This is a genomic window from Clostridium sp. ZBS2 (assembly GCF_023845855.1).
Lineage (GTDB): Bacteria > Bacillota > Clostridia > Clostridiales > Clostridiaceae > Clostridium > Clostridium aquiflavi.
Genome location: NZ_JAMQIF010000019.1, coordinates 138,873 through 196,543, shown reverse-complemented (window position 1 = coordinate 196,543; position 57,671 = coordinate 138,873). Strand labels below are relative to the sequence as shown.

The 57,671-nt window shown below is 28.1% G+C and carries 46 protein-coding genes, 4 pseudogenes and 1 riboswitch (1 of these 51 only partly in view); of the genes and pseudogenes, 8 read left to right on the top strand and 42 right to left on the bottom strand.

Going from position 1 to position 57,671, the window contains the following annotated elements:
• A protein-coding gene (asnB, locus tag NG918_RS12185) for an asparagine synthase B (RefSeq protein WP_252226402.1) crosses the window boundary here: on the top strand, positions 1-59 show its 3' portion. It extends 1,531 nt beyond the left edge of the window; only the last 59 of its 1,590 coding nucleotides appear in the window; its start codon lies beyond the left edge, outside the window; it ends in the stop codon at positions 57-59.
• Positions 60-312: 253 nt separating this feature from the next.
• On the opposite strand, the gene ade is transcribed toward asnB, so the two are convergent.
• From ade to NG918_RS12130, 11 genes are all read right to left on the bottom strand, one after another.
• A complete protein-coding gene (gene ade / locus NG918_RS12180; RefSeq protein ID WP_252226401.1) occupies positions 313-2,058 on the bottom strand; it encodes an adenine deaminase in 1,746 nt (581 codons plus the stop codon).
• Between the two features lie 54 nt (positions 2,059-2,112).
• Positions 2,113-2,212: riboswitch (purine riboswitch) on the bottom strand.
• A gap of 87 nt (positions 2,213-2,299) precedes the next feature.
• A complete protein-coding gene (locus tag NG918_RS12175) occupies positions 2,300-4,261 on the bottom strand; it encodes a YeeR family protein (protein ID WP_252212749.1) in 1,962 nt (653 codons plus the stop codon).
• Between the two features lie 30 nt (positions 4,262-4,291).
• A complete protein-coding gene (locus NG918_RS12170) occupies positions 4,292-5,320 on the bottom strand; it encodes a helix-turn-helix transcriptional regulator (protein ID WP_252226400.1) in 1,029 nt (342 codons plus the stop codon).
• 147 nt (positions 5,321-5,467) lie between these two features.
• A complete protein-coding gene (locus tag NG918_RS12165; RefSeq protein WP_252226398.1) occupies positions 5,468-5,710 on the bottom strand; it encodes a hypothetical protein in 243 nt (80 codons plus the stop codon).
• A gap of 310 nt (positions 5,711-6,020) precedes the next feature.
• Positions 6,021-9,380 carry a HEAT repeat domain-containing protein gene (locus tag NG918_RS12160; protein WP_252226396.1) on the bottom strand — a complete coding sequence of 1,120 codons (3,360 nt, stop codon included), beginning with the start codon at positions 9,378-9,380 and terminating at the stop codon, positions 6,021-6,023.
• Between the two features lie 150 nt (positions 9,381-9,530).
• Positions 9,531-9,905, bottom strand: a complete 375-nt coding sequence (locus NG918_RS12155; RefSeq protein ID WP_252212753.1) for a DUF956 family protein — start codon at positions 9,903-9,905, stop codon at positions 9,531-9,533.
• Between the two features lie 212 nt (positions 9,906-10,117).
• Entirely contained in the window at positions 10,118-11,029 is a 912-nt protein-coding gene (locus tag NG918_RS12150; protein ID WP_252212754.1) for a PTS system mannose/fructose/sorbose family transporter subunit IID, read from the bottom strand.
• Positions 11,030-11,048: 19 nt separating this feature from the next.
• On the bottom strand, positions 11,049-11,858 hold the full coding sequence (locus NG918_RS12145) for a PTS mannose/fructose/sorbose transporter subunit IIC (protein ID WP_252226394.1): 810 nt from the start codon (positions 11,856-11,858) through the stop codon (positions 11,049-11,051).
• A 32-nt stretch (positions 11,859-11,890) separates the two neighbouring features.
• Positions 11,891-12,868 carry a mannose/fructose/sorbose PTS transporter subunit IIA gene (locus NG918_RS12140; RefSeq protein WP_252226392.1) on the bottom strand — a complete coding sequence of 326 codons (978 nt, stop codon included), beginning with the start codon at positions 12,866-12,868 and terminating at the stop codon, positions 11,891-11,893.
• A 676-nt stretch (positions 12,869-13,544) separates the two neighbouring features.
• On the bottom strand, positions 13,545-14,333 hold the full coding sequence (locus NG918_RS12135; RefSeq protein ID WP_252226390.1) for a hypothetical protein: 789 nt from the start codon (positions 14,331-14,333) through the stop codon (positions 13,545-13,547).
• A gap of 11 nt (positions 14,334-14,344) precedes the next feature.
• A complete protein-coding gene (locus NG918_RS12130) occupies positions 14,345-14,560 on the bottom strand; it encodes an F-box protein (protein ID WP_252226388.1) in 216 nt (71 codons plus the stop codon).
• A gap of 235 nt (positions 14,561-14,795) precedes the next feature.
• On the opposite strand from NG918_RS12130, the gene NG918_RS12125 reads away from it, so the two are divergent.
• Complete coding sequence (locus NG918_RS12125; RefSeq protein ID WP_252226386.1) at positions 14,796-16,541, top strand: ABC-F family ATP-binding cassette domain-containing protein; 1,746 nt, start codon at positions 14,796-14,798, stop codon at positions 16,539-16,541.
• A gap of 602 nt (positions 16,542-17,143) precedes the next feature.
• Here NG918_RS12125 and NG918_RS12120 read toward each other — a convergent pair.
• The 26 genes and pseudogenes from NG918_RS12120 to NG918_RS12000 all read right to left on the bottom strand — a co-directional run.
• Positions 17,144-17,669 (bottom strand): annotated as a pseudogene (locus NG918_RS12120) (DUF4351 domain-containing protein); the annotation flags it as partial.
• Positions 17,670-17,693: 24 nt separating this feature from the next.
• The gene (locus tag NG918_RS12115; protein WP_252226384.1) at positions 17,694-19,019 is read right to left on the bottom strand and encodes an MATE family efflux transporter; all 1,326 of its coding nucleotides are present in this window, start codon (positions 19,017-19,019) and stop codon (positions 17,694-17,696) included.
• Positions 19,020-19,166: 147 nt separating this feature from the next.
• Entirely contained in the window at positions 19,167-19,742 is a 576-nt protein-coding gene (locus tag NG918_RS12110) for a TetR/AcrR family transcriptional regulator (RefSeq protein ID WP_252212761.1), read from the bottom strand.
• A gap of 104 nt (positions 19,743-19,846) precedes the next feature.
• Positions 19,847-20,248, bottom strand: a pseudogene (locus NG918_RS17105) (DUF6064 family protein); the annotation flags it as partial.
• 36 nt (positions 20,249-20,284) lie between these two features.
• Complete coding sequence (locus tag NG918_RS12105; protein ID WP_252212763.1) at positions 20,285-21,451, bottom strand: alpha/beta fold hydrolase; 1,167 nt, start codon at positions 21,449-21,451, stop codon at positions 20,285-20,287.
• 72 nt (positions 21,452-21,523) lie between these two features.
• The gene (locus NG918_RS12100) at positions 21,524-22,105 is read right to left on the bottom strand and encodes a TetR/AcrR family transcriptional regulator (RefSeq protein ID WP_252212764.1); all 582 of its coding nucleotides are present in this window, start codon (positions 22,103-22,105) and stop codon (positions 21,524-21,526) included.
• 547 nt (positions 22,106-22,652) lie between these two features.
• Complete coding sequence (locus NG918_RS12095) at positions 22,653-24,650, bottom strand: oxidoreductase (protein WP_252213055.1); 1,998 nt, start codon at positions 24,648-24,650, stop codon at positions 22,653-22,655.
• 121 nt (positions 24,651-24,771) lie between these two features.
• Positions 24,772-25,569 (bottom strand): MerR family transcriptional regulator, encoded by a 798-nt coding sequence (locus tag NG918_RS12090; protein WP_252212765.1) that lies wholly within the window; start codon positions 25,567-25,569, stop codon positions 24,772-24,774.
• A 262-nt stretch (positions 25,570-25,831) separates the two neighbouring features.
• Positions 25,832-25,975: pseudogene (locus NG918_RS12085) on the bottom strand (catalase-peroxidase 2); the annotation flags it as partial.
• A gap of 13 nt (positions 25,976-25,988) precedes the next feature.
• Positions 25,989-26,096 (bottom strand): annotated as a pseudogene (locus NG918_RS12080) (DbpA RNA binding domain-containing protein); the annotation flags it as partial.
• A gap of 157 nt (positions 26,097-26,253) precedes the next feature.
• Positions 26,254-27,393 carry an acyl-CoA dehydrogenase gene (locus NG918_RS12075; RefSeq protein ID WP_252212766.1) on the bottom strand — a complete coding sequence of 380 codons (1,140 nt, stop codon included), beginning with the start codon at positions 27,391-27,393 and terminating at the stop codon, positions 26,254-26,256.
• Between the two features lie 172 nt (positions 27,394-27,565).
• Entirely contained in the window at positions 27,566-29,002 is a 1,437-nt protein-coding gene (locus NG918_RS12070; protein ID WP_252226381.1) for a D-lactate dehydrogenase, read from the bottom strand.
• Between the two features lie 147 nt (positions 29,003-29,149).
• Entirely contained in the window at positions 29,150-30,694 is a 1,545-nt protein-coding gene (locus NG918_RS12065) for an L-lactate permease (protein ID WP_252212768.1), read from the bottom strand.
• 287 nt (positions 30,695-30,981) lie between these two features.
• Positions 30,982-31,920 (bottom strand): electron transfer flavoprotein subunit alpha/FixB family protein, encoded by a 939-nt coding sequence (locus tag NG918_RS12060; RefSeq protein WP_252226378.1) that lies wholly within the window; start codon positions 31,918-31,920, stop codon positions 30,982-30,984.
• A 21-nt stretch (positions 31,921-31,941) separates the two neighbouring features.
• On the bottom strand, positions 31,942-32,727 hold the full coding sequence (locus NG918_RS12055) for an electron transfer flavoprotein subunit beta/FixA family protein (protein ID WP_252226376.1): 786 nt from the start codon (positions 32,725-32,727) through the stop codon (positions 31,942-31,944).
• 689 nt (positions 32,728-33,416) lie between these two features.
• Positions 33,417-33,554, bottom strand: a complete 138-nt coding sequence (locus NG918_RS12050; RefSeq protein WP_003374230.1) for a hypothetical protein — start codon at positions 33,552-33,554, stop codon at positions 33,417-33,419.
• Positions 33,551-33,946 (bottom strand): hypothetical protein, encoded by a 396-nt coding sequence (locus tag NG918_RS12045; RefSeq protein WP_252212770.1) that lies wholly within the window; start codon positions 33,944-33,946, stop codon positions 33,551-33,553. The genes NG918_RS12050 and NG918_RS12045 overlap by 4 nt, the downstream gene beginning before the upstream one ends.
• A gap of 138 nt (positions 33,947-34,084) precedes the next feature.
• Complete coding sequence (locus NG918_RS12040; RefSeq protein ID WP_252212771.1) at positions 34,085-34,393, bottom strand: pepsin/retropepsin-like aspartic protease family protein; 309 nt, start codon at positions 34,391-34,393, stop codon at positions 34,085-34,087.
• Positions 34,386-34,646 carry a hypothetical protein gene (locus NG918_RS12035; RefSeq protein WP_252212772.1) on the bottom strand — a complete coding sequence of 87 codons (261 nt, stop codon included), beginning with the start codon at positions 34,644-34,646 and terminating at the stop codon, positions 34,386-34,388. The genes NG918_RS12040 and NG918_RS12035 overlap by 8 nt, the downstream gene beginning before the upstream one ends.
• 347 nt (positions 34,647-34,993) lie before the next feature.
• Positions 34,994-37,042 (bottom strand): trypsin-like peptidase domain-containing protein, encoded by a 2,049-nt coding sequence (locus NG918_RS12030; RefSeq protein WP_252212773.1) that lies wholly within the window; start codon positions 37,040-37,042, stop codon positions 34,994-34,996.
• Between the two features lie 2 nt (positions 37,043-37,044).
• Positions 37,045-38,139, bottom strand: coding sequence for a phosphomethylpyrimidine synthase ThiC (locus tag NG918_RS12025; protein ID WP_252212774.1), 1,095 nt, complete (start codon positions 38,137-38,139; stop codon positions 37,045-37,047).
• A 10-nt stretch (positions 38,140-38,149) separates the two neighbouring features.
• Positions 38,150-38,764: a hypothetical protein gene (locus NG918_RS12020; protein WP_252212775.1), complete on the bottom strand. Its 615-nt coding sequence runs from the start codon at positions 38,762-38,764 to the stop codon at positions 38,150-38,152.
• A 472-nt stretch (positions 38,765-39,236) separates the two neighbouring features.
• Positions 39,237-43,790 carry a hypothetical protein gene (locus NG918_RS12015; protein ID WP_252212776.1) on the bottom strand — a complete coding sequence of 1,518 codons (4,554 nt, stop codon included), beginning with the start codon at positions 43,788-43,790 and terminating at the stop codon, positions 39,237-39,239.
• A 319-nt stretch (positions 43,791-44,109) separates the two neighbouring features.
• Entirely contained in the window at positions 44,110-44,247 is a 138-nt protein-coding gene (locus NG918_RS12010; protein ID WP_003374026.1) for a hypothetical protein, read from the bottom strand.
• A 282-nt stretch (positions 44,248-44,529) separates the two neighbouring features.
• Complete coding sequence (locus NG918_RS12005) at positions 44,530-45,399, bottom strand: methionyl aminopeptidase (RefSeq protein ID WP_252212777.1); 870 nt, start codon at positions 45,397-45,399, stop codon at positions 44,530-44,532.
• Positions 45,400-45,747: 348 nt separating this feature from the next.
• Positions 45,748-47,190, bottom strand: coding sequence for a DEAD/DEAH box helicase (locus NG918_RS12000; RefSeq protein ID WP_252226367.1), 1,443 nt, complete (start codon positions 47,188-47,190; stop codon positions 45,748-45,750).
• 388 nt (positions 47,191-47,578) lie between these two features.
• Here NG918_RS12000 and NG918_RS11995 point away from each other — a divergent pair, with 388 nt between their 5' ends.
• Positions 47,579-48,727: a DEAD/DEAH box helicase gene (locus tag NG918_RS11995; protein ID WP_252212779.1), complete on the top strand. Its 1,149-nt coding sequence runs from the start codon at positions 47,579-47,581 to the stop codon at positions 48,725-48,727.
• A 110-nt stretch (positions 48,728-48,837) separates the two neighbouring features.
• Here NG918_RS11995 and NG918_RS11990 read toward each other — a convergent pair whose 3' ends face one another.
• Positions 48,838-49,047 carry a hypothetical protein gene (locus NG918_RS11990; protein ID WP_252212780.1) on the bottom strand — a complete coding sequence of 70 codons (210 nt, stop codon included), beginning with the start codon at positions 49,045-49,047 and terminating at the stop codon, positions 48,838-48,840.
• A gap of 200 nt (positions 49,048-49,247) precedes the next feature.
• Between NG918_RS11990 and NG918_RS11985 the strand changes: the two genes are divergently transcribed.
• The 3 genes from NG918_RS11985 (at position 49,248) to NG918_RS11975 (ending at position 51,464) form a co-directional block, all read left to right on the top strand.
• The gene (locus NG918_RS11985) at positions 49,248-50,156 is read left to right on the top strand and encodes a DMT family transporter (protein ID WP_252212781.1); all 909 of its coding nucleotides are present in this window, start codon (positions 49,248-49,250) and stop codon (positions 50,154-50,156) included.
• 131 nt (positions 50,157-50,287) lie between these two features.
• Positions 50,288-50,842 (top strand): hypothetical protein, encoded by a 555-nt coding sequence (locus tag NG918_RS11980; RefSeq protein ID WP_252212782.1) that lies wholly within the window; start codon positions 50,288-50,290, stop codon positions 50,840-50,842.
• A 223-nt stretch (positions 50,843-51,065) separates the two neighbouring features.
• Positions 51,066-51,464 carry a bacteriohemerythrin gene (locus tag NG918_RS11975; RefSeq protein ID WP_252212783.1) on the top strand — a complete coding sequence of 133 codons (399 nt, stop codon included), beginning with the start codon at positions 51,066-51,068 and terminating at the stop codon, positions 51,462-51,464.
• A 101-nt stretch (positions 51,465-51,565) separates the two neighbouring features.
• Here NG918_RS11975 and NG918_RS11970 read toward each other — a convergent pair whose 3' ends face one another.
• From NG918_RS11970 to NG918_RS11960, 3 genes are read right to left on the bottom strand one after another with little or no spacing between them, the layout of a single operon-like run.
• Positions 51,566-52,570, bottom strand: a complete 1,005-nt coding sequence (locus NG918_RS11970) for a permease (RefSeq protein WP_252212784.1) — start codon at positions 52,568-52,570, stop codon at positions 51,566-51,568.
• On the bottom strand, positions 52,560-53,216 hold the full coding sequence (locus NG918_RS11965) for a GTP-binding protein (protein WP_252212785.1): 657 nt from the start codon (positions 53,214-53,216) through the stop codon (positions 52,560-52,562). Before NG918_RS11965 ends, NG918_RS11970 begins: the two co-directional genes overlap by 11 nt.
• Positions 53,217-53,230: 14 nt before the next feature.
• On the bottom strand, positions 53,231-54,187 hold the full coding sequence (locus NG918_RS11960; protein ID WP_252226363.1) for a CobW family GTP-binding protein: 957 nt from the start codon (positions 54,185-54,187) through the stop codon (positions 53,231-53,233).
• 181 nt (positions 54,188-54,368) lie between these two features.
• Here NG918_RS11960 and NG918_RS11955 point away from each other — a divergent pair, with 181 nt between their 5' ends.
• Positions 54,369-54,758, top strand: a complete 390-nt coding sequence (locus NG918_RS11955) for a hypothetical protein (protein WP_003371490.1) — start codon at positions 54,369-54,371, stop codon at positions 54,756-54,758.
• A 245-nt stretch (positions 54,759-55,003) separates the two neighbouring features.
• On the opposite strand, the gene NG918_RS11950 is transcribed toward NG918_RS11955, so the two are convergent.
• Positions 55,004-56,371: an MATE family efflux transporter gene (locus tag NG918_RS11950; RefSeq protein ID WP_252226361.1), complete on the bottom strand. Its 1,368-nt coding sequence runs from the start codon at positions 56,369-56,371 to the stop codon at positions 55,004-55,006.
• Between the two features lie 252 nt (positions 56,372-56,623).
• On the opposite strand from NG918_RS11950, the gene NG918_RS11945 reads away from it, so the two are divergent.
• Entirely contained in the window at positions 56,624-57,610 is a 987-nt protein-coding gene (locus tag NG918_RS11945; RefSeq protein ID WP_252212788.1) for a radical SAM protein, read from the top strand.
• The last annotated feature ends 61 nt before the right edge of the window (positions 57,611-57,671 follow it).

Genomic DNA, 57,671 nt, shown 5'->3' with positions numbered 1-57,671 from the left:
GTGCTGTAGACGATCCTAGTGCCCGAGTATTATCAAATTATGGTGATAGCGGACTATAATTAAAAAATAAATTTAATTTATTTTTTATGGTTATTTTTTAGCTTCATTATTATTTAAAGCAACTTCATCATATGTGATGAAGTTGCTTATATACTTTGTTATTTCCCAAGAAATAACATCAATAAAAAATCATGACTATTTCACATGTTCTAATTTTAAGTTTAAAAATCAGTTGCTAAAATCTGTTCTCTTCTCTAACTTCAAAATAATAAACATTTTCATTAAAATGTACTTTTTTCAAACATAAATTTTTTAAGCTTGAACTTTTATATGAGAAAATGTTTTAAATTCAAACAATCCCATATCTGTTAACTTAATTTCTGGAATAACTGGAAGAGTTAAGAATGATAAAGTTAAAAAAGGATTAAAATCTGCATTAACTCCTATTATACTTAAAGCTTGATTTAAAATTTTAAGTTGTTGTTGAACCTCTAAATAGCCATTCTCAGATATTAATCCTCCTATAGCAAGAGGTAATGATGCTATAATTTCTTTACCTGAAGCAATTGCAATTCCTCCATTCATCTTTTTAAGATGATTAACTGCTAAAAACATTTCTTCATCAGAAGTTCCAACAACTACAATGTTATGGGAATCATGAGCGACCGTTGTTGCAATTGCTCCATTTTTTATACCAAATCCTTTAACAATTCCCAATCCAATATTTCCTGTTGCGTGATGTCTTTCTATTACAGCCATCTTTAATTGGTCATTAGAGATTGATGTACTAAAATTGCCTTTATCTATATCAACTTTTTCAACTCTATGATGTGTTATTAAACTATTAGGAACTATTTCTATTACATTGCATAAATCAGAAGATAAAGATATTTCAAAAGCATTTTTTTCTAACTCTTTCATATTTATCTTAGGTAACTTCAGAGCTAATTCTTTACTGTTATCATTTGTTTTAAATTCTTCTTTCTTTATTTTCCCATTATCTACAACACATATCCCCTTCTTTAAAACTTTATCTATTGAAATATTCTGTAATTCATCTAATATTAATAAATCAGCTTGATACCCTGGTGCTATTGCTCCAAAACTACGAAGACCAAAAAATTCTGCTGCATTAATTGTTACCATTTGAATAGCTGTAACTGGATCTAGTCCTTCTTTTATTGCAAGCCTAACATTATGATCTACGCTACCTTCAACAATTAAATCATCAGGTAACTTATCATCTGTAACCAATATACATCTTCTTGAATTTGTTGGAGTTACAACTTTTATTAGTTTTTTTAATTCTTTAGCTGCTGTACCTTCCCTAATCATTAAGTACATACCTAATTCTAAACGTTCCTTTGCTTCCTTAACATTAGCACATTCATGATCTGCATAAATCCCTGTAGATATATATACGTTTAGCTCTTCTTTGCTAAGTCCCGGAGCATGTCCATCTACAATACCTCCATTTAAATGAGCATTAATAATTTTCTGTAACATCTCTTCATTTAAATTCACTATAGACGAAAAATCCATAAATTCTGCGAGTCCTAAAACCCTTGGGTGTGTGTAAAAAGGTTGTAAATCTTCTGCATCAAGTTTTGCTCCACTATTTTCAAATGAAGTTGCTGGAACGCATGAAGGAAGCATAATAAATACATCTATCGGCAATTCTTCTGATGCATTTAACATAAAGCTGAGCCCATCTATACCTGCAACATTTGCAATTTCATGGGGATCAGCCATTACTGTAGTAACCCCATGTTGAATGAGAACTTTTGATAATTCATGTGGTGTCAACATTGTACTTTCTATATGCATATGGCCATCAATAAATCCAGGGACTATAACTTTATCCTGTGCATCTATAACTTTTTCGCCTTCATACTGACCAATGCCTGCTATAATTCCATCTGCAATAGCTATATCGCCTTTCATAATATCTCCAGTAAAAACATTTAGTATTTTTCCATTTTTCACAACTGTATCTGCCTTTACCTCCTTATTAGCTACTTTAATTCTTCTCTTCAATAAATTCATATCAATTTTCATAAGACACTACCTTCCTAAAATTACTAATTAAATTTTTTAAAATAAAAAATCCTGATTACAAAGAANNTTCTTTGTAATCAGGATTTTACGGTTCCTGGTAGATACCCTCAAACCATATTCTTGAGGTTATACAAATAATTTTTTCGTTAATTTTTAAATTATTATAACTTATAATAAATGCATTGTCAATTAATAGAAATATATTCTGATGTGATTAACATTATACCTATAATCAAAGCACTTAACTAGCTTGGTCTGATAATTCTTCTAGTACAACACGTAATCCATTTAACATATCAGCATCTGAAGGAATTTTTATCACCTCTCTCTTTTTAACTTCTTCTTCAACTAATGGCTCTAATACATTTTTAGCAAATAACTCTCTATTTGAACTTGCAAACATATCTTTAAGGAATTTTCCAGTTAATTTATCTTTTAATCTATCAATTATATTTTCAGCTTCTTTTTTATTAATCAAGTAGTCTTCAGCTAACTGTGTAAATACTTTTTCTACTATCTTCACCATTTTATTAGCATCATCTTCAATAAACTCATCTAATACAGCTCCTGATACTTTTCCGGCTGCGGCTCCACCTGCAAAAGAACCAAGTATTCCACCAACAAATCCACCAATAGCAGTTCCAACTATAGGTATTGCTGACCCAATTGCTGCACCTGCTGTAGCACCGCCTACCCATCCAGCAGTTCCACCTGCAACAGTAGATGCTGTATTAGCAACATTTTTAAATAGCTGACTTCCTGAAATTCTTCCTCTAAAAATATTTGCTACATCCAAACTAGATAATACGACAACTGAAACTGCACCAGTTATTGCATTTCCTCTTAGCATTTTAGCAGCACTCTTCATTGCAGCTGCACCATATATATTTCCTCCACTTCTAAATGCATTAACTAACATTGCTGATGCTTTGGGTCCCATTATACTTACAATCGCTTCCGAACTTCCTACTAATGCACTATTTAAACCAGCTTTTGATAATTGACTTGCTAATACTGCAGTTGCAAATGTAGTTCCACCAACTTTTAAACCAGAATAAGCCGCATTTTTTATAGCGACATCAAAGTCTTCTCCATTCCAAATAGAAGTTGCAAATGTTAACACTGAACTTATTCCCATTGCACCTGTTGCTATAATTGCACCATTAACAGCATCAAATGTAATAGATTCAACAGTTCCAAATTTTGCTATATTTTTAGCTTGTTCATATGTAAAATGTCCTCTTCTAACTATATCTTTAGCTTTTGATGGATCACTCACTCCTGAAACTTCACCATTTTTTATTCTATTTTCCATAGCTTTTACTGCTGAATCATACTTATCTGACGGAACTTCTATTTGCATTGGCGTTCCATCTGTATTTATATATCTTAGTTTGCCATTTTCAAAGCATTCAGAAATACACTTTGATCCACTTGCACAATATTTTGTCTGTATATTAACACCATTTACTACTCTGTCAGCTCCATCTTTGATTATACGCCCTGTATTAGGATCAATATCATCTCCTACTAAATTAACTTTTCCTTTTCCAAAAAAATCACCATTATTAATTTTATCATATAAATGATTAGCTTGTTCTGCTGCGAATCCATGACCCCTAGGTGTATTAAATTTATCCATCCCATAGATTGTACTTGCATTACTAACATTTCCATAAGTTATTCCTGCTACCACTCCCCCTATGTTATCTTTCATTTCTAGTTCTATATGTTCTATTCTTTCTCTATCCTCATCATCTAAATCCATAATTCCAGATGCTATTTCAAGAAAAATTTTTATATTTCTTTTACTCCATATCGTCGTAGTAACATAATATGTATAACGGTCAGTGGTAGTAATGCTAAGTTCTACAGATTGTGGGTTATATTTTAACTCACATATGTCTTCATACTTTACACTAAATTTTTTGGTTGAATTTTTAGGTGAATTTATATACATAGCTTTATCAGTAAAATAAATCCCTTCTGCAACATCACTCCAATCACCTAATATACAAATTACATCACTTCTTTTTTCACTAATAATACCAGATTTCATTAAAACATCCATAGCTTTTGTGTTTCTAGACTTGTCATATGAAAAACCATATATAGGTGCAGACCATTTTGGGGCACATAAAAAGAATTGATTTTTTTTATTAATTTCATAAATTACTTTTTCTAAATATTCTTTATTTTCCATTATTACTCCTCCAAATATAAAAATAATTAATTAGTTATTTTTATATAACTCATACATTTTTTGTATTGTTCCTTTTATTTCATCAACATAGTCTTTAGGCCATGTGACCTTTAGAAATTCTTTTTGTGAAAGAATCCATCTCTTTACGCCTTCACCATAAATCTCTGCTTTAACTTTATATCCTTTATCAGTTTTTCCAATAATCTTTGCTGTTGGTAATCTATCGAGTACTGCTTCTATAGAATCTCCAAAAAACTCAAATTCAATAGTCTTAAATTCACCAGTATACATAAACTGAACTTTCTTTCTATATTTATCCTCTTCAAACCTACCATAAGGATAAGTGGAGTTAATCTCTGTTTCTTTATAATTTTCAATTCTATCAACTCTAAATGGTATTTCAAATTTACTGCTTTCTTTATCAATTTCAGACACAAGATAGAAATAATATTCATTAAAAACTATTGCAATTGGATTTACTATATGATGCTTTTCTATTCCATCAGCTCGCTTATAATCAAACTCAACCTTTTTGCCTTTTTCAATACTTTTACGCATACTCCAAAGTTGATCAATTATATCTTTCTTATGATGAGGCTCAACATAAGAAAGTTCTTCTTTTGCAATTATATTTTTCATAACTGATATATCTTCAATTTGAAATTCTAGTATATTTAACATTCTTCTTATTTCTTTTTTTGTAAATGCTCTTGATTGTATAATAACCCTAACAAAAGCATAAATATCGCTTTCACTAAAATCAATATCACTTTTTATATTTACCTTATGTATATTATCTTTTGGACAGTATTCTATTTTTCTGCATTCCCCAACACTGCCCTTCTTTTCATACTCATTCTCAAAATAGCCATTCAAACATTCAATATCTCTTCTGATAGTTCTTTCATTAACCTCAGAATCCCTTGCAAATTTCAACTTGTTAAATTGTTTTTCTTTATTAATTAAATTGTAAAGATTAAGAATTCTATATATAGTTCTTCTCTCTTTTATGGACTCTTCTTTTTCTTTAATATCTATTTTTTCTTCCATAACTTCCATTTTTATTATTCCTCCAACAATATTTTACTTAAAGTAATGTTTTTTGTATACTATTTTAAGTTAATTTATGATAATGCTTAGTACTATTTTCATGTTATTATCTTCTTTAAACTTTGTTTTTTCATTATTATTCGCCTCCATTTATTTTTATGCTTTTTTCTCTTTTCCTTCAAATATCTTAACTAATATCCATATAATTACACCTATTATAACTAACCATTTTGCTGCCATTCCTAAAAGCAACATCGCTATGTATCCAGCACTCCAACAACCTACAAATGTTGAAGTAACACCTGCGCATCCGAAATAGTAAACATTAAACATCTCATTTAGTAATAGAAATAATATTATTCCTATTACTAATCCAATAATCATTGCTATTACTTGCATAACCTACATCCTTTCTTTATTGATTAACTTTATTATAAATCGAGTGGTTGGACACATACTGACCATCTATTAATATTCTTCTGCAAAAATCATTGTACTGTAATAAACACTATCAATTACATATATATCTTTCAAATAATCACACATCTTAATAATTACTGCTTATAACTTCAATTGCTCCTTTTCTATTTTTGAGCAAAGAAAAAAACACATTGAATGTAACTTCAATGTGGTCTTTAAACACTACTACTTCTTTTAATCAAATAGCCTTCTTCTCATCAACTTTTTCTTGATTTCTTTCTTAAATAAATTATTCAATGGAAGTCCAAATATGTAATGCCTTTGAACAAATTTCAATATTTTTGTGATTTCTAAAAGTTCTTAATTTTTCGCAGCAATCTTCTCTCCACAATAAATCATTTCCTGCTGTTTCTAAAAGTGAAAGTGATATATACATCGCTTCAGTTATATCTTGTAAAATTATCTCATCTATTGATTTCATTAAATTTTCTGGATTATAATATCCCTTTAAGTTTTGTAATACTTTCGAAATTTCATTATATGAAAACTCCATAATATATGGTCTTTCTTTAAGTATTTGTGCAATATTATTTATATATTTTATAGTTTTTATTGAATTATCAAAATCTATACATGCTGTATAAAGTTTAATACTCATCTTTTTCAATGTTTCATCAGATTTTATAACTTCAATTATTTCTTCAAATAAAGGTATTAGCTTTTGTCTTGTCATTTTATTTAAAGATACAATTTTATTTGCAAGAAAATTTAATCTTTGTATATGAGGCATATCTCTTTGAGATTTCCCATTAATGTCTTCTGTTATCCTTACATTAACCATAAATCTAACAGTATCTATTATATACTTATTTATATTGCCATCTACAACTACGCATATTAATAAATCCAAGGCCGACTTCCACTTGCCTGAATCATTTAAATCAGTTATCACTTTATAAGCAGAATTAGCAATGCTGTTCTCATCTATATTTATCCAATTTTTCATTGTAATAATAGCTTCTTTAGAAACTTCATTGTCATCTAAATCTGCAATTTTTAGTATTAATTTTAAATACCTATTTCTATATTTCTTTTGAAGATGATTTGAATATTGACTTAATAAGCTTTTAATAACATCCCCTTCCTTACATTCAATAAGTCTAGCTAAAATTTCCCATGCAAATTCATAATCTAAATACTTTCTAGCAACATGTCCTATTGCTATCTGTACATCTTTGTGTACATTTTCTTTTTTAGCTTCATTTAATAACAATTTAATGTTTTCTTCACTTCTATACTCTCCCAACAATCTTATAACTTCTTTTCTCACAGTTATTTTTAAATGTTCTCTTTGGAAAAGTTCATAAATAACTTTAGTAAAAGATTCATGATTCATATTTCTTATACATCTTGGTATAGAATACATGGCTGTTCTTGCTTTATCTCCATCTAAATTATCTAATAAAACTTTAATAGCTTTTTCAGGTTCTTCTGTAGTTGATAATGCATGTAAAGCTGATTCTGAAATAAGAACTTCACTACTTTTTACAAGACCATCAAAACATCTTAAATCAATATCTGACATTTTAGCTAATGCATGTATAGCCTGATGACGTTCATAATAACTATATTGTGATCCATTAGCTATTATTTTAAGTAATTTGCTGAAAGTCTGCTGCTGGCGTGGAAGATATTTATTAAATTTATCTACTGCTGGTAAAAGATAAATTGTCTCTCCACTTAAGAACTTACCCTTAATCACATTGCCTTCAATATATGGATCTAACCATTCTTGTCGTCTTGTATGAAGATGCAAAAAAACTTCGTTTATACATATAAATGATTTATCCATCTCTAAAAATTCTTTAACTCTTTTATCTCTTGTCTTTTTATATGCTAGGTAATTTTTTGCAGCCTCTTTAGAATAGTTCTCATATTTTGACATTACTACTTCCTTTAATAATTCCTGAAGCTTTTCTATCTTATATCCTCGTTTTCCTAATAAATTAGCCATTTTAATTATGCAACTGTAATTTTCTCTTTTATTTAAGTCCTTCAATAAAGGATAAAATTCTTCAAAGATTATTTTTTCCAGTCCCTTTTCTATATCATCTAATTTAAATAAAAAAAGTATTGAGTTTCTTTTAGATAAACTAGTTAATGTATTTAATGCAAACTTGAATATTTTACTATTATTTTTATCTGTATTATGTTTTAAAATCTTAAAGGCTAATTTTCCCAAATAATTCAAAGTATCATAAGACGTATCTCTAGCTTCAATAACACTATTAAAAATAACTTCTAGAAGTTTTACATCTTTATCGTCATACAATGATGTCTGACAGTTAGAAAGCTCTTCCAAAACAGCTTTTCTTACTGGGTCTTGATCATTTTTAATACGAGATAAATAAGTCAAAGTTTCAGAAACTTCTCTCCTGCTCAATGCAGTGCTTTTTATGATTAATTTAAGTGCCAAACTACGTTCTTCTGCATTTGAAGCTTTAGCTTCTTTTTCCAAAATGCCCCTACTAAACTCAATATCACAATAAGCTAAAGTATTGATATATCTGTTTTTATTATTAAGAACTTCTTTAATATTTAGCATATTTTTAGCTATTTTATCACGGAGTTTACTAGGCAGTTCTTTTAATATTGCTCTATGAAAAACTTTCTTATTAACTTCATCCTCATCATATACACCATAAAAAAAATCTTCACGATTTGAAGGTGGAAGACTGTGAAGTATCTTTATAATATGATTAACTTTATTTTTAAGAATCTTACCTATTTCTATCCACTGATTTATAGTAAAGTTAACTTTTCTGCTAAAAATACATCTTGGAACACCATACAAGAGAAGCTCTTTTCTACATTCTTCTGATAAAAGTATACTGTGTACTTTAGAAGGATTTTTTCTAACAAGAATTCCAAACTGCTTAGATAAAATAGAATAAATTTTATCTCTTGGTGGAAAATTCATTGCACAATCTAATATAAATTCCCCATTAGACAAAACTAAGACTTCTACTGCATCAAAAAATGTATTCCAAACATACACCCTTTCCCTATCTTTTGCATCTTCTAAAGATTTCTTGAAATACTTTATAAATACTTTTTCATGGTAAACTGCTATTCTATTCCAATGATCAATTGCATACCCAATTTCATCAATATATTTTTCAACAGTTTCATCAGAGCATATTGCAAATATCCTCTTTGCCTCTCCTGCCCCATATTTTGAATACACAATAGGAAATAATCTTTCAGCTACATCCCTGCGATTTACATAGTAAATAGTGTTTAATAACTTCTTACGGCATTCGCAAGATAAATTTCTCATTTCTTTTTCAATTTCATCTACTGATCCATGTTTAGCTAAAAGTTTAGCTGCTTTTATTCTTATGCTATTTTTGTGGTGACTTAAAGCTTTTGTAATAATTTCACAATTCCTGATAACATCTGCACCAACTAGAGCCAAGTTAGCTTCATATTCCCCACCTTCTAATAAAGAATACAATAACTTTATACATTTATCTTTATCCATATCACGTGCTAATAATGCAACTTTTTGTACTCTCTCAGAATATCCTAATGAGTCTAATTCTTTAATCAAACTCTTTTTCTTATTTATAATGTTACTAAAAAACATATATAACTCCTTAACTTTTATTCATATATTTACATTATCGCTTATATATGGATAAACTTAAGTTCGTGACTCTTATAACATAGTTATTAACCTTTTAACCATTCTACTGTATCACAACTAACTCTTACAGATTATAACTTCTTTAGTTGATCAACTCTTTTTAAACATGGATTTAGCTGCTCGTTTCACAACATCAAAAAAACTTAAAGAATTAACCATATGATCTGGATCAACATAATTTCGAACAGTACGAAGCACTCTTTTTGCTTCTTTAGAAGCAAAGGTATAAGTACCATTTTTTTTCGTTTGGATTGCATATCGCGGAATCCATTTTCCTTTAAACAATACAGATGCAATGACATAGTCAACTTCTTCCCAAGGAATTTGAATATATTTGTGAGGATCACGAGAATTATAGAACTCAAAGCCTTTGTCGCCTATCATTATTTTTCCATAATCTGCAAGCCCAGTAAAAGCTGTTGCATCAATCGCTAGATCCACTTTTGTATTCAGTGATTGAACCATCTAATCTACCTCTTTTCTACTTAATACATACATTTATTTTTATTATATATTTTTTATATGTTTCTATCAATTGTTGAAAAATTTATTAAAAATAATACTTATTTAACCAATTTATTTCATTAGTATTATAAAAATTATTTTTTTGAATGTGCCTCAACTACTTTATATGTTAACAAAAGCCCAGGCTAAAAGCCTAGGCTAAGCAAAAAATATTACATTAAACCAATCAAATGGAATACAACACCAATTACGAATAATCCAAGAATTATAACAATTGGAGATACTTTCTTCTTAAGCAACCACATACAAATAAATGTAATTATTAATCCTGCAAGCCCAGGAATTAATGAATCTAAGTTATTTTGTAATGTTGTAACTTTTTCAGGTGTTAATGACATACCTGCGCCTTGTTGCATTAAAGCTGTTTTTATACCTTCTGCTCCTTGTGGAAGAGCACTCCAATCAATAAATGCACCCTCACTTAACTTAACTGATGATACTACTGGTGCAAATTTAACAGATACCCATCTATTAACTAATGATCCCAAAATGAACATACCTAGTATAGATGCCCCTTTTGTAACATCTTGTAACAAACTACCTGATAAATCATCACTAATACGAGATCCTGCTTTATAACCAAATTCTTGTGTATACCACATGAATGCCATACGAATGATATTCCAAGCAACGAAGAATATTATTGGTCCAAGTATATTACCACTCATAGCAAGAGTAGCACCTAATGCTCCTAAAATTGGTCTAACAGTAAACCAAAAAACTGGGTCTCCGATACCTGCTAAAGGTCCCATCATACCAACTTTAACACCTTGAATAGTTGCATCATCTACAGGTGCACCATTTGCACGTTCTTCTTCTAAAGCTAATGTTACTCCAAGAACTGGTGAAGCTACATATGGGTGAGTGTTGAAGAATTCCAAATGACGTTTTAATGCCTCTGATTGTTCCTCTTTAGTCTTATATAATCTCTTGATTGCTGGAATCATTGCATATGCCCAACCACCGTTTTGCATTCTTTCATAGTTCCAAGAACCTTGAAGGAAAAATGAACGGAACCAAACAGAAATACGATCTCTTTTTGTTAATTTTAATTGTTTTGACATTTTCGTTTCCTCTCCCTTCTTAGTATCTATCAATGATATCCCCTAAAGGATCACCAGTATTTGAACTTCCACCATTACCTGCTCCACCTTGTTTGCTAAGTGCTAAGTAAATAAGAGCTAAAGCTACACCTATTGCTCCAAGTCCGATAAGTGTAATTTCTGAGATAGTTGCTAATACAAAACCAATTGCAAAGAATGGCCAAACTTCTTTTGTAGCCATCATATTAATTACCATTGCGTAACCAACAGCTACAACCATTCCACCACCAATTGCTAAACCATCTGTTAACCAAGCTGGCATAGCTGCAAGTAACCCTGATATTGGACCAGCACCAATTATTAAAATTAATGCTGCTGGAATTGCAATACGTACACCCTGCATACAAATAGCAACAATTTGCCATATTTCAATAGCCCTTATATTTCCTTCCTTAGCTGCTGCATCCATAAAATGTACGAACGCTGTAGCAATTGTACGACAAATAATTGTTAATAATAGTCCTGCAACTGCTAAAGGAACAGCAATAGCGATTGCCGCAGTAATTCCTTCTTTACCAGTTTGACCTCCAAGAACTAAAATGATTGCTGATGCAACAGATGCTAATGCTGCATCTGGTGCTACTGCAGCACCTATATTTGCCCAACCTAAGGCCATCATTTGAAGAGTACCACCTAAGATTAAGCATGGTAATAAATTACCTGTAACCAATCCAATTAATGTACATGCAACTAATGGTTGATGGAACTGGAATTCATCCAATATACCTTCTACACCAGCTAGAAATGCTATAATAATGACTAATACAATTTGAAGTATATTTAAAGTCATGATTACTAATCCTCCTTTTATTAATAATTAAATTATTTTTGTTTTTTTAATTCTTCTTGTGCTCTTTTAAGTATTTCATCCATATTTCCTTTTGAATCATTTGGTACTTTACGAACATCAAAATTAAGTCCAGCTTGTTTTAACTTATTGAATGTATCAATATCTTTTTGATTAAAAGCAAGTACTTTATTTGGTTGAACCTTACCTATAGAATGAGCCATAGAACCAACATTTATTGTCTTTAATGGCACTCCACCTTCTACCACTCTAAGTACATCTTCTGGATTTTCAAAAAGAAGTAATGCGCGTTGACCACCAAAATGTTGATCATCTTTTGCAAGTTTAATCATATGATCAACTGGAACAACATGTGCTTTAACTCCTGGTGGAGCAGCTTGTTGTATTAATTTCTTACGAAGTTCATCTTTAGCTACTGCATCTGAAACTACAATAATTCTTGTAGGTTGAACAGTTTTTGTCCAAGCAGTCGCTACTTGACCATGAAGTAAACGAGAATCAATACGAGCTAAAACATATTCGAATGATCCTGGTTTACCTGCATTAGATTGTTTTGCTGAATCTTTAATAGCCTTACCAGTATCTTCTGGTTCTAATTCTTCTGGCTTAACCTTAATACCTTCTTTAGCTGATGTTAAGATATAAGATGCAATTTCTTGTGCAGATTCCATAGAAAGACGTGCACCATAAGCTTCAATAAGCATTGGTAAATTTAAACCAGCTACTATTGCCCATTTATCTTTGTGTTCTTCAAATAAACCATTTGCTTGATTGAATGGTGTACCACCCCAAAGATCAACTAAGAATAAGACTTCATCTTGATTGTCAAAGGATGTAATTGCATTTTTCATTTTTGCTTTAAGATCATCAGGTCCTTCACTAGGCATCAACGTAACAGCTTTTACATTTTCTTGTTCTCCAAAAATCATTTTACCAGATTGCATGATGCCTTTAGCAAATTCTCCGTGACTAGCAAGAATAATTCCTACCATTTTTATACCTCCTATTTTTTATTTGTTACAAAACAAAAAAGACATAAGCATTTGGAAATAAAATAAAGAAATATATGTTCAGATTTGGTCACATTATTTGTACACTAAATTAAATCATAAAAAAAATCATAATACCTAAAAAAACTGTACAAAACATATGATACAACAAACAATATTACATTTACTCTATTGCATTTTTTATTTCCCTACGCTTATGCCTGATCGAATCAGTAACACGCTAAATATTTATATTTTATTGTAATCTACTTAAGAACTCTTACTAAATATTCTTTTTGACTACGTTTACATGATAGCACTTTTTTTCTTATTGTGCAATATATTATTAAAATTTTTTTAAATTTATCTTAATAATAATTACTTTAATTACAAAATAGACATTTTATAAAAGCTTTAAATACGAATAAAAATCCACATCTTATCCGTAAGTATCTATTTAATCCTTTTTTAATGTATTATTGGCTTACAATAGAATATTTTATTAAAAATAACCTAGAGCAATTTCATCTTCTACTTTTACTACTGCATAAATTAATGCTTTTATAGCTTTTATTTTTAAGTTCTGACGCTTTCAATTTTATCATCTCGTTTTTGCAATAAAAAAACTACTATTTAACAATTCCAATTAATTACTATTATATAATGATAATATTTAAGTTCAAAAATAACCAAATGGAGCATTTCTTTTAAACCCAGTTACTATAACAATTCTCTTATCTCTCAATGAGTACTCAACAAATTCCCATATAAACTGTGGATTTATTGCACTTATCACTTTTTTGCACCCTTCATACCATTCGCTTGAATTATCAATATTCTTATAATTATTAAAATATGATTTTTTAAAATCATTGAAAAATGGAATATTTTTCAATTTGTTGACTTGTCTATTATTATCTAATATACCATCTGGATAAGACATAAATGGCACATTTGTATTAACAAACCAAACATTATTCATATATTGGACATAAGAATCTTTTTTTGTATTTTTTAAATATGTGTCATTGTATCCCAAAAAATCTTGTACCCTATAATAAGTTCTATGTTTTTCATTATATGAAATATCGCATAAAATAATACTATTTGCGCACTTCATAAAATTGAAATAGTAATTGCCAATAACCACTGTAAATATTTCAGTTATTGTTTCCTTATGTTCAACCTTTAATTTACTATCTCTCAATCCAGGTGGTATATGGTAAAAATATACATACTTAACAAATTCAATTAATACACTTCCAAAAACCTCTCTCACTTGAAAGTCTCTGAAAATTTGCGTAAATTCTTCACTCTCCCATTTTTTAAAGTACGAAAAATCTTTATAATCGTTAAATTTATTAAGATTTTTTGTTGCCCATGACCAAATTTTTAAATAAACGGGATAAGTACTGTTAAATTTTAATTCTACTTCATCTTTAACCCTAGGCATTTCTTGAAATAACATAAACTCCTCCATTAAACAATAATAAATGGTATATTTATAACCCTCGCACACCTTATTATATCAATAATTTGAGTATAATGGAATATTTTATAATTATATATATTTCCCTTAGGTTCATTTGGAACTGTATTAAACCAACCATTAACTATTATGGCATCAACATCTTCTACATCCTCATCTGCAATAAATCTATATTTTCCATATAATAATATATATTGGATTTTCATTAGTTATAAGTGCAAAAAATAGACTAATATACTTAATGTATTAAAATACTAAGACAGTTTTTGTTTATTATATGAAATTATTGAACTTAGTCGAAAAAAATGTTATGCTGTCAATGTTAAACTTAGTAAAATGTCTTTACTACATAAAAATCAAATGTAAAATTTCAATTGATAAAAATATATTAAAGTGCTTATTTTTATAAGCTCTTTTTAAGTTATAAAGAGAGGTAATAATATGATAAAAGTTGATAACTTGTCCTACTCATTTCCCCAAAAGGATTTATATAATAACATTTCATTTACATTAGAAGATGGTGACCATTGTGCTTTTATAGGAACAAATGGCAGTGGAAAAAGTACACTTATAGATATACTTATGGATCCAGAAGAATATATGTTTGATGGTACATTAGAAATATCTCCAAATTGTAGAATTGGGTATGTAAGTCAATTCTCACAACTGGATAAAATAAAAGAAATTACAGTTTTCGAATATATAGCAGAAGAGTTTATTAAACTACAAAATGAAATAACATCTATTTGTACTGAAATGGAGACATCTTCAGATATTGATACTTTACTAGAAAAGTATCAACAAGCTTTAGATGCATTTGATGCAATTAATGGCGATGATTTCGAAAACATTATTAATAAGAAACTTAATCTTACAAACTTAATCAAATATAAAGATTTAATGATATCTGAACTTAGTGGTGGAGAATTCAAGCTTATCCAAGTAATTAAAGCAATGCTAAATAGTCCAGACTTAATGATTATGGATGAACCAGATGTGTTTTTAGATTTTGGAAACCTTAATTCTCTTAAAAATCTAATTAATTCACACAAAGGAACAATGTTAATTATTACACACAATAGATATCTATTAAATAATTGTTTCAACAAAATTCTTCATCTTGAAAACATGGAGATACAAGAGTTTGATGGAAGCTATATTGATTATAACTTCTCATTACTTCAAACTAAAATTGAATTACAAGAACTGGCTGCTGAAGATACTGCTGAAATTGAAAGAAATGATATATTAATAGAAAGACTCCGAGAGCTTGCAACTGAAAATGCTGAACAATTCAGAGGAAAAACCCTAAGGGCTAGAGTTAAAATTCAAGAAAGATTAGAAGAACGTAGAATTAAAGCTCCATTTATAGCTATTAAAGAACCAGATATTAATTTAAATACCTCTAATAAACTTGAAGAAACTATTGCTTTAAAAATTAATAATTACAATGTTGTCTTTGATGAGATACTGTTAGAAAATGTTAACTTTGAGATTAAATCTACTGATAAAGTAGCTATTGTCGGTTCAAATGGTACTGGAAAAACCACTTTACTTAAAGAAATATTTAAAAATAATAATGATTCTATTGTGGTAAATGAACACATTCAAATGGCTTATTTATCTCAGCTTCAAGGCAAAACACTAAATGATTCTAATACCATACTTGAAGAGTTCTTAGATGCTGGTTTTGAAACTTATGAAGACATTAAATCACATATTTTTGAATATGGTTTTGAAGAAGAAATACTTAATCAAAAGATAGGGTCTTTATCTGGTGGAGAAAAAAATATGCTTCAATTAGCTAAAATTTCTGCTAGTAATGCAAACTTGTTGCTTCTTGATGAGCCTACAAGTCATTTAGATACATATTCACAAATAGCATTAGAAAAAGCCATAAAAAACTATAATGGTGCTATTCTAATGGTTTCTCACGATTTCTATTCTATAGTAAACTGTATGGATTATATTTTAATTGTTGAAGATAAGAAAATAAGAAGAATGAATATGAAGACTTTCAAAAAAATGGTTTATGCCAATTACTTTGGAAAAGATTATTTAGAAATTGAACAAAATAAAAAATTAGTTGAAACAAAAATAGAATTAGCTTTAAAAGATAATGATTTTATCACTGCAAAAGATTTATCTGAAGAGTTAGAAAAGCTGATTAAGTTACTCCAAATTTAGTTAATAGCACAGGGTGGCAATGTCATCAAGCTAAGAATACATTAAATTGGTAAAATAAAAACTTAATATTTTTAAAAATCATCCTAATAATCATTCTGAATACCTTTTGTAGGTATATCTAGAGGTTGGGGTGATTTTTTAGAATTTAAAAAAACTCTTCATATTTTATATTTTACTTTACATTTATAGAATGCTCTATATCTATTGTTTGTTTTACGCTTCCTTAAGCTTTAATCTGTTAAGTTATGTAAACATTGCTCTTATAAACTTAATCTATTTATTTATTTTTCACTATAATTTTATAGGACCTCATGATTCATTGAATAATTTGACTCCAGCTGAAGTTGCCTTTTGTGGTTTTCTTATCGTAGATGCATATCAATCTATCACCTCCCTGTCTAAGTAATTTTGCGTAAAAAAATAGCCTACTCTAAATATCGCAAGCTATTTTCTACTATTTCTTTCCCTATTATTTTTTCTTGTTCTTCTTTAGCTTTCACCTTTTTAAATAATTCCTTTAAATCATAATATCAATACTTTAAAAATTGTTGATATAAATTATTTTGTTTACACATTACATTTTCCAATATCTTCAATACTCTTTAGAAATATTGTTCTAACTCTTCTATTGAATTCAACTCAAATATATCTGTTGCAATTAACTCTATTGTTTCTTTTGGAAGTGATTTTATTTTTTCCTTATATTCATTAGGTAATTTTTTAAACTTTTTCATTAGCTGTTTAATCAGAAGCTCAGCTTTTCCTTCATCTTTCCCTTTTTCAATTCCTTCTTGTATTAGACTTTTACCAAGTTCAGTCATTCTCAATTCCTCCTTTACTTTCTCCAAATCTTTTCCGCTTAAAAATTTATTTGCAAAAGCATATAGTATTGATTCTATATCATTCTTATAGTCATTATTTATGTCTTTTACTACGTGTATAGCGTTTATTATTTTATCAGATATTCCTATCTTCCCTCCCATAATAGGAGTGAATGTTAGAGCCATTATATCTTGTTTTGTAATCTCTATTCGACATAGATATTGAATTAACTTTGTATTCATTTATTCCTGTTTCTAAAATACTCCCTGGATCTTTTATATTGCCTGAATAAACAACATAATTAATAAACTTTTCTATGTGTAGTTCCACCTAAACTTGTGCATTTTTTAGTAGTACTTTAAAATAATAAATTCCTGCTATAGTTGCTACAATATGACTTATCAAAACAGCTACCCATATTCCATTTAATCCTAAATCACCTGTAGATAATACCTTTGCTAGTGGCATACGAATAATAATATAGTAGAAAATCATTAAAAACATAGCTGACATTGGTTTTCCAAAACCATTTACTGCTCCAAAAACAGAATTAGTAATAACATTGCATATATATCCAACTGAAATAATTGAAAAATAAACTTTAACTAAATCTTTAACACTTTCATTTGCCCCAAACATTTGTGCTAAATTTTCTGAAAAAAATACTACTATAATTGTTAATACAATTAAAAATCCACTACCTAATAATACTCCTGATTTAAGATATTCTTTTGCTTTTTTTATATTTTTAGCACCAAAGCACTGACCAGTGCATGTAGTAATTGTCATGTTAAGCGCCATAGCAGGATAAAATAAAATTGTTTCTAATTTTCCTGAAATACCAAATGCAGCTATAGGCAATACTCCAAATGTACTAACTAAGCAAGTAATAAAACTTGTACTTATTGCAGGAATGCTTTGTTGAATAATAGATGGTATTGCTTTTAGTGTAAGATTCTTTAAAGTATTTTTGTCAAAGAACTTAAAATTAATTACAATTAATTTTTTCTTAATAATATATACAATCATAATAATCATCATTATTCCCTGAGACAATAAAGTTGCAATTGCTGCACCTTTAAGTCCCATTTTATTAATAAAAATAGGATCCAAAATTATATTAAGTATTGTACAGAAAATAATAGATACCATTTGCATAGTTGTATTACCAAAACTGCGTAATACAGCTGTAAAATATAAGTACATAAATACAAAAACATATCCAATCATATATAAAATAAGATACTCTTTTGACATAGCATATATCTCATTTGGTGTGTTTAAAAGATTTAAAATAGTTTTTGCACTAAGTTCACAAATAACAGTTATAATTATGCTGAAAATAAATGCTACTATAAAAGAAGTTGATATTACTTTATTTTGATTTTCTTTATCCTTTGCCCCAACATATTTTGATAACAAAATTGCAACCCCATTAGTAGCACCCATTGCAATAGAAATTGTTAACAGTATAGGTGGCATTGATACAGTAAGTGCTGCCATTGCTTTTTCACCAAGTAGATTTCCAACCCAAAGACTGTCAACTATGTTGTATGCCATGCTAAATATAAATGCTATGAGCACTGGGATAGTAGTTCCTATTAGTTTTCTAGTTGTGTTACCTGTTGTAAAATCTTTTTCTAATACATTTTTCATTTAAATCCTCTTCTTTCTTTGATTACTGTTTAGTGAATTGTAGTCAATGAATAAAATTCACTCACCAAGTATTTTTTTACCCTAACAAAATATCACTTTACAGAAATACTTTATTAGGGATGTTTATCTAATAACCAATCATTATATCTATTGTCTTATTCCTAATATTGAATTTATAAATCCACGAATTTGTTTAATTTTTTCTTCCATAGAAATGTCTTTGCATGACAAAACACCTATTTGTCCATACATAATAAAATTAGTCATTATTTCAACATTTTCAATATGAATTTCTCTTTTTTCACATAACTTTTTAAACTCTTTACATAAACTTGGAATTAAATATTTTGCAATTTTTATAATAAGCTGCTCATGCAATATTTCATTACCAGTCTTATGATAAAAATAATGATATTTGCTGTTATTTTCTTGAATTAGCATTAATTTAGCCATATCGTCCATACGTTCTATTAATGTTTTTTTATCATCACAAATAACCTTTAAAAATTTTTCTCCACATTCTTCAACATACTTATCCATTGCGGTTTCGAAAAGTTCTTGTTTTGATTTAAAGTAACGATAACATAACCCTGGTACCACATTCATTTCCTTTGCTATGTCAGCCATAGAAGTTGATTCATATCCTTTTTTATAAAATAATCTCATTGCTGTATCTAATATTTCCTGTTTGCGAACTTCAGGCTCCTTTGAAATTCGTACCATATTTAAAAGCCTCCTTTCATCATTCTAAACATAATATATCACTTGAATGAATAAAAGTCAATGAATTGTATTCATTGACTTTTATAACTCTTGCTATAGTTATTTTAATTTTTTCTCTCTTTAATAATTAAAACCCAAACAAAAATAGCCAAAATTCCAGAAAGAAAGAGTATAAAATCTTCTGATACACCAAACATAAAAATTTTAGGCAATCCTGTTAACGCCCAAAATATTAATAGTATTAATATTTTATAATCTACTTTGGTAGAAAAAGAAACTAATAATGTAATTGAATATACTACAAGCGGGCAAGGCATAAGCCATGTCGTTATTGCAGGATACGCATGTCCCAATATAATACTAATTAATGGATAGGATAAAAATAGAATATATAAAATGAATACTAATATATTAAACCTTTTATTTCTTTCAAAAATTATATTGTCTTTAAATATGTCAATAAAAAACAATAATGCAATACTGCCAAATAAAGTAGCTGTTAAATATTTGTTTAACTCATTAGACCCATCACACCTCCAAACTTAATTTATTTTAGATATATTGTCTATCCAATTTACTATACTCTCTAGAACCAATTTAGTGTTACCAACATTACAATGTCTTTCTGCAAATTGCTTTTCATTAAATAATTTAAAAGTTAATGATTTTACATTTGTTAAAGCATCTATTTCTTTTTTATAAAATTCTTTAGGAATAAAATGATCTTTAGAAGCACCAATCAATAGAAAATCTTGTTTAATCAAAGGAGCTATATTATATATTTGAAAATTCATTGATTTAGCAAAATAATCATAAGGTGTATTAACTCCAAAATTATATATACCATGCTTAATTCCCCATTCGGCCATAGGGTCTTTTTTCATTTGTTTTTCCATCAATTTATTAATCATAAATTTTTGTTTTAATTTGAACAATACCCTTACAATTCTTTGAACTGTTTTAGTACGGGTTGAGATTAATATATCAAAAAAACTAGGAAATATACTCCATGCTACAACTTTTGTAATTCTTTTTTCAAATGCAGCAGCCCTGGGAGCTAATATTCCACCTAAAGAAATACCTATCACTGTAACATCATTTAAGTTGTAATAATCTAGAACACATTTCACAGGTTCCTCCCATTTGTGGGTAAATGGAATATTATATTTTCTTAACACTTCTCCTTGTCCTGGTCCTTCAAAAGCATAAACCGCATGCCCTTTTCCTCTTAAATATAATACTGTAGATTTAAATTCTTCAATATAAGAATCATTTCCACCAAATATAACAATTGCACCCTTTGATTCTTTTTCAGGTAACGATACCCATACTGGTAAATATCCATTGTCATATTTAATTTTTTCTCTTTTAATTATTCCTTCCTTTATAAAAATATTTGAATTCAAATCATAAAATAACTTTTTTGCTTTCTCATAAACTTTAATTTTATCTGAATTTTCGTGGAACATGAAAAACTCTGCCATACGATAATATGCTATTGCCTGTTCTATACGCTTTTCATTTAAAGCTTTATCTCCAAGCTTTAACATTTCTCTTTCCCAATCTTTAGGTGTTTTTATTAAATAGCTTATAGACTTAATTTCTTCAGCATCTCCATTACTCCACAATATTGTTCTATTTAACTGATAGTTAAAATTAGGTTCACTATTCAAATTATATGTACCTACTTTAAAATTGTTATTATACATAAACTCAATCACTTCCCATATCTTGTTTAATAAAGAACATATGGTCATTATTACTTTATTTAAAAATGTTGACTATTTATTAATCAACATTTCTGAACCTTTTATATGATATTTAATTAATTTATTAAAATTATCATAAATCTCTCTATTATCCTTTTTATTTCTTAGTATCTCTAATATACCTTCTATTAAATTAAAAGCAATTACATGAGCTATAAAGCATTCTTTAGCAATATTTTCGGAAAATCCTTCTGCAAAATGCCTTTCTAACATATTAATAATTTTTGATTTTATATCTTCATACTTTGTACCTTTTGAGCAATCCATAATAAGAAGTAATTCTTCTCTGTGTTCCGATGAAATTTTAAATAGTTTCTGAACCATCATTTCAATAAATTCATTGCTACCAAATTTCTCATAGAATTTATGATTTACAAAAAATTCAGTCATATTTATCAAATCATTTGCCATAGCATCAGTAATATAATAAAAAATCTCCTCTTTTGTGGCAAAATAATTATAAACATTGCTTTTACTTACATTTGCTTCCTTTGCAATCATATTCATTGAAGTTTTCTCAAATCCATATTCACTAAAAAGTTTTTTAGCCCCATAAGTTATATTGTTTTTAACCTCTTCTTTTAATATTTGCATAAACGACCACCTATTCTTTTATAATAATATTATATTATTATATTCGTCAAGTTACAATACCTCTTCCACAACAATTCCACTCTTATAAACATCCTTTAGAACAGGATCTATTGTTACATATCCATCTACCTTTTTTATAGAAACTTCATAAACAGTACCTCTTTTCCTCAATTTTAAAATCTAACATTTCTAATATATTTTTATTTTATCCTATTCATTCAATCTAAACATCCTATTATAAATGTTTTCTCACAGAATCCTTGCTACTAAAAGGTGCACGTCCTCAAAATAAAAATGCCCCCTAATAAAATTTCACTAATGGTGTGCACAAATACTTAAAATTCAAAACAAGTGGCTAAAATTACCCATTTATTTTGAAAATTTTCTTAGTTTTTCTAAGTTGATTTTTATTGTACTCAATTATAATTTTTATAATACAAGAAATTTACGAGAAAAATTAAAAAGTATGACTTCAATAAAATATGGAAGTCATACTTTTACTTTACACTATTAAATTTAAGAATCTCTATTAAAATTAAATTATTCCTTAAATGTTTCTTGCTACTTCATATGCATCCCATATAGCATACATTATATTTTGAACTTTGTTTGCATCACCAATCATTCTAACATTACTGTGTAAGAATTTAATTTTATTATATAGTGAATTTTCTGAATTATATCCTATTGCAACAATTGCTGAATCAGCTTTAACTATTTCTTGAGATTCTTTGTTTTCAATTATAAATCCTTCCTCTGTTGCTTTTATTATTTTAGAGCCACATCTTACATTAATCTTATTAAATGATACTAACTCTTTTAACATATCATGATTTGCGTGGCATAAAGGTCCACCAACTTGTAATATATCATCCATCATTTCAACAATAGTTACATCTTTCCCCATTTCCTTTAACCATAAAGCTGTTTCACAACCTACTAGTCCACCACCAATTACTATAGTCGAGTTTCCAACATCTTTTTTCTTAAGTAATACTTCTTCTGCAGTATAAACATTTTCTGTTCCTTCAATACTTAATCTTCTAGGAGTAGAGCCTGTAGCTAGTATAATTGTATCTACATCAGTTTCTTTAATCATTTCTTCTGTAACAGTTGTATTATATCTTATCTTAACTCCAAGTTTTTTCAATTGTAATTCATACCATTGAATAAGTGCTATATCGTCTTCTTTAAAACTTGGAGCTCCTGCTGCTACTAGATTTCCACCTAATCTATCACACTTTTCAAATATTTCTACCTCATGCCCTCTTATTGCAGCTACCCTTGCAGCTTCACATCCTGCAACTCCGCCTCCAATAACAAGTACTTTTTTCTTTTCATCAGCTTTTCTAAGTTCTAGTTCTTTTTCTCTACAGCATGCTGGATTAACTGCACATGTTATATTAGCAAAATTCTGTAATCTTCCCATACAACCTTCTTGACAAGATAAACATGGACGAACATTCTTATAATCACCTGCTAATATTTTATTAGGAATTTCAGCATCTGCAAGTAATGGTCTTGCAAGTCCAATCATATCTGTCTTTCCTGATAATATAGCATCACTTGCTAATTCTGGATCTTCCATTCTTCCTGCTGTAATTATTGGAACATCTACTGCATTTTTAAGAATTTCATTATATGGTAAGTATAATCCCTTTTTTTGATACATTGGGGGATGACTCCAATACCATGAATCATATGATCCAACATCTCCATTTAAAGCATCATATCCTGCATCTACTAATATTTTAGCGGCTTCTATTCCTTCTGGAACATCTCTTCCCATTTCTTCGAATTCTTCACCTGGTAAACCACCTTTACACCAGTCTTTTATGAAACTCTTAATACTATATCTTAAAGATACTGGATAATCCTCTCCACATCTTTTCTTTATTTCTTGAACTATTTCACAAGCAAAACGTAATCTATTTTCTAAGCTTCCACCATATTCGTCAGTTCTATTATTAAAGAATGAAATTGCAAACTGATCAAGTAAATATCCTTCATGAACAGCATGTATTTCTATACCATCAAAACCTGCTTTTTTAGCTATTTCTGCTGATTCTCCAAACTTTCTAACATATTCCTTTACTTCTTCAGTTGTAAGTTCACGGCATACTACATCTTTTAAAAATCTATGTGGAATTGCAGATGGTCCAACTGCTGTTTTTCCAACAATTGAAGGAATACTTACACGTCCAAATCCAGCTGATAACTGCAAAAATATTTTTGATCCATAAGCATGAACACGTTCAGTCATACTCTTTCCTGTTGTTATAAAGTTAAGAGGATTTAAAGTTGGACATGGCATAGATGGTAATGCACATTTTTCAATGTCATTTTCAACCATAGTAACACCTGTCATTATTAAACCTGTACCACCTTTAGCACGTTCAACATAAAACTCTTCACCTTTTTCATTAAAGCTTCCATCAGCATTACATAATCCACCTGGTCCCATTGGTGCTAAAACAAATCTATTTTTTATTTCTAAACCACCTATTTTTATTGGTTCAAATAAAACTTTGTGTTTTTCTTTTATCATAAGACATCCCTCTTTCTCTAAAATAATTTTATAGTTGGTAATACCTACCTCTAAAAATCATTATAGAGCATAAAGGAACTTTAACTTCAATAGTTATTGTGACAAATTTATCAAATATTTATTTTATAGGTATCCATATTTCTATATATGTGCGTAATTTAGCTGGTTTCTCAACATCCACAAGAAGAATTTTTCCAACTGTATCTCCTATGATTTCAAATCCTCTAGACTTAGCATACTCTTCTGCTCTTTTAAAAGTTACTTCAGGATTTTTTGTTAATTCATCATCAACAATTTGAATTGTATGAAGACATGAAGTAGCTTTTAAACTTTTTTTATGCAAATCCAAAGAAATATTAAACTTTTCTATATGATTATCTAAAATCATATATCCAAAATTGCATGTATTATTATCTCTATGCTTAATCACACCTAGCTGAACTATGGGCATTGCTTTAACACACTGTTGAACTATCTTTTGAGCTTGTCTATTTCTAGATATCCACCCGCATTCATCATCATACAACATTAATATTTCTGGAGATTTAACAAATTCATATTTATCAAGAAGTTCATTAATAAGACGTATGCTTTTCAAATTTTCTTCTATTGAATCTGCAAGTTCTTTATAATACCTACTTTTTTCTTCAGCTTTTCTTTTATATTCTTCAATTCTATTCTTAGTAGATAAATAGCTGCTCTCTTCCCCACTAAACTGCTTAACAATAGCCTTCATAGGCATTTCCATATTTTTATACTTTGTATACGATAACAAGCGAAATACATCAACTACATTATAATATCTCCATCCATTTTTCTCTTTATTTGCCTTAATTAAATTTTCTTTTTCAAAAAAATGAATTGCACTTGTTGTTATTCCTAATATATTTGATAAATCTTTAACACTATATTTCATTTCCATCCTCCAAAACCTAAAGTCTCTTTAGCCTTTATTTGAAATTAATATATATGTTTTATGAATTAACTAAATACATTCTTTACTTTTTGTATTTAAAATTCTGAATATTTTCCAAACATTCTATATCATTTAAAAAATAGCATATTTCTTAAACTATTTCTAGTCTTCACCATTTTTTATCTTTGTTATTGTAGATTTTGTAATCTAAAATAGCCTTAATTAAGTTTAAAATTAACTTAGTTAAAGCTATTTAAATAATTTATTTAATTTCAAAACGATCTGCATTCATTATCTTATTCCATGCAAATATGAAATCCTGTATAAATTTTTCTTTATTATCATCACATGCATATACTTCTGCAATGGCACGAAGCTGAGAATTTGAACCAAAAATAAGTTGAATGAAAATTAACATATATATTGATGATTCCTATATCTTCTTTTGTCATGCCCTCAATATTGCAAAGTGTGCCTACAATATCTACCGCCCTCATCTTTGTTTTCTTACCTTCATTAATATGTAATGTATTATAAATTCTTAAAGAATAAAAAAGCACTCCATCCAATTAAAGACATAAAAAATAACAAGTTCCCTATAATATATAGTTGAACTTGTTATTTTCATAGTTTATTTAAATGTGTTTAACTAAAGAGCAAATTTATTAGTTCTTAAAATGTGGCTTATCTAAGCATCCATCCTGAAATTACCATCATTTGAACTTCTGATGTTCCTTCATAGATTTCTGTTATCTTAGCATCACGCATCATTCTTTCAATTGGATAATCACTTGAATATCCATAGCCACCAAATAATTGCAGGCAACGATTTGTTACATTAGTAGCATTTCTAGAAGCAACCAATTTTGCCATAGCAGCTAAATGTGTATATTTTACATGATCATCTTTTGCACATGCTGCTTGATATACTAAAAGTTTTGCAGCTTCTGTACTTGCACGCATTTGTGCAAGTTCAAATTGAGTATTTTGGAATTGTGAAATTGATTTTCCAAATTGAACACGCTCTTTAACATATTTTACTGTTTCTTCTATTGCACCTTCTGCAATACCAAGAGCTTGTGCTGCAATACCAATACGTCCTCCATCAAGAGTCGCCATTGCAATTCCGAATCCTTTACCTTCTTCTCCTAAAAGATTTTCCTTTGGAACTATGCAGTTATCAAAGAATAATTCACATGTAGAAGATGCACGAATTCCCATCTTTAATTCATGAGTTCCAACAGAAAAACCTGGGAAATCTTTTTCAACGATAAATGCTGAAATACCCTTTGTTCCCTTGCTCTTATCTGTCATAGCAAAAACAATATATATATCTGCATATCCTGCATTTGTAATGAAAATCTTGCTTCCATTTAATACATAATGGTCTCCTTCAAGTACTGCTGTTGTCTTTTGCATAGAGGCATCAGTTCCAGCAACAGGTTCTGTTAATCCAAATGCACCTAATTTTTCACCTGAAGCAAGTGGTTTTAAATATTTTACTTTTTGCTCTTCTGTACCAAAAGTATGAATTGGAGTTGCGCAAAGACTTGTATGTGCTGAAACAATAACACCTGTTGTCGCGCAACATTTAGATAATTCTTCTACACATTGTATATAACTTAATGTGTCCATTCCAGCTCCGCCGTATTCTTCAGAAAATGGAATTCCAAGTAAGCCCATTTCAGCCATTTTTGCTACATTCTCTTCTGGAAAACGCATGCTTTCATCAATTTCTTTTGCGATTGGTTTTACCTCATTTTCTGCAAACTCGCGATACATTTCTTGTAATTGTTCATGGGTTTCATCTTGTCTAAAATTCATATTAATCTCCTGCCTTCCTTTTTTCCTTTTTATAATTTGTTGGATATCAATTGTTTTTTCTTAATTCCTTTTCTTGTTTTGTGGAACATCTTTTCCTTTTTACTTTTTGTAGGATACGCTTATTTTTCTTTTTTTTACTTTTATGAGATATTTATATATATAAACTTTTTTATTATGAACTTAAACCTTCTATTTGGCTACATACTTTACCTGGATTCATAATGGAATTTGGATCAAAGACTTTTTTAATGCCTTTCATTAATTCCATATTTACTTCTCCAATGCTATCTCTTAAATAGCTAACCTTTCCACTACCAATTCCATGTTCTCCTGAAACAAGGCCTCCACATTTTATTGCTTCCTCGTAAATAATCTTAAAGAATTTATCAACTCTTGTTTTAAACTCTCCTTCTTCTAAATCATTACTGCATTGGTATATGTGAAGATTTCCATCTCCTGCATGTCCAAAGCTTTTAATAGTTATTCCACACTCTTCACCAGTTTTATTTACAAATGCAAGATAAGAAGCAATTTTATTTACTGGAACTACAACATCACATTCATCTAATAATTTTGTTTCTGCCATAATAGCTTCAAGGAAACTAGAACGTGCAGCCCACGCATCCTTAATTTTTGCTGGTGTATCAGCTACAAGCACATCAATTGCTCCTGATTCTAATACTATTTCACTAGCTTGTTCTATAAGATTATTTAACTCATCTTCATTACCGGCATCAACAGTTACAAGTAAATAAGCATTTGCAGTTACTCCATCAATTACTTGTGGGAATACGCTTTTTCCAATATATCTTTCACTAGATAAAACGATTTCTCTTTCCATAAATTCTATAGCTTGCGGATTCATGTGTTCCATTTTAAATTTAGGAACAGTAGCAATACAATCATCTAAATTTTCAAAAGGTATAATTAAACTTGCAACTACCTTTGGTGCTGGCATGATTTTAAGTGTAAGTTCAGTAATAACTCCAAGAGTACCTTCTGAACCAATCATTAAATTCAAAAGACTATAACCTGAACTTGTTTTCGATACTGTAGCTCCAAAGTCTGTTACTTCACCGGTTGGAAGTACAACCTTCATGGCACGTACATAATCACGTGTTGCACCGTATTTTACAGCTCTCATTCCCCCAGCATTAGTTGCAACATTTCCACCTAGGCAAGCGAATTTTTCACCTGGGTCTGGAGCATATAATAATCCTTTTTTTAAACAATCCTCTGCAAGATCGTTTAATAAAACACCAGCCTCTACACGTACAATAAAATTCTCTAAGTCATAAGAAAGTATTTTATTCATCTTTGTAATATCAATTAAAACTCCTCCGAGTAATGGAACTGCTCCACCTACAAGCCCAGTTCCTGCCCCTCTTGGAGTTACTGGTATTTTATTTTCATTACATATTTTTACTACCTTTGAAACTTCTTCAGTAGAATGTGCCATAAATACAACTTGTGGAGCTGCTTTTCCATAGATAGGCATTTCATCGTGACTATAATCTTCATTTATATCTTCACCTGTTAAAATATGCCCTGGAGCTGCCTCCTGTAATTTCATGATTAATTCTTCTGTTAATTGATTATACTCAGCCATAATAATCATTTCCTTTCTAATTTATTTAGTGCCAAATTTAAATTATTTCCTAAAATTTTACCTGAGATCTTTCATCCCTTATATTTTTATACTACTTATTTCTTATCTTTTATCTCTAAATACTACTTATATCTTACTTATTATCTCTTAACTAAATAAACGTGTACCTATAAAACATAGGATTCCACTAATAGTTATATAGCATATATAATATTTAAATACACTTCTTAAAATTTTACTTTCCGAACCAGATTTGCCTATTGCACTTGCGCCAATTGCAATACTTTGAGGACAAATCATCTTTCCTATACCTGCTCCAAGTGTATTGGCTGCACCCATCCATGCTGCTGAAAGTCCGAGTTTTTGTGCTGTTTGTACTTGTAATCCTCCAAATAAAACACTTGTAGATGTACCTGAGCCTGTGACAAAGCCTCCAATAGATCCTATTAATGGTGAAATTAATGGATATGCTCCTCCTGTAACTACAACTAAAAAACTTGCAATATCTGAAATCATTCCACTATAGCTCATTACTTTTGCGGTTGACATAACTGCACAAATTGTTACAATCGTTTTCCAGTTTGCTTTTAATGTACCTTTTAATACCTCAAACATCATTGGCACTTTTGCACCTTGTGTAAACCCTCCAATAATGGCCGCAATAAAGATAATTACACCCGGTGTATTAATCCAACTAAAGGTTAAAGTGTTTCCTCCTTTACCTGCATATACAATTACACTAGTTTTAAATCCTGCAATTGCATCATAAATTGGTGGGCATAATGTTGAAGTAAACATTAACATTAAAAATATTAGAATAAATGGGCACCAAGCTTTTACTGCATTACTAAATGATAAAGTTGTTTCTTCTTGTTTTTCATTAACTTGAATACAATATTCTTCTTGAGGATTTTTATTAAATATTTTTGCTGAAGCAACTGTACATATCATGCAACAAATAGATCCTACTATATTTGGTAATTCTGGTCCAAGTACTGTTGCTGTAATATAAGCAGGTATTGTAAATGATAATGAAGCAACCAAGGTAACAACAAATACCCCTTTAAGTGCCTTTATTCCCTCACCTACAATGCATACCATAATAAATGGACTTATAAAAAGGATAAACGCTTCAATTATCGCTGTGTTTGCTGCTAGTGAGTTAGCTCCAACTTTCGTTATTTCAGAAAGTGTTACTAAAGGTATTCCAACTGATCCAAAAGCAGTTGGCGCTGTATTGGCAACTAAACATGCTAGAACTGCTGAAATTGGATTTAATCCAAGACCAGCGAGCATTGATGCTGGAATAGCAACTGCTGTACCGAATCCCGCCATTCCTTCCATGAAAATACCAAAGCCCCATCCAATAATTAATATTAATACTCTTTTATCTCTAGAAACTCCAGCTAACATTTTTTTAATGGAATCCATTGCGCCTGTACGTAGAACCAAATTATACGTAAACAAAGCTGCAACAATAACTAGACAAATTGGCCACAATGCGTTTAGTATTCCTTCTAATACTCCTGTCATAGTATAAATGACATTCAAATTCCAGAAGAAAATAGCTAAAATCATTGTAAGAACAAGTGTAATTAAACAGGCTTTAAAACCTGGCATTTTTAATCCGCTAAGTGCAATTATAAGCCAAATAATTGGTGCTATGGCCATTAAGAATTTTAAAAACAGCATTTCATATCCTCCTTATTTAATTCTTAAGTGGTATAATCTTTCACAAATTGGTATCACCATGGTATTATAATTATCCATCTCTCCACTTGCTAATTAATACTGTTTTAAAAATATACGAATATAATTATTTTTTATATGCTACGTTTATTATTAATTTATTTTTAATAATTCTCTAAGTGTACAAGTGTAAAATTTTATATTTAATTTCATATTCTTGTGAATTGAGATTTATTTTTAAGTTATTGCAATAGCTTTTAGTGAAATAACCCTTTATCTTAGAAAAAATTTTACTGTGCTTTTGCTTTTTTCATTTCTTCAATCATAACTGGAAGAATTTCTGCAACATTACCAACAATACTCAAGTTAGAAACTTCAAATATTGGAGCCTCTTCATCTTTATTAATTGCAACGATATAACCTGAACCTGTCATTCCAGATGTATGTTGTGTTGCTCCAGAAATACCACATGCAATATATAGTTTTGGTGCTACAATTTTTCCTGATTGTCCAACTTGATGTGCACGAGAAATCCATCCTTCCTCAATTGCGGGTCTTGTTGCACCAACTACACCACCAAGTACACGTGCTAATTCTTCAACAAGTTTAAAATTTTCTGCATTTCCCATTCCACGTCCACCAGAAACAATAACTTCAGCTTCTTCTAAATTAACAGATTCAGAAATTTCTTTTACTACATCAACAATTTTTGTCTTAATAACATTAGATGAAATTTCAAACTTCTTTTCTGTAACACTTGCATTTGAAGCAGATTCTGGCTTTGGAAAGCTTCCATTTCTAACTGTAACTATAGCAGTGCCTTCTACTTCAATATGTTCCAAAATTGTGCCGCCATAAGCTGGTCTGGTATATATAACTTTATCATGGCTTTTACTAATTCCTGTTACATCACTTACACAGCCTAAACTCATTCGTCCAGCAATACGTGGTGCAATGTTTTTAGCGAGTGCTGTATTAGCTAATAGAATAATATCTGGATTTTGTTCCTTAACAGTTTCTGCTAATACTTCTGTCAAAGTATCACAGTCATCCGCATTATCTGCAAAAATAACTGGAATTCCAAACTCTGCTACTGTATCTGCTAAAGCCCTGTTACCTACTACAAGAGCTGTTCCTTCTGCCTCTAATGCTTTTACTGCACTAATAAGTTCTAGGCTTCCTCCCAATACTTTTTCTCCATCTGTTTCAATAAACAATAATGCTTTCATACTTTCCTTTTCCCCCTTAATTTAGATTGCCTTATCCTTTTTCATTTGTTCCATAACAGCACTTACTGCAAGCACAGCATCTTTCTCTTTAATCTTGATACCAGCTTCTTTCTTAGAAGGTTCAACATATTTAATGCAACATACTTTTGCTTGTTTTACCTCTCCAATTTCTGCTGCTGAGTAAGTTGGAATTACTGCCTTACGACTTGCCATCTTAGTTTTAATCGTAGGGTAACGTGGATCATAATTTGGTTTACTTACTGTTACTACTGCTGGTGATTTTAAAGAAACTAAATTATATCCTTCATCAGTTTCTTGATGAACTTCCAAATCATTATCTTTTAGACCTATTTCAATTGCACTACTTACAAAACCCATTTTAAGCTTTTCAGCAAGCATTGCTCCAACTTCACCAGTAATTTCATCTGTAGATTCCTTTCCACAAAGAATTAAATCAAATTTTTTACCCTTGTCCTTTTCAATTTTATTAATAGCATCTGCCAAAACATGAGCTGTTCCAAGGGAGTCTAAATCTGCATATAAATCATCTTTTACAAAAAATGCTTCTTTAGCTCCTACAGAAAGACAATTTTTCAAGGTGTTTAAAGAATCTTCTGCTCCAACTGTTAATACACTTACTTTCCCTCCATGTGCTTCAGTCAAGCGGACTCCTAGCTCTAATGCATATGTATCAAATGCATTTGCTACCAAACTCACTCCACTTAACTTGGGTTTTTTAGCTTCCTTATCCAAATGAATTTCAACAGAGTCATCTGGAACTTGTTTTACACATAACATAATTTCCATGTTTTTTCTCCCCTTTACCATTTACATTAATTTAATGATATTAACAAGTTTATTAATATTCTTTTCCTAGATTTAATATATTCCTATAATCAAAGATAATTTTCCTCCTATAAATTCATACGTACTTGTCATACCAATCATAAATAGGTAGGACCAATTTATAATTTCATTATATCTCCTCAAATACTGCTTGTAAACAATTGTTAATAATTTAACAGTAAATGTTTACATTGGTAATTTTCTCTATTATAAAAAGTTATATATATATAAGTCCTTAAATCAATTTTTACATCATTGATTTAAAGTAATTTTTTCCTTAATACCCTTATTTTTATATTTATTGTTAAATTAATAACATAATCATATCAAAAAAATATTTAGATTATTAAGATGACATAACTTGCATTAATAATCTAAATTTAAGAATGCTAAAATAAGCCCTGTAAGTTACTTAAGTATGGCAAATTACAGGGCTTTAAAATTTCATATATCTGAAATAGATTTTTTATTTATTTTTCAACTATAAGATTATTAGCTTTTGCCGTTTCAATTATACTATAAAGAAGCGCACTGGCTTTTGCACATTTAAGTGTATTTAAAAATAGCCAATTTTTACGTCCAATAACAAAAGGTTTTATTGCTAGCCATTACAACCACCTACCTTGTGATATCTGTAATTCTAGCAAATATTAATTAGCATATATAGGCAGTAATTCTTTCCAATATATTTGTACTTCTCCTTGATATGTTGAAAAAAATCTGTGCCAGCACATATCTTTTGTATCACCAGATACTGGTGAAAAAGATTCTATATAATATTTAATCATCTCCACATTTCTATTGCTAAATAGACTATTTTTTGTAATTCTCCTATCAGCCCCTTAACTTCATACCTTGAAATATTATCAATTATTTTCTTTCCTTTATCGTTATTACATAACCTTTTAAAATTGTCTTGCAAATATATAATCTCATCAGCATTTAAATTGTTAATACATTCTGCTTCATAACAGTTTACTAATACTTCTTTAACATCATATTCTGTTAAATCTGACTGTGGAATAATACTCTTATATTTATATTGAATGTATAATATTAAATCACATATATCTTTCGGCTTTATTCTGCTCTTAACTAAACATCTATTCTTCTTATTTGTACTTTCTTTACTATACTTTATCTCATATACATAAGTAACTTCTCGATTTAACATGTCCATTTTATCAATTCCTCCAAATTTCTATGTTTAAAATATACTCCAACAATACGGACATCTAATGTCCATCTTGAGTAAAAATTTATACAAATGGAGGAGCTTTAATAACAAATGTATTGGATTCTATTAAAGGGAATATATTTATTTTTCATTGTCACTTCTGCTATACACTTTCATTTTCTCAAAATAAATAATTGCACCAATTTGTCTTAAAAAATCTATTCCAATTATTCCATCAATATTAAACCCATAATCCATAATTCCTATTTCCACATTAACATCTCTACTATGTAAATCATTAAGCCTAATTTCATCAATAGTTTTCTTATACACAAATTCACTTCCACCTACACCATGTATAGTTTCAATGGAATCATTCATATCTATAGTTATATCAATTTCTTCTACCCTACAAAATGGTAATCCGTATCTAAATTTTAAATCAACCATTTATCCTTACTTCTATCCAAGCTCTTTCCTCTATATCTAAAGTCTCGTGAGTTGTATTATAAACATAATATTCCTTTTGTTTATCAGCTTTATGATAATTTGCATAATCCTTTAATGCGTCATTACCCTTATCATAACTTTTTAGAACAACTAAATCAGTTACAATTCTTTTGCCACCCTCTGAATAAGCAGAAATAGCTTGAAATAATATCCACTTGTTTTTGTATACTTCTCTTGCCTCACTATACTTCATTGTTAATCACTCCTATTCGCAATACTATCTTAATTATATTCTATTCATTAAATCTAAACATCATATTACAAATATTTTCTCACAAATTCCTTTTTGCCAAAAGATGCACACTCCCACTAAAAAAATGCACCCACCTTACTAAAATACATAAGATGGGTACATTTTTTCAATTATATTTCCAATTTTTATCTTCAGCTCTTACTTTTCAAGTACTTGATTTTTTCCAAAGAAACACGAAAAGCCCCTAAAATCAAAGGCTTTCTATTGTATCAATATTATAGTTCTTATATGGTGGAGGCGAAGCGTGACTCTTAAAATCTACCATAAAATCAACTTATTCTTGATAATTACCTACTTAAATTCAACTCATCTTTATTAATTTTTATACCACAATCATCTAAAAAATTCTTAATGCACTTAATACTTATCCCTTCGTTTCTATACAATAAATCGTTACTCTTGGGCTCTATTTCGCCACCTTTACTATGAATTCCAATAACCTTCCATTCCGAATTAAAAATTGGAGCACCACTCGATCCTGGTAACGTACTCGTTACATACTGTAAAATTTCATCATCTGCATATTTTAAACTATTATATCCTATGCATATCTGCTTAGGCATACCATCTGCATGTTGAATTATTGGAATACAATCATTTTCTTTAGGATCTCCTATCTCAAATTTAGGTAAATCCAAAAAGTATTCACTATTTTCTGTTTTTAATATTTTAGTAATTGCAATATCATATTGTTCAGAAATATAAGTATTTTTATGGTCTAAGTTGCACTTAAACTTTTTAGAGCTTGCAGACTCTTCATAATCAAACAACGCTGAAGAATTTATTACACTCTCTGGATATGGAATAACATGTTTATTAGTAATAATATATTCATCATTAATTAAAAAACCTGTGGCTTTATATTGTGGTTCATCCTCACAATTAATTTCTAGTAAACAAACTCTTTTCTTCATTTGTAAACCCATTTCAATAAAATTTATAGAATGAAATTTGTAACTTCTATTTACTATTTCTCTATATTCTCCTATTGTATATTTTTTACCTTTTTCATCACTTGCTTTCCAATCTGTAATTGAATTTTTTAAAAATAAATCTTCTGTATATAGGTTAAAATTTATATTTTTCTTCATACACGCAGATAATAATTTATCTATTGTATTTTTTCTTTTACAATCTGAACATAATTCTCTCGCTAGCTCGCTTATAGTACTATGAGGGAATAGTTCATAATTTCCACATACTTCATTTGCTATATCTTTTAGTTCACTTAAACTAAATTTATTTATACATTCATTTGTTAAATCTGAAATATTTACATCTTTCATATTATCTTCAGCTCCATTTATTAAATTAAAATGTAGATTATAATAAAAAATTATTTTCTCATTCAAAATATCTTTTTCAAAATAAATTTCTTGTGTAGTGTCTTTTAATCTTTTTAAATAATAATTATCTGTACATAGTTTATTAATAACCTCTGTCATTATTTTTAATATTTTAACATTATTTATTATCTTGGTACTATCCAAATAATCGTTTAATATATATTTTCTAAACTTATTTAATAGTCTACTTTTTTCTAATATATATAAAGCATCATATGATATACTATTTATCTTATTAATGTTTAATCCTATTGAATTAAATAAATTTATAACGTTATATTGCAAATTTCTGTTTAAATCATATAAAATTATTTTCTTCTTAGTTTCAGGATATATTAATAAACATTCATTAGATACTGCATTTGCTATGTAATATTCTCTATTACTCTCCATTATAAATTTTTCTTTAGCCTCATTGCTATAAGGTGAAGTAATTATATTATGAGCTATTGTTGCTCTTGATATATCATTTTTTAAAATATCTTCGTTTACTTTACTAGCAATTATTCTATTATTCTTGAAATATGCTTGTATATTTTTTGCTAAAACTTTTGTTACATTACCACCAATACGCATAAAAGGTTTTGCAATATTGTCTAATTGTTCTGCTACTAAATATGTTTGTGGAATTTGATAATCCAACAATTGTAAATTTCCTGGAAGAGTTATATAATGTTCCTTTTCATAAAGCCTTTGATTGAAATATTCAGAAAATACATTAGTAACTTTATCAAGATTCCTTGTAGATAACTTAATTGACCCTAAACATTTTTCTTCCTTTAAGTCGAATAATATTCTAGCACGATTAAAAAGTTCGATTGATAATTTACTTTGCCATAAATTTGCACCTGTTATATATATGGGATTTCCTATAAAAAAGCATAATTTTAATAGATACTCAAGCTCATTAATGTTATAATTATATTTCACTTGTATAAACGGATCAGTAAATGGAAAAAATATAGAATTATCAAAAGTATTTTCTATCATTTTTAATTATTTAACCATTTTAAAATTAGTTCTTTGTTCTCTTGAACAAATTTAGTAGGACAAGATTGCTCACATCTATTACATCCTTTATAATTTTCATCTATTATTGTACACATACTCTTTCCACTTCTTGATGACTTAACATTCATATATTCATTACACATATCCGCGCAACTTCTTGCAACATTATATCCTCTAATTATACTATCAATATTAGGTATTCCCCCACTATGCTCTTCTGGAGTAATTGAATTAATAATTTTAAAGTTAGCTCCTTTTATTATACTTAAATAGAAACCTACAGCATTAGATATATCATCATCACTATTAAATAAATTTCTAAATAATGGCCCTAATGGCATTATTGGTACATCTGTCTTATTAGTTATATCTATAAATTTATCTATATTTTTAATATCACAATGACCTATCCCTTCTGTAAATACATTTATTCCTTCATTTTTAAATATTTTAAGTATATTTCTATATTCCATCAATTCATCACAATGAACCTCATCTAATGCTTCATCGATTATTGCTGCTCTAAATGCAGAGCCTAGCGATATATTCACTTTATATTGCTTACATATTCTAATTACATCATCAAGTACATCCCAATATATACTCCTATCTCTGTTTTTCTTTATCATATCTTTAATTATTATTGTTGCACTTCGAGATGAAAAAGGAATCCTTCTACTAGTTATTGCCTTTAAAATACGTTCTTTGGTAGGAGTAAGATGAATAACAAACCATGATACCCCACTAAACGCTGCTCTTTCCATTTCATATATCAATCTTTTATTATCTATCTCATTTGTTTCATTTATGCAATAGTAATGTGGTATTATACCGACAGGACATCCAATTTTTTCCTCTATATATTCGTACAAATAACCATTAGCATTAGTTAAACTTAAATCCATCATCAAATCCGGTAAATTATCCAACTCTAGAATTTTATTTATCTTTTGTTTTTCAATATCCATATATTCTTTTATATCAGAAGATACACCCACATTTACATTTACTGCTATAGGCCTATCTTGCCCTATTAATGTATTCTTATTTTTACCTTTAAACTCTACATCTCTCATTAGATATCTCCTAATATTTTATCTTTATCTTTTCTTTTAAATAAATAATATCATTTTCAATTGAAATACAATTAATTTTACATAAATCATCAAGAATATTGCTATATTGGATTGAACTTAAAATTTGATTGTTACTTTTTTTCCTCATTATATTTACTTCTTTATAACATTCTTCACTTGTAAATCCGCTTCTGTTCTTACACTTACGATGTATAACTCTAAGTACAAATGCTTGATCAACTGATATATCAATTTTCATTTTTTGAGTTAAATAACAAATAACCCCCAATAAACCCATTACCTTTTTTGTAATATCTTTATTACTTATTGCAGTAGTAAAAGAAATTGAAACAGGAATAATTGTATTTAAAAAATCTTCAATATTTAATATAATATTTCCCGGTTTCCTTGAGCTCCCACCTTTTAATACGTTATTCTCCAAAGTAATATATTGATAATTTTGATCTTCAATTTCGTCTATAATTGGTGGTATTATTATAATAAAATCTTTTTCGATTAACGTTTCCAAAAACCCCTTTAAATCTAGTGATTCAACGTTATAAATACTTAAATCTTCTTCTATCTCTTTTAACTTCTCTAACTTTTCCTCATTTAATACTTTCATATGCCCCTCCATTTTTCTAATTTAACTTATTATAACATAATTTTATTTTAATGTTGCTTATATAAATAGTACCGAACACATCTATAATCACAGCCATCTACAAAATGTATTGTTTATATTGTATCTATAGGTTGTGCTACTTGAATGTTGGCCTCCCCCTTCTGCAAAGAATCAATTAGAACCATTAAACCAGTTCTTTTAGTTTGATTTTTTATTTTTCGAATTCTGCTTTTTCAACTCATCGCTAAAATCTATTTATAACTACGAAAATAATACTTGGTATTTTTTTCTATGAAAATAAACCCACAAAAATCCAAATTATGATTTTCGTGGGTTTTATGGTGGAGGTGAAGCATAACCTTTGAAATCCACCAAATCTTCTTTATACGGAATTTTTATCGCAAATTACTTTTACTACATATTTTAAGCCCCTTTATAAAACATTTTTTAATGATCATTTGTAATCTGCTCATCATCTCTCAAATATTTTTTGACTTAGCATTCTAATTGAACCAATTTGTTTCTCAAACATTAAATCCCAGATATCAAGACATTTTTTAGATACCTCAATTAATTCAGGTTCTAAAGATGTTGAAGTCTCATCATATAATCCTATAATTAACTTTGAAATTTCATCATCTATTCCCCAATACCCTATTAATTTTTCACTCTCATTAATAAGTAAATGATAACTCATTGATAAGATTATATCTTTATAATATACTATAGATTTTGAATTATTTTCAAGATAATGTACAAAAGCACTTACTATTCTATTACTTAGATTTGATTGCATAATCTCTATTAAAAATTCATTATCCCTTTCTAAATTAATCTTGTTTTGATAGAATAAATTTGATATAGGAAAATCTAAATCAAATTCACTTGTTTTAAATTTTAGTATTATCTTTTTACAAATATCGTTATATTCATCTTTATCAAAATAGATAGCTACCATTTCTAATATTGATTTCACCTGCTTTTCTGTAATACTATCTATATTATCTATTTCATGTAAAAACTCATTTTTTACTATAAACATCTCTGCTAAACTATACGAACCGATTTTAATTAATTGTTCATCTGATGATAAAAAACATTTGTTAATTATTTTTAAAACACGCTCTCTATACTTATTGTATAACAAGAAAAACATATTTTTTGAATCATGAAATCCTGCTAAACGATAATCTTGTTCATATAGAGTCAATATTTTTTCAGAAGCCCAATCTCTTTCTATATTATAAGTAGGCCATAACGCTGATAAACTTGCTAACCTTACAGCTGGATTTTCATCTTTAGTTAGTTGGTTAATTGTTTCTTTAAATTGAACATACAATCGTTTATCTTCCCAAAGTAATTTGCCAATTGCAAATGCAGCTGAACCTCTTACACAATTCAATGAGTTATCTTGTAACATTTCAAATGTTCGCATTTCCTTATCATCTTTATTAGTAACATTTGGCTTTTCCAACTCAGGGTTTATATGATTTATGGCAATATCTTTTAAAATATCTAATACTTTTTGAGACCACTTTGAATCATTTTTCATTTCAAGTATTCTACATATACTACTAGCTCTCCAAGATTTATTATCACATGGATATCTTTCTATTAACGCTTCCAATAATTCTGTTGATATATCTTTAGGTTCATTATTACTTGCTATTCCACTAAATAATGAATCTATATATTCATCCAAAATTTCTTCTTCACATCCAAGTACTAATTTAATCATTCGTTCAGGTTCTAAGATTACTGTACTACGAAAATCACTTGAGAATTCTTCGATAGAACTTTCAATAAACCCCCCAGGTACATCTTTCCAATTATGATTTTCCCTACGCTCAATTTCTTTGTTAGTTAATAGTTTAATCCAATTCTTATTACTTAATTTCTTTCCACTAATTGGTGATTTTACAAAACCACTGTGTCCAGATGAATTATCATATCTGTTGTATTTACCTTCAAATCTTCTCTTTAATACAGTCAATAATCTTTTTCCTTCTTCAGACATTCGATTGATTTGCAAACATGGTAATAGCTCTGCCTGCAAATCCCCCCAGAAGCTCCAATATACTCTTTCTCCAGTATTATTTTTATTATACTCTACTCTTCGAAAATATCTTTCTTTAGCATCTGGTGAAATATAATGTATTATTTTATTTTCCAACAATAAATAAACTTCATTACTACAACTAACTGAGTGTTTTTTTATTACATCTTTAGCTAATAATAATTTATTATCTCCACTAGTCATGTCAAAGATATTTTTATCAAAATCTTCACATAAATAATTAATTACATAATCACTATACTCTTCTGGTAAATTTAGTAATGCTGATAACATTATTTCATTAAAAATAGCAAATCCCTTTCCCATAAAGTGACTATATATCTCGAAAAATTCTTTAGGATTATTTGAAATAATCCCAGCATTAGCTTTCTTTATAATTTGTACACAAGTACGTTCCAAATTATTTTTATGTCCATATCTATTACACCATTCACTAAAACTAATCGCTTCATATGATTCACGTGGTAAATTAGGTAGCAACATTTTCACTATTTCTTTTCCATTATTCACCCAAATATCAGCTATTTCATATGCTAATTCTTCTTCATATTTATATATGTTTTTTTCTTGGCTTTTTATTTTATATTTTAATAAAAACGTAAAAAATTTAATTGTACGCATTTCACATTTTTTGAACATCTTTTTAAAGTTAAAGTACACATTCGCCATTTCAGGATATTTTTCGTATAATTGCATTCGTAAATCAAACATTTCATCCGTATCATCATTTATATTATTATTAAAACATTTAATCAATTTTTCATCATCGGATTTCGATTTTAAAATATACTTCTTAATGAATACAATGTCTTTAGAATCAAACTTTGGACTAATGCTTTTCAATAAATTAAACACTATATATTTTGTATCTTCATCTTTTATCCACTTATCAAGAATGCCATTATCTCTTAACATACTAATATAATTGCTATGACTCATAACAACATTATTTAATATATATTTACTGTATTCTTTAACTTCACAATTTTTTAAAACAAATATTCTTATTGGCTCATCTATATTTGATACCTGTCCTAATACTTCATAAAACACATGTTTCATGTAATATCTAATACTATCACTTTTTAACATCTGTTCACCAACATTAATAAAATCACGGCTATCCATTTCAACTAGATTCTGTAACAGCATCTGTACTTGATATCTTCTACTAGGTGTCTGCTTTTCCTTATCGCCTATAATATTAACTATATTTTCTCCATCATAAAATTTATCAATCATTGTTTCTGCTAAAAAATAATCTAGTATGCTTTGATGGATAAATGAGATACTCTCACCTTGTACTATTAAAAAACCATTTGATGACAAATAAAACAATGCATTCTCATTAGTTCTTAAAATTCTTTTAGATATACTTATTCTTCCCATCTTATCTAGTAATTGAACTAAATTTTCTTTAACATTAATAACATCATTTTCATTCACTCCAACAGCCATAGAATTACTTTTTAACTGCGTCCACCATTCTAAAATTAAATTGCTTGTAGTTGAACACTCATTGTAGTCCTTATCTGATGATAATTGACTCCAAATATATAAGTTACTTGGTGTCTTTAAAATGCATTTTAACTTATTGGATAATCCTAGGTACTGCTCTCCTACTACTTCTTTTACTGTATTGTCATCAAACTCATCTACAGTTATATTATTCCAAGACATTTTTAAGTTACTTTTTTCATCTGATTTAAGTAATGCTTTTATATTATTATCATTTTCAAGATCATATGTTCTACATACAAAAACTAGGGATATTTTTTTCTTTCTCTCAATATTTATTTTTATTATCTCATTAATAACTTCAGCACAAACCAATAAAGAATCTCTTGAATGTGCTTGAGTCCATCTTAATGCATCCAATTGATCAAGAATAATTACTGCTTGTTCATCTTTTGAAATACTATGTAAACAGTGAGCAGGTGACGCTGGTAATCCTAAATCTTGTCCCCATTTTTCAGCACTTCCCATAGGAATCCTTTTGTCTAGCTTAATCGCAATAACAGGTATGGTATTTTTATTACAATAATTTAATATTGCTTCAGTACAACCGCTTTTACCATTACCTGCTTTTCCATGAATAATCATTGATTCCCCCGAATCAATAATCTTTCTACATGAATCAAATTCTTTACGCTCTATTAATCTATCTTTAATTGGGAGAAAAAACTTTCTAAATTCATCATTAAGTTCGTCTATTCTTGGAGCTATTCTTTTATCTAAAGCAAGATTTTTTAATTCAATATCTTTACTTCTTAATAGTTCACATAAAAAAGTGTTTGTAATTTGTTTACCTAGAATATCTTCATCAATAATTATAGACACAAGGGTATCATAAACTCTGTCTTCATCTCCAATTAATAAATATCGAATTTTATCTAATATAAATTCTTTTAATTGAAAATCTGGTTCCTGTCTGTAAAAAGTTCTTTTTAAATAATCAATACTTTTTATAATATCCTTTTTATCCTCAATATTTAATTCCATTGCTTCAGCATAATCTGTATAAGCTTTTTTTATTTTTTGAGATTTACATATTTGATTATTATAGAAATGTTCATAATCTCCATCAGTATTATTAGCTCTATTTATCAAATCAATGATTAGGGAACATGATAATGGTGAAACCAGCGCAACTTTATTCTTCTCATTTCTATCTAGTTGCATTTTCCAGTTTACAAATATATCATGTGCTTTCATTGAACTAATTGTCCAACTTTCACTACTTCCATTTCTCCCCTTACATTGCTGCCCTTCTCGACTTCCATCTAAGTAATCTATCCATATATCTACTCCTTGTTCATCTTCTCCAAGTGCCTCTAGCGTTACTGAATATATTTTTTCTTCTAGAAGTTTTAGCATTTGATATATAACACATTTTATTTCATATCTGTTTCCACTCTTATCTGCTCTTCCACCCATTTCATATGGCACATGACTCACCTCCATTATTTCGTTATATTAATTATAGTTTATATTAGCGATTTATTGAATTATTTTACAGTAAAAATTATACTTAAATAAATTATAAAATCTAATATTTAAAACTTTATTCTCATAAGTTTCATTATTTTTTCTTCAAAAACTAGAATAACGCACTAAAATCCAAATTGTAAATTTTAATATTTTCGTGGTTTTGATTTTGGTGCTACCCGTGACAATAAAAAACACGACCATCTGTAAGTAGCTATTCAAGCCATATACAAATGGTCGTGGGTTTCATGGTGGAGGCGACCCTCCACCAATCCCCATCTTACTTATCTAATTCTTTTTCTAATGTTTTTATAAACCTAGCTACATATTTAGCTGTATGTTCTTCATCTTTTCCCTCAGGAAACATCTTATTGTTTATTAAAGCTACTATAATATCCTTGATTTGTTCATCTTCCATAAAAAAACTCCTTAATATTAATAAAGCTTTACCAAAATAAGTTCTCATATAATATATTTATACCAATGTTAAATAAATGTTCTAAGATTATTCTTATCAAAAACAAACTCTTACATAAAAAAGTGGCTACGCCACCCTTCAATGAACAATTTAAACATATATTCATAACCTTAGATTTCATCAGCCTTTCAAGCTTCAAAAATTCTATAATTTCCTATACATTAAAAAAATACCACCCTATGTTTCATAAAACACAGGATGGTATCACTAAGCATCACAAAATTATTTAGCTAATATTTCAACTCCAGTTTCAGTTATTAAAACAGTATGTTCCCATTGAGCTGATAATGAATCATCTTCTGTATATATAGTCCATTCGTTTTCTGCATCTACATATACATCATATCCACCAGCATTAACCATTGGTTCTACTGTTAATACCATTCCTGGTACTAAGACCATATCTGTACCCTTTTTACCGATATGAGGTACAAAAGGTTCTTCATGGAATTGATTCCCTACTCCATGACCACCTAAAGCTCTAACAATTGTGTAACCATTCTTATGTGCTACTTCTTGACAAGCAGCTCCAATATCACCTAAGTGACCCCATGGTTTTATTACTTTTATTCCAGCTTCCATACATTCTTTAGCTACTTCAACTAATTTCTTAGCATCTTCACTAACTTCACCTATCATAAACATTCTTGATGCATCTGAATAATATCCATTAAGAATAGTTGATACATCTACATTTACGATATCTCCATCTTTAAGTATTATCTTTTCATCTGGTATACCATGACATACTTCATTGTTGATAGAAGTACATACACTCTTAGGGAATCCTTCAAAGTTTAAAGGTGCAGGTATAGCACCGTGTTCTACTGTATAGTCATAAACTAATTTATCTATATCTAAAGTAGACATTCCTGCCTTTATCTTACTTGCAACTAAATCTAAAACTCCATTGTTAACTTCTGAGCTCTTTTTTATTCCTTCTATGTCTTCTGAACTCTTTATTACTTCTCTTGGTGGAACTATTTCACCTTTTAATCTTAAACTTTCTAACTTTTCATCAAATTCTAAATGGCATCTCTTATATTTTAATCCGCTACCACACCAGCATTTTGCATTTCTATTTGAAAACATAATTTTAAATACACCTCTTTACTAAATTAACTTTTAAAATTCCTATAATTTACTTACTAGATTATGCTACAATCACAACTTCTAAAAATAGCACACTATTATTATATATAAAAAATTTGAAAAGTGATTTTTTAACTATTTATTATTCTTTATTCAGTATAACTAAATTATACTATTTAATCAAATTATTATATTATTTAGGTTAGCAAAACAAATTTATATTTTAAACATGTGTTTATATATGAAATAGGTAAAGTNNCTAAAATGGGACTATACTCATTTTAGCATTCCTAAGTTCAATTACTCCGTCCAACTTTGCTTATTCATAGATAAACACTTTACTTAAAGTTAACCTCTTGCTCTATCACATTTAAGCTTTTTACCTTTAATTGTAGCTGTCTTTAGTCCATTTATTACAGTCTTACCTTTTCCATTTAATATATCTACGTATGAAGCTAAATCTTGAACATCTATTATTCCAATGTCTTCACCAGTTACTCCTGGTATTTTAGTTACAGCTCCAACTATATCCCCTGCACGAATTTTCTTTTTCTTACCACCATTTAGATATATCTTCATTATATCTTTATTTACAGCATTACTCTTTTCCTTCTTCTTCTTTGGTTTACTTTTTAATACTTCCATTGCTTTTTCTGTGCTTTTAATTATTTCTTCTTTGCTTGGAATATTTTTAACCTCTAGTTTAAAGCCTATGTATTCTTCAATTTCATTTAAATATCTATCTCCAGAATCTTTACAGAAAGTTAATGCTACTCCTTTAGCCCCTGCACGTCCTGTTCTTCCTATTCTATGTACATATGCTTCTTTTTCAACTGGAATATCATAGTTTATAACATGTGTAATTCCCTCTATATCTATACCTCTTGAAGCTATATCTGTTGCTACTAAAATTCTAAAGTCACCTCTTCTAAATTGCTCCATAGTATCAAGTCTGTCTTTTTGCATCATTCCACCATGTATCTTATTAGTTGAATAACCCTTTTTATTTAAATATTCATGTACTGTATCAACATTTTCTTTTGTTCTACAAAATACAACTGAAGTTTCTGGCATTTCAGATATAAGTATATTATTTAATAAATCTAGTTTTTCGTTATATCCTACATGATAAGCATAGTGACTTACATTATCGCTTGTTAAATTTTGAGATTTAATTGCTATATCAATTGGTCTATTCATATGTTTGTCACATAAGTTTTTTATTTCATCAGGTATAGTTGCAGAAAATAATAATGTTACTCTTTTCTTTGGTATTCTTCTTATTATAGCTTCTACTTGTTTTATGAATCCCATATTAAGCATTTCATCTGCTTCATCTATAACAAAATAATTTATCTTTGACACATCAAGGCTTCCTCTATCTATATGATCTAATACTCTACCTGGAGTACCAACAACTATATGTGTTTTTTGCTTTAATTTTCTTTCTTGATCCATTATTGATTGCTTTCCAAAAATAGGTACACAATTAATTCTTTTATATCTTCCTATATTAGATATATCTTCACTAATTTGAACTGCTAATTCTCTTGTTGGTGCTAATACTAACACTTGAGGTTTATTTTCATCCCAGTCTATTTTTTCACATAATGGAATACCAAAAGACGCTGTCTTTCCACTTCCTGTTTGAGATTTTACAACTAAATCCTTATTTCTAAGTATTTCTGGTATTGCTTTCTCTTGAACCTCTGATGGAGTCTTATATCCTAAATTATCTATTGCTTTTAATAATTCACCACTTAACTCAAATTTATTAAATTCTTTGCTCATCCTTTAATTGTCTCCTTTATTTATCTTAATTAAACATATTTTTCTTTTGCACTATGTTTATTTTATCCCATAATTAATATAGTATTTTCAATACAAAATAATTTATTATAATCATCTTATTATGAAATAAACTATTTTTTAATTGCTTATTATAATTTTATATTAGACATAAGGTAAAATAGGACTATACTTAATTGTTAGTCTTCTTAAGTTCAATTGCTTTATCCAATTTGCTTATACATATATTAGTAATCTTTTTAAATACAGCCTAAAATTTATCTAACTCTATGATTATATACTACAAATACAAGTTTAACTAGAAAAATACATATATTAAGTATATAATTAAGCATACTAATATTTAAAAACAAAGGAGAATTTTTATAATATGACAAAATCATTAAACGATTTAAATTTAAGTTCAGATATAATAAGTGCATTAGAAAAGCAAAATATAACTGCTCCAACTGAAATTCAAAGTTTAGTTATAAATGAAGCTTTAGAAAATAAAGACATAATGGGAGAATCATTTACTGGAAGTGGTAAAACTTTAGCTTATCTTCTTCCTATATTTGAAAGAATAAATACTGAAACTAAAGATATTCAAGCAATAATTTTAGCACCAACTCATGAATTAGTTATGCAAATAGAGGCGCAAATTAAGTTGCTTTCAGATAACTCTGGAATAAACGTTAAATCACTTGGAATAATCGGTGATGTTAATATAAATAATCAAATTAAAAAGCTTAAAGAAGTTAAGCCTCATATAATAGTTGGATCAACTGGTAGAGTTCTTGATCTTATAAGAAAGAAAAAGATCACTGCTCATACTATAAAAACTATTGTTATTGATGAAGTTGACAATTTATTGGATCCAAAGAGAGCTCAAATTGTTAAAGACATAATTAAAACAACTATGAGAGATAGACAATTAATGGCCTTTTCTGCTTCTATTACTCCTGAAATAGTTGATTCATTAAAGGAATTAATGAAAGATCCTTTAATAGTTAAATCACAAGGTAAATCTTCAATTAACCCTAACATTTCACATGTGTATGTAAAATGTGATAGAAGAGATAAATTTGAAGTACTTAGAAAAATAATATCAGCTGAAGATCCAAAAAGAGCATTAATATTTGTTAATGATAATAAAGATATTGAATTAACATCTTTAAAACTTAATTATCATAATAGAGAATGTTTTGCTATGAGTGGAAGTATTTCTAAAGAAGAAAGAAAAAATGCTATTGATAGCTTTAAAACAGGTAAAATCAAAATATTAGTTTCTTCAGATGTATCTGCTAGAGGTCTTGATATTACTGATATTACTCATGTATTTAATTTAGATCTTCCATTAAAACTTGATGAGTACTTACATAGATCTGGTAGAACTGCTAGAGGTAATGCAAAAGGTACTTCTATCTGTATAGTTACTGATAAACAAATGAACATAATAAAAAAATATGAAAAAGCATTTAATGTAGAATTCCAAGAAAAAATTATTTCTAATGGAGTACTTAAAAATAAAGATAAGTAATTTATTTCTTTCATTAATTAGACTAGACTTTTAAATATAATTTATTATAAATTAAAAAGATTACTTAATACAAACCCATTAATTAAGTAATCTTTTTAATCATATTTAAATTATCTCCTATTTTTATACCAAATTATTTTATTAGTATAAAACCATACATCACCATCTTCGTATACATTTTCTTTAAGTGCTGGCACATCTTTTTCTTCAAACTCATTTAATATATTTAGATTTTTTACTGATAATTCTTCTTTTCCAAAGTATGTGACTTTTCCTGCATACACCACTCCGTCTACTGTTTTAAAAATTATATCATTCATTAATTTACCTCCCCTTTATCCCTAATAATATACTTCTATAGCAAAACTTAATATCCCTTTAAATAGAATTAAATATCCTGCAAAAAAGTTTATCAATATCCATTTTGCTTAAATTAATATCTTATTTACACAAATTTATTATTAATATATAATTTACCACATAGCAAAAAATACATAACTTAAAGGGGGACTTGATTCATATGAATAATAAAAAGTTATCATTAAACTTTTTAGCGTTTTTTACAATAGTAGTTTGGGGTACTACTTTTGTATCTACTAAAGTATTACTTAGTAATTTCACTCCAGCAGAAATAATGTTTCTTAGATTTTTAATAGCATATATTATGCTTTTACTAATTCATCCCAAATTTCATAAAATAACATCAATAAAAGAAGAATCTTTATTTTTGCTTGCTGGAATCACTGGAGGATCTTTATATTTTATTACTGAAAATTCTGCATTAATTTATTCTCTTACATCTAATGTAGCATTAATTCTTGCTACTGCTCCAATTTTAACAGCATTTATGGCACACTTTTTTTCCAAAGGAGAAAATTTAAATAAAAATTTATTTATTGGATTTATAATTGCAATTTTAGGTGTATTTTTAGTTATCTTTAATGGAAATTTTATATTAAAATTAAATCCAATTGGAGATATTTTAGCTTTATCTGCTGCATTATGTTGGGCTGTTTATTCAGTAACTTTAAAAAAAATTAGTGGTAAGTACAACTACATATATATAACTAGAAAAATATTTTTTTATGCATTATTAACTATATTGCCATTTATATTGTTTTCATCATCTAGTAATATAAATACCATGTCATTATCGCAACCAAAAATAATATTCAATTTGTTATTTCTAGGAGTAATAGCGTCTGGAATATGCTACGTTGTTTGGAATTATACAGTTGATAATTTAGGAATTATTAAAACTAATAATTACATTTATTTAATACCAGCTGTTACAATGATAGCTTCTTTCTTTATATTAAATGAAAGTCTTACTCTATACTCTACTTTTGGTGCAATATTAGTATTACTTGGGGTTTATGTTTCAGAAAATGGATTTAAACTACTTAAATTTAAGCAAAGATTACATTAAAATTTAATCTTTATTAAGATTCTATTACTTTACTTTTATTAAAAATAAATAGTGATATAATATTCTACAAAGAACAAATTTTACTATGTAAATATAGGGAAATTTTTTAATATCTTAGGAGGAAGACGCTCATGAAAAAAAAATTTATTAAATTATCAGTAATTTCACTACTATGTATTATAACATTAGTATCATGTGGAAAGCCTAATAATACTAATAACGATACTAATAACACTACTGAACAAACTCAAAATGAAAATGCTAATTCAACTCTACCAGGAAATGTTGAATCTTCTACTGCAGAAGTAAAGAAGGTTGTTAGTATAGATGATTTAAAAGATAAGGATCAAAATGCTATTAAAAAAGTTTTAGGAAATCCTAAAAGCACAGATGGTGATAAAGTTACTTATGAAAAAGATGACTATACTTTTGAAATAACTTACGTTGATTCTAAATCTGCAATTATTAAAATTATACCAATAAAAGAACTAAAATATCCTAATGATGGTATTAACATCTTAAATGTATTAGGCATTAGTGCTCAAACACCAGATGTAACTGCACCTATTGGTCTAGTTTGGAATAATAAATTTAATACTTATAAAATAACAGTAGCATCAGATGCTAGTGTAGAAAATAAACTTAGTTATATTGAAATTATATTAGATGAAAAATACGCTCAATAGTTAAAAAATGTTTTGAATTAAATATACTATAAAAACTATCGGATAATAGGTGTAATATTTATGCTTATATCCGATATTTTATGTTTATTATAAAATTCGTTCTATTTTAGAGGTATTTCATGTATATTTATACATATTCAATTTGAAACTTTTTATATTTTTATTATATAATAATATAAATATATAAATTATTATATATATTATCGAATAAAGAGGGGTACAAATGATAAAATGGGACGATAGCTATAATATTGGCATTGAGACTATAGATGAACAACACAAATATTTATTTAAACTATGTAGAGATTTAGAAATCCTACTTGCAACTCCAAATGTAATTTATAAAGTAGATGATGCAATTAAAATTGTATGTGATTTTCGAAATTATGTAACTTATCATTTCTATTATGAAGAAATGTACTTTGGCATGGTACATTATGCTTATCTAGCAGATCATATTGCTGATCATAAAGCATTTAAGAAGCAAATCTTAGATATTAATGTATCTAATTTTTATAAAGAAAACTACGATGAATTACAAACATTAATTAACTTTTTATATGGTTGGATTTTTGATCATATAACTAAGAAAGATATTACCTTAAAAACTTTAGTTGAGTAAAAGATTAAAGTGGCTGTTTTCATTAAATTCATATGAAAACAGCCATATTTTTTAACTCTACCCTTTCCCCCTCAACTTATCTTGATTAACTTCTATTATTGTTATAATCCTGCCAATAAAAATACGCTTGAAACCAATATAACAACTGATACTATTGTAATAGATAACTTTATTACAAATTCCTTTCTAAATGTTCCAAATAACATAATTAGATTTTTCATGTCTAACATAGCCCCAAATATTAAAAAGGCTACTACACTACAAAAAGGATATTGATTTAATAAATTTTTACCAATAAACGCATCAACTTCCGAACATAAAGATAATAGAAATGAAAGCAACATCATAAATATTATAGATAGCATCTTTCCATTTGATATATTATCAAATATACTGGTTGGAACCAATACTTGAAATGCAGTTGCCAAAAATGCTCCAATTATAAGGTACTTCATAATATCTAAAAATTCTTTTATAGAATGCTCTAAAAGTAATTTAAACTTATTTCCATCACATTTCATCATTCCATTATCATTACATCCGCAATTACAATATGATTTATTGTCTATTAATCTGTCCATCAATAAATATTGTCTTCTGCCTTGAAGCAAGGTCATTATAACTCCTATAAGAATTGCTCCAACAAATCCGCCCACCGTTCTTGCTATTACCATAGATATGTTATCATTAAACGCTGTATATGTTGACATTATTACAATTGGATTTATTAAAGGCACAGCCATCATAAATGTCATTGCAAATCCAAGAGGCACTCCTTTTTTAATTAAGGCTCTTGTTATAGGAATTATTGCACATTCACATATTGGAAATATAAGACCTATTAATGCTGCACCAAAATATCCTACAATATTATTTTTAGGAATACACTTACGTATAGTTTCATTTGATATATATATTTGCATCACACCTGAAATTATCGCTCCTAAAACAATAAAAGGAGTTGAATCCATCATTATGTCTATAAATGTACTAAAAAATTTTTCCATTATATTTTTATCATACATATCTAATTTATATAATCCTATAATAATTAAAAATATGATAAATGATATTATTAAAAAATTTCTATTTTTTTTATTTTTCACTCTCTTTTCTCCTTAAATGTTTTGTGGAATTATTTATCTTAACTTTTATCTTTTTAAAAAAAGTATTATCTAATATTTGACTTTCTCTAAGCAATGAATTAAATCCCCCTTTATTTTCTGATTCCAATATATATGCTGATGGATTTATATTTTTTAACATATTTTTAGTACTTTCTATATCTTCTTTATTACAATTCTTAGTATTATTCAAAATCATTAAATTTGAAAGTTCAATAAATGGAACTAAAAAGTTACCCATATTTTGCACATATGATCTTAAACTTTTAGTATCACCAATAAAATATATCCTATCTAAACTAATGTTATTTTTATATATCTTTTTATCTATTATTTTAAATAAATCTTCTAAATTGTAAGTTCCATTAAATTCAATTATTATTCTATTAGGAGAATACTCTCTTATTAAACCAATCATATCTTCGCTTAGTTTCTTTAAATCACTTTGTTTATAAATTGTTACTAAACCATAATCTAAAACTTCGTCAGATATTTTGTTTTCTCCATTTTCTAATTGTATTACTATTATTTTTTCACCTTTTACATAACTTTCTTTTATCAAAGAATTTATAAAACTTGTTTTCCCGGCTCCTAAAAATCCTGTAACTATTTCAACTTGAATTTTCATTTTAATATCCCACCTTAACTAAATAAACGAATCAGTTCTTTTTTATTTAAATTACTTCCTATTATAGAAATAACTTTTTTATTAGCCCATTTTATTTTTCTTCCTTGAAATTCATTTGGTACATAATCAAATTGATAATATCCACCATTTATAACTTCAACAATTCCTTTTGCTCTTATTACATTTCCATATTCTTTGTTTTGTTCTATTATTTTAAATTTACTTTCTAATTCTTCTTCACTAATTTTATTATTCAAATCTATAGGATAACTTTCAAAAACATCTTTTGCAGAATGATTATGTTCTTTTCTAAAAGAAGCATGTTTAGCTATTTTATTTATTATAAATTCATTCTTGTTGTATAATGCTTTGTCATCAACTCCTACTATTTTGTTTATTTCTTTTATATCCCTATCTAACAAAGATTTACTTACTATTTTTGCAGTACTATTTATCTTCCTAATAGAGCTAATTACTTTTTTTAATTCTTCCTTGCCTATTAACTCTGTTCTACTAAAAGCCAAAACTTTTGCTTTTTTTATTTGGTCCTTATAAAATTCATCAAAATTATTTAAATACATGTCATACCTTTGCGCATCTATTACTGTAATTATTCTATTTATTGAAAATTTTTCTTTATATTCATCTTTATTTAAGAGATTTAATATTTCACTTAATTTTGCTACACCTGAAGGTTCAATTATAATATTTTTAGGATTATATTTTTCTATTATTTCTAACACAGATTCTATAAAATCACCTGTTACTTGGCAACAAATACATCCTGAATTTATTTCTTTTATTTCTATATTTCTTTCCTTTAATATAGTTCCATCTATTCCAACTTCACCAAATTCATTTTCTATTATTACTGTATTTTCATCATAAACCTTGTTAGCTAACAAACTTTTAATAAGCATTGTTTTACCGGCTCCTAAAAATCCTGAAAATATATCTATTTTACTTACCATAAATTTTACCCCTCCTTATACTCCTATATATTTATTTATAATTAAATCAATGTAAATATTACTTAATTTTAAATATTTTTTCTTTCTATTAATAATTATTGATAAAATTCTAAAATTATGTTATTTTTAATTAAGGTATGTTACACTAACGTTTGATTTAATACAATTAGGGAGTGATTATATGTATGATGTAGATGATTTTTTTAATCATCCAGAACACAGGATGTATATAAAATATGAACCTTTTTATCTTACACCTAAAATATTTTATTTTTTATGTGAAGCCAAGAGTATTTATAATATGATTGAAGCAGCTAAATCTAATAGACCTGCTCTTGAAGGTGTAATTCCAGAAATTGAAGATTTTTTTGAAGCTGGAATGCCTGAAGATATGTTTAAACAAATGATTGGACGTATGGTTAAATTTATTCTTAGAGATTTTGGATGTTTTCCTCTTGAAAAAATCCCTACCCTTAAAAGAAAAAATACTATATTTAAATCTGGATTAAAATACACTTATGATGAATCTAGAGCTAGAAGAAAAATTAAAGTTCATTATGAAATAGTATAATAATGCTATGTTTTAGTAAAATGTCTATATATGCATAAGCAAAGCTGGACTGAGTAATTGTACTTAGGAATACTAAAAATGNNCTCATTAAGTATTCTCAAAGCCCAATTACGATGCCACTTTGCCTATTGCATATATAGACATAAATTTAAAACATAGGAACAGAATAGGTGAATAACACTTTCTAAAAATATATGTTTTAAAATTCTAATATAGATTTTTTCCGCAACTTTTTACTATCAACTTTAAGCTAGTATTTCTTCTCTATACAATTTTCTTTTCCTTAATAAATATAGATATATAGTTAATAATACTGTTCCTTTTAAAATACTACTTATGCTTATGCTCCACCATATCCCGTCTAAGCCAAGCACATTTGGATTGCATAAAAAATATGAAGCTGGTACTCTAGCCCCTGTTAGTAATATTCCTATGATTGATGGTATGTATGTACGTCCAAGTCCATTAAATGCACCTGTTATTGTAATCTCTATACACATAAATAATTGTGAATAACCTAGTATTCTTAAATATACAGTACCTTGCTCAACTGCTTCTGGATCATTTAAGAAAAATGAAAATACATATTCTCCTCCTAGTATTAATAAAAGAGAAGCAAGTATTCCTATAATCACAGCCATAACCATAGTAACTTTTACACCCTTATTTATTCTATTATACCTTTTACTTCCGTAATTTTGTCCAACAAAAGTTCCAAGTGCAGTAGAAAACCCACCTGCTGTCATCCATGATATAGCTTCTATTTGTGAACCTACTTTTTGAACAGCTATGGGTACGGGTCCAAATACTGCTATTATTCTTCCTATACACATAGAGAATATAGTAAATAATCCATTTTGTATTCCTCCAGGTAATCCTATATTACAAAGCACCTTTATATAATCCATTCTAGGTCTTGTAAATACATTTACCTTTAAATACTCTTCTTTACCTTTAATCATAACAAATATGAAACTTAAACTTACTATTACTTGAGCAATTACTGTTGCAATAGCCGCTCCTGCTACCCCCATCTTTGGAAATGGTCCTATTCCTAATATTAAAACAGGATCAAAAACCATATTAAATGCAAGTCCTATAGTGTTTATTACAAATGGTGTTTTACTGCTTCCAGCACCATTAAATATTGCAGTAAATACTGGATTTATAAAATAAAATATCATTCCCATTGCTACAATGACCAAGTATGTTTTAGACATTGATATTACTTCTGCATCCCCTAAGTTAAAGAAGCCTATAAGTTTATCACTAAATACTAATAAAACCACTGTATATAAAATTGAAAGTACTAAATTTATTTGAATAGCACTTACTATGTACGACTTTACTTTCCTTAAATTATGCTCTCCCATCTTTTGTGCAACTTTTATCTCTGCTCCTGTTTTTGAAATCATAATAAAGGCCATGGCAAGCCAACTATAAAACCCTGCCGTTCCAACTCCAGCAACAGCTTTACTTCCTACTTTTCCTATCCATATCATATCCGTCATATTGTATGCCATTTGTATAAAAGAAGTTCCCATAATAGGCAAAGCCAGTTTTACAAGTTTGGATACAATCTTACCTTCTGTTAGATCAATTCTTTTTTCCACATTAATCTCCCTCCTTTTTTAATTTTAACTATAAATTTAAACATTTATTATATTTTTAATATATAACGATTTTAAAGTCTCAAAATTAGAAATAAAATCTAATCTGAGACTTAGTCAAAATCTTATTGTACTTAAATTATTATATAAGAATCTAAGCATATGTCAAAAATATTTTTTAAAGTTAGCATATTTTAAAGTTTTATAAATATATCTATAAATGTATTAATAGAAAATTTAGGGGATGTTGCAAATATGAATTTCAGTGGATATATGAAAAATTCTACTAAAAATATTGTAATTTCAAAAGTATGTTCACTTTTAGAAAAGAATCCTTCAAAAAATATGGATAAATTATTTAATTTATCTATTAAACTTATAAAAGATAATGAAAATAAAAAAAAGATAAAAAGTGCTTATAATTATTATAATGATACTCCTTTAGTTAAAAATTTCATTGAAAATATATTGTTAAACATAAATCCTAATTTTTTAAAAAAGTTCACTATAAATTTTTTCGATTATGTTTTTGATAACAGTGCTCATAGCTCTTTCCCATTCTTTGTTATAAATTTATCACCTGAAAATAATATTAATCAGCTTACATATAGTGATGTTGACACTATTTTAACAAAAGTCAAAGAAAATAAAATATATTATGTTTTTATAATTGCTAAAGAGCCCTTCTCCATGGACTTCTTATTTAATATTTATAAGAAATATCCTAATATATTATTTATACCTTTTACAAATGGAGAAATGTTTAGTCCTATAATTTGCAATAGATTATATTCAACCTGTAATGTTATACCTATAATTTCTCTTGATGGATTTAAGGATGAAACAGATTATCAGCGTGGAATCGGAACTTTTGATAAAATTATGTTTAACATGGATTTACTTAAAGAAAACTCAATACCCTTTGGAATATCATCAAATATTTCATTTAATAATATAGATATTATAACTTCTAATAATTTTACTGACATGCTATTAAATAAAGGAGCATTTATAAACTTTTATTTTTATGATTCTATAATAAATGAAAGAAAACAAAAATTAGAACTTTATGCAAAGATGAAAAATTTTAAAATAAATACATCCTGTTTTCCTTTAGATTTTCTTGATAACTCTATAAATTCAAAAATTCTTATAGATAAAAATAGTCTCTATAAAAATGAAATCAAACTAAAATTTAATAATATGAAATATTGTTTTGAATCTTGTTCTTTAAGGATTTGAAATTGATACTATGTTTTAGCAGTGTGTTGATATATGCATAAGCAAAGTGGACTGAGTAATT

What these genes read in the sequence shown, in the direction of transcription:
- ade (WP_252226401.1), bottom strand. Translation starts at nt 2,058, where the DNA reads ATGAAAATTGATATGAATTTATTGAAGAGAAGAATTAAAGTAGCTAAT.
- NG918_RS12175 (WP_252212749.1), bottom strand. Translation starts at nt 4,261, where the DNA reads ATGGAAAATAAAGAATATTTAGAAAAAGTAATTTATGAAATTAATAAA.
- NG918_RS12170 (WP_252226400.1), bottom strand. Translation starts at nt 5,320, where the DNA reads ATGGAAGTTATGGAAGAAAAAATAGATATTAAAGAAAAAGAAGAGTCC.
- NG918_RS12165 (WP_252226398.1), bottom strand. Translation starts at nt 5,710, where the DNA reads ATGCAAGTAATAGCAATGATTATTGGATTAGTAATAGGAATAATATTA.
- NG918_RS12160 (WP_252226396.1), bottom strand. Translation starts at nt 9,380, where the DNA reads ATGTTTTTTAGTAACATTATAAATAAGAAAAAGAGTTTGATTAAAGAA.
- NG918_RS12155 (WP_252212753.1), bottom strand. Translation starts at nt 9,905, where the DNA reads ATGGTTCAATCACTGAATACAAAAGTGGATCTAGCGATTGATGCAACA.
- NG918_RS12150 (WP_252212754.1), bottom strand. Translation starts at nt 11,029, where the DNA reads ATGTCAAAACAATTAAAATTAACAAAAAGAGATCGTATTTCTGTTTGG.
- NG918_RS12145 (WP_252226394.1), bottom strand. Translation starts at nt 11,858, where the DNA reads ATGACTTTAAATATACTTCAAATTGTATTAGTCATTATTATAGCATTT.
- NG918_RS12140 (WP_252226392.1), bottom strand. Translation starts at nt 12,868, where the DNA reads ATGGTAGGAATTATTCTTGCTAGTCACGGAGAATTTGCTAAAGGCATC.
- NG918_RS12135 (WP_252226390.1), bottom strand. Translation starts at nt 14,333, where the DNA reads ATGTTATTTCAAGAAATGCCTAGGGTTAAAGATGAAGTAGAATTAAAA.
- NG918_RS12130 (WP_252226388.1), bottom strand. Translation starts at nt 14,560, where the DNA reads ATGAAAATCCAATATATATTATTATATGGAAAATATAGATTTATTGCA.
- NG918_RS12125 (WP_252226386.1), top strand. Translation starts at nt 14,796, where the DNA reads ATGATAAAAGTTGATAACTTGTCCTACTCATTTCCCCAAAAGGATTTA.
- NG918_RS12115 (WP_252226384.1), bottom strand. Translation starts at nt 19,019, where the DNA reads ATGAAAAATGTATTAGAAAAAGATTTTACAACAGGTAACACAACTAGA.
- NG918_RS12110 (WP_252212761.1), bottom strand. Translation starts at nt 19,742, where the DNA reads ATGGTACGAATTTCAAAGGAGCCTGAAGTTCGCAAACAGGAAATATTA.
- NG918_RS12105 (WP_252212763.1), bottom strand. Translation starts at nt 21,451, where the DNA reads ATGTATAATAACAATTTTAAAGTAGGTACATATAATTTGAATAGTGAA.
- NG918_RS12100 (WP_252212764.1), bottom strand. Translation starts at nt 22,105, where the DNA reads ATGCAAATATTAAAAGAAGAGGTTAAAAACAATATAACTTATGGGGCT.
- NG918_RS12090 (WP_252212765.1), bottom strand. Translation starts at nt 25,569, where the DNA reads ATGAAATATAGTGTTAAAGATTTATCAAATATATTAGGAATAACAACA.
- NG918_RS12075 (WP_252212766.1), bottom strand. Translation starts at nt 27,393, where the DNA reads ATGAATTTTAGACAAGATGAAACCCATGAACAATTACAAGAAATGTAT.
- NG918_RS12070 (WP_252226381.1), bottom strand. Translation starts at nt 29,002, where the DNA reads ATGGCTGAGTATAATCAATTAACAGAAGAATTAATCATGAAATTACAG.
- NG918_RS12065 (WP_252212768.1), bottom strand. Translation starts at nt 30,694, where the DNA reads ATGCTGTTTTTAAAATTCTTAATGGCCATAGCACCAATTATTTGGCTT.
- NG918_RS12060 (WP_252226378.1), bottom strand. Translation starts at nt 31,920, where the DNA reads ATGAAAGCATTATTGTTTATTGAAACAGATGGAGAAAAAGTATTGGGA.
- NG918_RS12055 (WP_252226376.1), bottom strand. Translation starts at nt 32,727, where the DNA reads ATGGAAATTATGTTATGTGTAAAACAAGTTCCAGATGACTCTGTTGAA.
- NG918_RS12050 (WP_003374230.1), bottom strand. Translation starts at nt 33,554, where the DNA reads ATGATTAAATATTATATAGAATCTTTTTCACCAGTATCTGGTGATACA.
- NG918_RS12045 (WP_252212770.1), bottom strand. Translation starts at nt 33,946, where the DNA reads ATGGACATGTTAAATCGAGAAGTTACTTATGTATATGAGATAAAGTAT.
- NG918_RS12040 (WP_252212771.1), bottom strand. Translation starts at nt 34,393, where the DNA reads ATGGTTGATTTAAAATTTAGATACGGATTACCATTTTGTAGGGTAGAA.
- NG918_RS12035 (WP_252212772.1), bottom strand. Translation starts at nt 34,646, where the DNA reads ATGAAGTATAGTGAGGCAAGAGAAGTATACAAAAACAAGTGGATATTA.
- NG918_RS12030 (WP_252212773.1), bottom strand. Translation starts at nt 37,042, where the DNA reads ATGATAGAAAATACTTTTGATAATTCTATATTTTTTCCATTTACTGAT.
- NG918_RS12025 (WP_252212774.1), bottom strand. Translation starts at nt 38,139, where the DNA reads ATGAGAGATGTAGAGTTTAAAGGTAAAAATAAGAATACATTAATAGGG.
- NG918_RS12020 (WP_252212775.1), bottom strand. Translation starts at nt 38,764, where the DNA reads ATGAAAGTATTAAATGAGGAAAAGTTAGAGAAGTTAAAAGAGATAGAA.
- NG918_RS12010 (WP_003374026.1), bottom strand. Translation starts at nt 44,247, where the DNA reads ATGGAAGATGAACAAATCAAGGATATTATAGTAGCTTTAATAAACAAT.
- NG918_RS12005 (WP_252212777.1), bottom strand. Translation starts at nt 45,399, where the DNA reads ATGTTTTCAAATAGAAATGCAAAATGCTGGTGTGGTAGCGGATTAAAA.
- NG918_RS12000 (WP_252226367.1), bottom strand. Translation starts at nt 47,190, where the DNA reads ATGAGCAAAGAATTTAATAAATTTGAGTTAAGTGGTGAATTATTAAAA.
- NG918_RS11995 (WP_252212779.1), top strand. Translation starts at nt 47,579, where the DNA reads ATGACAAAATCATTAAACGATTTAAATTTAAGTTCAGATATAATAAGT.
- NG918_RS11990 (WP_252212780.1), bottom strand. Translation starts at nt 49,047, where the DNA reads ATGAATGATATAATTTTTAAAACAGTAGACGGAGTGGTGTATGCAGGA.
- NG918_RS11985 (WP_252212781.1), top strand. Translation starts at nt 49,248, where the DNA reads ATGAATAATAAAAAGTTATCATTAAACTTTTTAGCGTTTTTTACAATA.
- NG918_RS11980 (WP_252212782.1), top strand. Translation starts at nt 50,288, where the DNA reads ATGAAAAAAAAATTTATTAAATTATCAGTAATTTCACTACTATGTATT.
- NG918_RS11975 (WP_252212783.1), top strand. Translation starts at nt 51,066, where the DNA reads ATGATAAAATGGGACGATAGCTATAATATTGGCATTGAGACTATAGAT.
- NG918_RS11965 (WP_252212785.1), bottom strand. Translation starts at nt 53,216, where the DNA reads ATGAAAATTCAAGTTGAAATAGTTACAGGATTTTTAGGAGCCGGGAAA.
- NG918_RS11960 (WP_252226363.1), bottom strand. Translation starts at nt 54,187, where the DNA reads ATGGTAAGTAAAATAGATATATTTTCAGGATTTTTAGGAGCCGGTAAA.
- NG918_RS11955 (WP_003371490.1), top strand. Translation starts at nt 54,369, where the DNA reads ATGTATGATGTAGATGATTTTTTTAATCATCCAGAACACAGGATGTAT.
- NG918_RS11945 (WP_252212788.1), top strand. Translation starts at nt 56,624, where the DNA reads ATGAATTTCAGTGGATATATGAAAAATTCTACTAAAAATATTGTAATT.